Raw genomic sequence first — 57,671 nt, 5'->3', positions numbered from 1 at the left:
GTATACACCGAAGCCGAGTATATCGCAGCGTCGAATTTAACCAAGCTGCGTTCTTTGATGCTCGCCCATAGGAGCGGGAAGAAATAGTGCCGCGCTACGGTAAAATGCCCCTGCATCCAGCGCAAACGCTGGCGGGCAGATGCCTTGAAGGTAAGCGGCTTCTCGTCATATACCTTCGCTTCGTAGTTCAGGACCGGGTGAATGCCGCGTTTGACGCAGCGCATGGAAAATTCAAGATCCTCTACAAGGCTTGTTGCGCCCCAGCCCATTTCCTTGAGCAGGCCCGATTCGAAGCACATGCCCGTGCCGCCGAGGAAATTGGCCATTTTCAAGTTGCGGCGGGACAGCTGCCACAGCCGGTTGCAGTACCAGTACGTAATCCCGTAGGATGCCGTTACCCATGAATCGTCAGGGTTCTTCGTATCCAGATAGCCCTGAATGACTTGATGTCCGTCGCACAGATCGTTGTTCATATGCTTCAGGAAATCGGTTTGAACCAGGTTATCCGCATCGAACATGACGATTGCGTCGTACTGGCGCGGCATAGCCCATAGTTCCTTCAGCATCCACTCGATCGCATGGCCCTTGCCGCGAAGATGCGGGTTATTCCGCTCGCATGCATGGACGCCGTGCTTGCGGGCAATATCCGCCGTTCCGTCCGTACAGTTATCGCAAATCACGAAAATATCGTAAAGTTCCTTCGGGTAGTCGAAATTTTTGAGGTTTTCAATCAGCGCGCCGACGACTGCCTCTTCGTTATGGGCTGCGACGAGGACGGCAAACGATTTTTGCGGTTTGTGCTTAAGCTCCTTGCGTTTTCTTACGATTCCAAACAGGGCAAGACCGAACTGGTACACGCCGACAAAAGCCAATAACACTTGAAGCGCGACTAATATTACGTTAATCATATACAAATACTGCCCCCTTGAGACCCCATTTTTGATACTCTCTCTGTTTTTTTAATTTTTTGTGTCATGCTGCCCGTTAATCGTCGGCTTCTTTATTTTTTAGCCACGACCATACTGATTTTCCACACATTGAGTCAATTTGTCAAAAGCGTTATTTTCGCCTTTAACGCCGGAAGTGCGATGAAAATCGCTTGCAAAGCGCTTCCACCTGCCCGAAGCCTTGTTTTTCAGTCACCCTGGTCTTATTTTCTTCCTTTTACGTAAAAAACATAACACATCCCCTTGACGAGTCAGCGGTAAAAAAGGTTTTAAAAGCCGTTGTTTGCCATCCGGCTTACAGAAGCCCTCCCTGAGCACGCAAAAATCGGCGGCTGCCCGCTGCCGCAGATCGGGGTTAATATTCAAGCACGGAGGATTCATTCCGTCCGTCCTTGGGCGAACCTAATTGTAGCTCAATAACATCTTAACCATCCATGCAGTTTGTAAAACGGCAATGCGTAGTCAAAATCCGTATATAATACGAATCGGCCTATTTTTCGTTTCATATTTACGGGTAATGGGGGGTCATTCGATAAACAAGCGGGGAAGAATTTAGCATGAACGTTAATCCATTATTCGAAATCCGTTTACACGGTGGAAACAGTGTTGCGCTATAATTAGGAGTATTCATCAGGAGAAACATTTTGCGGAGGGGATTCATATGGAACGCATGGTCACTTGGCTGCAGAAGTTCGAACAGGCTCTGCTGCAGCGGGCAAACCGCAGACCGGCGCATGCCCGGATAAACCTATGGCTCGGCCGTTGGCTGGGAACGGTTACGCACATGGGCGGCGCCACCTTCACGCTTGTCACCGCCCTTCTGTGCGCATTCCTGGCTTCTAGGCCTTGGAGCACAGCCGGCCTCCAATGCCTGACCGCCATTATCATCAGCCATATTCCAGTCGCTGTGGTCAAGCGAATATTCAGACGACTTCGCCCGTATCAGGCGCTGCCCAATGTCAATACAGGCCGCAAGCCGCTGCGCGATCCTTCCTTTCCTTCCGGACATACAACCGCGATCTTCGCTTGGCTGACGCCTTGGCTGTTAATCGACACGGCGTTGCTGACGCTAATGCTGCCGATTGCTGTCATTCTGGGAGTGTCCGTCGCATGGTCGCGCATGTTTCTGGGTCTTCATTACCCCTCGGACGTTGTCGCAGGAGCAATAATCGGTTCATCGACAGCAGCGATCGTGTCGCTTTCCTGGCCGCTTTCTTGAGCGGCCTTCTTCGCTGCCCGATAGCTGGACAGCGCCTCACTTCCAATAACCGCCTCAAGCCGGTAAATATTGTTGCCCCGTTCCACGAATTTGGACTCATATTCCGTCAGCACCAAATCGTCGCGCAAGCCGCCCTTATGCAGGTCAAGCGTAATATTACGCAGCTGCAGCTCCATTTCGGAGAAGCTGTTGAGCGAAAATTCGAACAGCGACTGCGAATCGGTCTTGAAATGAATTTCGCCGTTCTTGTTCAGTATTTCGCAATATTTCGCCAAGAATCTCGGGTGCGTCAGCCGGCGGCGCGCATGCTTGCTCTTCGGCCAGGGGTCGCTGAAGTTCAGATGGATCCGCTCGATCTCTCCCGGTGCAAACATATCCTCGATGCTCTCGATATTGGCACGCAGCAGCGCCAGGTTAGGAGGCTCGGCCACTCCCTGCGCTCCCCAAGCCGCACGCGCCTTCTCGCTCGCACGGCGAATCAACTCATCGTACATATCGACGCCGATGAAATTAATATGCGGATTGCGCACGCTCATATCGCTGATGAACTTTCCCTTGCCCATCCCAAGCTCGATATAGATGGGCTTATCGTTGCCGAAAAACGCTTGCCAGCGTCCCTTGCGCGGAGCCGCGTCCAACACGATCAACTCGGGTTGGCTCTGAATGCTTTCCAGAATACCTTTTCTTCCTCTAAGACGCATAGTCGATTAATTCCTCCAATTCAAAACTAGACACTATTGTGACGAACATTCTCGTCCTTGTAAAGCCCATGCGAAACAAAATAAAAGCCGAAGGCGCATCGGCCAGTCGGCTTGAAGGAATCTGTCGGTTCGTTAATTGAGCATCTGACGGGGGACTCCCTGCTCGCTCTCGAGCTCGAACGTTTCTTCGAGCGCTTCATTCAGCTTCTTGCGTGCGGAAATTTCAATATTGTGATTTCCATGGAAGCGGATGCCTGTCAGCGCCATCAATTCCTTAATGGTAAGTTCCACCTTTACCTTCGAATCGCCTTGCGGGATTTTAACTTGCGTGCTCATTTCTCATCACCTCGACGGTTTTATAAAAAGCCTTTCCAGAAAACCGACCTACTATAACTTCAAAGATAAGAGGATAGATAAAACAGCTGCAACCATTGATTTTCCGCACTTTTAATATAACACCTCATGTAAGGTACAGCAAGCCCTTTTGACGAAATAAAGCTGGAATATTTCCGGTTCAACGCGAGAGCCTGTCCTGCATGGCGGTTTGTACGCGGGATCGAACGTTCGCAGATGGCGCATAGCATTCCGCCGGGTTTTTCGCTACAATTATATTTAACCGTAACGTAAACGGCTCAACCTCTATGAGCGGTCCGGCCGTGTACCTTTCTTACAAATTTATAGGCATAGGGAGTATGAATGATGCAAGCTTATTCGAAAGCCGACCTCGTCACGCCGCAGTTGTGGAATGACAAGCGGTTCCATACATGGAATTATGAAATGCGGGAGCAATTTCAAGGCAAAGTATTCAAGGTCATGCTCGATGCCGGATTTACTTGCCCGAACCGGGACGGCACGATTGCAGCCGGCGGCTGCACCTTCTGCAGCGCCCGGGGATCGGGCGACTTTGCGGGGAAACGCCGGGACGACTTGATTACGCAATTTAATATGATACGCGATCTGCAGCATCAGAAGTGGCCCGATGCGAAGTATATCGGCTACTTCCAGGCCTACACGAACACCTACGCGCCAGTGGAGAAGCTGCGTGAATATTATGAAGCGATTTTAACTCAGCCCGGGGTTGTCGGCTTGTCGATTGCGACCCGCCCGGACTGCCTGCCGGATGACGTGGTCGATTATTTGGCCGAATTGAACGAACGGACTTACCTGTGGATCGAGATGGGTCTCCAAACCATTCATTCATCTACGTCGGAGCTGATCAACCGGGCGCATGATACCGAGTGTTATTATGATGCGGTTGCCAGACTTCGGGCCCGGGGAATCCGCGTATGCGCGCATATCATCCACGGGCTGCCGCAAGAAACGCATGAGATGATGCTTGCCACGGGCAGGGCGGTTGCCGGGATGGACGTTCAAGGCATCAAGATTCATCTGCTTCATCTGATGCGCAAAACGCCGATGGTCAAGCAGTACGAAGCCGGGCTGCTGCGCTTCCTCGAACGCGACGAATACGTGAAGCTGGTCGTGGATACGCTGGAGCTCCTACCTCCAAGCATGGTCGTCCATCGCTTGACCGGCGACGCGCCGCGTGATTTGCTTATCGGTCCGATGTGGAGCCTCAAGAAATGGGAAGTGCTTAACGCCATCGATCAAGAGCTCCTCAGCCGGAATACCTGGCAGGGACGCCTATGGGAGGCGTGAGTAATGGGCTTTCTATCCGTGATTAGCATGGCCCACAAGCTGGTGGCGGAGCGGGTAACAGCCGGCGATATTGTCATTGACGCTACGTGCGGCAACGGAGTGGATACGCAATTCTTGGCCGAACTGGTCGGCCCGCGGGGGACCGTCTACGGATTCGATGTGCAGGAACAGGCCCTACTCCGTACGCGTGAGCGGTTGAACCCGTTGGAAGCGGCTGGAAGGCTCCCCCGTATGAATCTTCTGCTGGACAGCCACGCTTCCATGAAGGAGCATATTGCGGAAGCCGAGCATGGGAATATCGCTGCGGCGATGTTCAACTTCGGTTACTTGCCCGGGGCAGATCCTCGCGTAATTACACAGGTCGAGTCCTCGCTCGCCGCGCTCCGGGCGGCTGTTCCTGCCTTGCGTTCAGGCGGCATTCTGACAGCCGTCCTCTACCCCGGGCATGAGGGGGGCGGCTCTGAAGCCTCCGCAGTCGAGGCATGGGCTGCGGCGCTTGCGCCGGCAGAAGGACAAACACTGCTCTACCGGATGGCGCAGAAGCCCTCTGCACCATACCTCATTGCCATCGAGAAGCGATCGGCCATGCGCTGACGACCTCGCGCAGTGACAGGAATCCAAACCGCACTATACGTTATCCAAACCGTAATAACAGCAAGTGCTTGCACGATAAGACGGTTAGATATATATTGGTCTCGATACCCCAAAGGAGGAAAAAGAATATGGCGGTCCGCAAACTTGAGCATGTCGGCATTATGGTCAAAAATATCGAGAATTCCATTGCATTCTACACGGAGGTTGTCGGCCTGACGCACCTCTACACGATGACGCACACGAACGGCGTAATCCGTCTCGCCTTCTTGACAGGCACGGACGGGCAGGAAACCGAGATCGAACTAATCGAGGGCTTTGACGGAGAGCTCGCGCAAGAGGGGATCTGCCATCACTTGGCCTTCACCGTAGACGACGTTGAAGAAGAATTTGCGAGAATCAAGGGGCTGCCGAATGTAGAGCTCAAGGAAACGGAAATCACTACGCTGCCTAACGGCGCAAGGTATTTCTTCTTCTATGGCCCGGACGGCGAGTTTCTGGAGATGTTTCAGCCCGCGCCAAGCAAATAATAGAGAATCTACATAAGGAATGGAGAGAACCCGCGTTGACACAAGCATATCCATTGCAATTTAAGCCAGAAATGAAAGAACGGGTTTGGGGGGGCCGTGCCTTGGAGCAATTCGGTCTCGAACTGCCGGACGGCGTTATCGGCGAAGGCTGGATGATCGGTGACCACCCGAACGGAACGACAACCGTCATGAACGGCGAGCTTGCCGGGCTCGGACTGGATGAAATCCGGGAAAAATACGGGCGCGAGTTTTTCGGCACGAAGGGCTTCTCCGAACGGAACGGCCGCTTTCCGTTATTGATCAAACTGCTGGACTGCAATGACGATCTTTCGGTTCAGGTTCATCCTTCCGACTCGTACAGCAGACTTCCCGAAGGAGAGCTCGGAAAGACGGAGATGTGGTATATCCTCGACGCGAAGCCTGGCGCAACCATTCTATACGGCCTTAATGAGAATGTAGACCGCGATACGCTTGCTTCGGCGATCGAGGAAGGCCGCATCATGGATTGCCTGCAGGAGGTTCCCGTTGAAGCCGGCGATGCCTTCTACATCCCGGCCGGCACCGTACATGCCCTTCGCGCCGGTGTTGTTGTCGCCGAAATCCAGCAGAACTCCGACACCACTTACCGCTTGTACGATTATAACCGTCCCGGTCTGGACGGCAAGCTTCGCGAGCTCCACATCGAGGATTCTCTGAACGTGATTGCTTACGAAGGCTCCGGCGCCACCCGCATGAAAACGGATGCGATCGGCTCGAACGAGTGGCTGCAAATTGCTCAGTCCCCTTACTTTATCGTCGAGAAAGGGATCGTAAGCGCACCTTGGCAGCTATCGACAACGGAAGAGAGCTTCGTTATTCTCGTCGTGGCTGGAGGAACAGGTACGCTGAGCTGGGCCAGCGGCAAGATGAACGTAAAGGCCGGCGAATGCTTCCTGCTTCCGGCTAACCTGGGCGGCTATGAGCTGGACGGCAGCATGACCGTTCTGCGGAGCGTAACCCCATAAATTCGTTGTACCACCAAAAACAGACAGCACGGTTCATAACCGCGCTGTCTGTTTTTGCATTTTGCATATTGAGGAAGCCAAAGACAGCAACGATTTATTCCCGGCAAATCATAATCAGATTTCCGTCCGGATCCTTCAGGACGAACCAATGATTATGCTCGATTGCCGAAACGAGCTCCATCCCTTGCTCTTGAGCATAAGCATACGAAGCGTCAAGATCATTCGTAAGCAGCATGCAGACCGGCGTCGAGATGTGCGGGGCACCTCCAGGCCGATCCCCGCCCCACATCGGCATCGTGTCCAGAATCAAACCGACACCCTGCATCTGCAGCGGGCAGAGGTGGCCGAACATGATCTCGCAATCGGCCGGTATGCCGAGCAGCCTGCAATACCACTCCCGCGCCCGCTCCACATCCTTGACCGGAATAAATACGCCGCCTACTTCGTTACGAATTGGACTTGTCATCGGATAATCTCCCTTCTTCTTTGCAACGGATGATGTGAACCACAGAACGATAATTCATGAATGATCGGGCTTTTTTCCCGCTGCCTCGAAGGAGATTCGCACAACCCAACATCCATGTCCTTCCATAATATCAAACGAATGTTCGTATATCTACAATAAAAAAGCTTCCCCAGCGTCATTAAATCGCCAAGGAAGCTTCTCGTCTTATTCGAATTACTTCAATATAGCCTCAATTCTCGAAAGCTCATCATCGGAGAATGCGAGGTTATTCAATGCTGCAACGCTGTCCTCCACTTGACTGACCCGGCTTGCGCCGATTAATGCCGACGTAACGCGTCCCCCGCGCAGAACCCATGCCAGCGCCAACTGGGCCAAGGACTGGCCGCGCTCTGCCGCAATGTCGTTCAGCTTGCGGAGCTTGTCGACGACTTCCGGCGTTACCGCGCTCTCCTGCAGGAAGCCGGTAGGCTTCGCTGCTCTGGAATCGCCCGGAATGCCGTTCAAGTATTTATCGGACAGCAAGCCCTGAGCCAATGGGCTGAATACGATGCTGCCGACGCCATTCGCATCCAGCACATCCTGAAGGCCCCCTTCGATCCAGCGGTTCAGCATGCTGTACGATGGCTGATGAATCAATATCGGCGTGCCAAGCTCCTTGGCGATCGCGATCGCTTGAGCCGCTTGCTCCGCGCTGTAATTGGATATCCCTGCATACAGCGCTTTGCCCGAACGGACAATCGTATCCAGTGCGCCCATCGTTTCTTCAAGCGGCGTATCCGGATCCGGACGGTGATGGTAGAAGATATCGACGTAATCCAGACCCATCCGTTTCAAGCTCTGATCCGCCGAAGCGATCAGACTTTTGCGGGAGCCCCATTCGCCATATGGACCCGGCCACATATAGAAGCCCGCCTTGGAGGAGATGATCATTTCGTCCCGGTACGGCTTGAAGTCCGCCGCAAGCATGCGCCCGAACATCTCTTCCGCCGAGCCTGCCGGCGGTCCGTAATTGTTCGCCAGATCAAAGTGCGTAATGCCAAGATCGAAAGCGCGGTGGAGAATCGCGCGGCCATTCTCGTATGTATCTACGCCTCCGAAATTATGCCATAATCCAAGTGAGATAGCCGGCAGCTTCAATCCTGATTTCCCGCAGCGGTTATACTTCATTGAAGCATAGCGCTCCTTGCTTGCCAAATATACCAATATAATCACTCCTCTATATTAATATCGTTATATAGATTTAAACGAAAGATTGGACACAAGCCGCTGCGCAGGCAGAATGTTCTTACGATCGCTGTTGTTCCCGGATTTTCTTGAATTCTATTGGTCGGTGCTGAAATCCGGGAACAAAGGCGACCGCTAACTCTCCAGAATCATTCTTCCTGATCCGCTGTTTGTTCTTCTCTTTCGTTCATTCTATCTTGCCGATTATATTGTCGCCGCTCTGTCCTGCAGCAGCGTGAACGCCTTCGGAGGCGCTCCTTCCTCGCGGCCTCCGCTATTAAATACGACGATTAACAGCGTTTCCGCATCCACAATCTCGCCTGTCCTCAAATACGTCTCCAGATCGAACGGCATACGTTCGATGACCGAGTGCTTGTGCAGCTCCTTCTCCCCAAGCGCCAGAGAGGCGAAGGCCCCGGAAACAAGCTCCGGACGATCCGCAAGACGCTGCATCCAACCGTTCAAGACGGGCTTGTCCATCGTGAAGTCCCACCACACCTTGCGCGGCTTATACTTATGGTTCAGGAAGTAGTCCAGCTTCATCAAGCCCAGCACGACATCCGGCCGCCACGTAAGCGAAGTGCCGGAGGCAGCGGCATCCTCGGTCGTAGCCTCCAGGAAGGACCAGAGTCTCGCGAATAGATCCTCCAGCTGGTGACCGATCTTCTGCCAGCCCCTGCCTTCCCAGAAATCGCCGAAGCGCTGGAAGAAATCGAACGGCGAAGGGAACGCGCGCTCTACGAGATAGAGAAGCACATGGTCCATCCGGTGGGCATTCCAATATTTCTCCAGCACGTCCTCTACCCGCTTGATTCTGACAATATCGCCGAAAGGCAGCAGATTGTTGCCGAGAATTTCGTAAGGCGCCCGTTCCATATATACATACCCGTGCTTCTCGGCGTCTCTCCGCATGCCTGTTCCGCGCAGCATCTTCAGGAAGCCGAGCTGCATCTCCTCGGGACGGAGCGCGAACACTTCGTTGAAGGTGTTACGGAACGTATCGTAATCTTCATGCGGCAGGCCGGCGATCAGATCGAGATGCTGATCGATCTTGCCGCTCTCCTTGGCTTTCGTCACGGTCCGGGACAGCTTCACAAAGTTCTGCCTGCGCTGAACCGCTTCATTCGTCAGATCGTTCGTGGATTGCACGCCGATCTCGAACCGGAAGATGCCCGGCGGCGCATGCTCGGCCAAATAATCGAGCACATCCGGCGGCATAATATCGCCCGTAATTTCGAACTGAAACACGCATCCGCGATGATTCTCGATGAGAAACCGGAACATCTCAAGCGCATAGTCCTTCTTGATGTTGAACGTCCGGTCCACAAACTTGATTAACTTCGCGCCGGAATCGATCAGGTACAGAATATCCGCCTTCGTCCGTTCGATATCGAAATAGCGGACCCCGCTTTCAATGCTGGATAAACAAAACTGGCAGCTGAACGGGCAGCCCCTGCTTGTCTCAAAATAGACGACCCGATTGGCAAGACTGGGCACATCCTCGGCGAACCGGTGCGGCGAAGGAAGCTGGGCCAGATCAAGCTTGGGCCGCGGCGGATTGATGAGGATCTCCTCCCTGCCGTCGGGATGCCGCTTGCGGTAAGTCAGGCCGAAGACCATATGGTATTTATTCGTATCGCGAAGCTCGGTGAGCAGATGGTGGAAAGTCTCCTCGCCTTCGCCGACAACGATAAAGTCGACCTCCGGAAGCCGCTCCATCCAAAAATCCATATCGTAGCTTACTTCCGGTCCGCCGAGCACGATTCGTACGGATGGCTTGATTTTTCGCAGCATATCGATCACGGTTATCGTCTCTTCGATGTTCCAGATATAGCAGGAGAAGCCAACCACGTCCGGATCGCGGGCAAACAGATCCGAGACGATGTTCATTGCCGGATCTTTAATCGTGTATTCCGCTATGTCCATGTCAAACTCGTCCCCGCTGTATGCCTTCAGACAGCGCAGCGCGAGAGAGGTGTGAATATATTTGGCGTTTAAGGTCGCCAGTACGACTTTCATTGTTGTAATGTCCCTCATTTATGTTACAAAGTTGTCTCCATTGTACCGAAAATACGGGCAAAAAAGAAGGGCTCCCCTCTCGCAGCGCTCAAATCGCTTCAATAGGGCGGCCCTTCCTGTCTCAAAATTATATACGATGAAGCAGCGGGGTTTACGCACGCACCTGCACGTGCATCTTATCCTTCTCCTGCATGTCGATGACCGGGTAGCGCAAACGCCACGTTCCATCTCCCAGGTTCGTTACCTCATCTGCTTTAAATCCGCGCGGCTCGAAGTTGAATACCTGCTCGTAATAAACGACCAGTTGAATCTGGTCCTCGGGAAGCATGCGGCGAAGCTCGGCTCCCGCATCGACAGCCCAATAGCGCAGCTCATCAGCCGTAAAATGACCATATAGCATATAAAATGACGGATCGATAACAGCTGTAATCAGGAGTCCGCTCTTCGCGTCGCGCGTGACGTTCCAGCGCTTCAGCTCCGTCTGTCCTTGCGATGTCGGGATAATTCCGAATTCGCCCTCCATCAGCTTGCGGATATCGTCCACAGAGGATCCGACAAGCGTGTCCGGCAGACGGCTCGGCAGAAACGCTACTTTCTCCGAAGGCTCCATCATGCTGTCAAGTAACAGCGAATGAACGTAATCCACGGGGATGGCAAAATTCAAATCAGCGGTAGAAATATCGCTTCCGGAAGAAGTAACGCCCACCAGCTCGCCGTAAACGTTGAACAGCGCTCCGCCCGAGCTGCCGTGGTCGATCGGCACGCTGATCTGGTAAGCATCATAATAAATATTGCTTATAATACCTTCGGATACGGTATTCTGCATACCTAGCGGGCTGCCGATCGCCACGACATGATCGCCCTTCTGTACATCATATCCGCTTCCGAGCACAACCGGATCGTAACCGATCTCCTGCTTGGTCTGGATAATGGCCAGGTCGGATTCTTCGTCGTATGCAACGACGCCTTCCACCTCTAGTGAATCGCCATCAATGGTGAGGACCATCGCTTCGGCTGCATCGGCTATGACATGAAAGTTGGTCAAGATCCTGTTGGTGCCGATGACGATCCCGCTTCCCTGCCCGCGGTTTGTCGTAATCATGACAACCTTCTCGTCATTCAACTCAACGAGCTCGCTCGTTGTCAGCTTCTGCTTGGCCGCTTTCCGGGATTCTTCGGCCTTCCGCTGGGCCTCTGCCCGCGCAGCATACAGCTTCTCTGCGGAGGTGATTCGAATGATCTTCGTCTTCGTATCTATCGATACTTCGGCGTCCAGCGCTTCGGCTACGAAGCGCAGCGGTACGAAGGTAGCGCCATTCGTTTGCCTTGCCGGCACATCCAATTTCACGGCCTTGCCGTTCTTAAACGCCTGCTTGGCACCAATCTGCAGCGATATCTTCGTATAGCCTTTGCTTGCAATAATGGTCTTGGTCTGCGGCTCCCAGGATACCTTGGCATTCAAGGCGGTAAAGATCTCCCGCATCGGAACAAGCGTCGTCCCATTCGCCACAATCGGCGGCGGAGACAAGATTAGCTTCGTCCCATCTACGAAAACCGAGATGGCGGAGGATTGCGATGCTGCGGTGCTAGCGGCAGCTGAAGCTTGATAGGGCGGAAGTCCCGGCAGGGGCGCTAGTACAAGTCCGGCAGCGAGCACGGACAGCAGCATATGCTGCTTCAACTTTAATTTCACTTCTGATTTCCCCCAGTTATCTCCTAAATTTCCATGTGGCTATCGTATCACCCGCTCTAGCTTTTTGTCTATGAAAAAAGATGAAAACAAACTCGATTCGTAGATTAGCAGAATATTGTATACCGAATAACCGTTTGTTCTGCGACCGGCATGCATCACTGATCAAGCAGACCCCAAATCTGCTCGACCCGCCCACCTGTCTTCATGGCAATGCAAGGCCGTTCGTGCTATATTGGGGTTAACTTGCAGAGGACGGTGTAACAGCAATATGGCAGATCGACAAAAGAGTAAGAAGCCCGTAAGAGATACCGGGAGCCGCGGTACGAGAAGTGGAGGTACGGCGCCCCGTTCGGAAACCAAATCACGGCGTGCCCCTGACCGCGCCCACAACGTTCAAGGAACAAAGCAAAGACACCGCGACCAGGCAAAAAACGGCCGGGAACGCAATCCGATTCCGGACAAGCAATTCACGGTTCATGAACCGGCAGAGCTGCTGCCCTTCTTATTGCAGAATCTTTCCAATATGGGCCGCAATTCCGTTAAAGCCCTGCTGGCGCGAGGACAGGTCTCGGTCAATGAGCAAGCAGCGGTAACGGCCTATAATCATCCTCTTCAGCCCGGGCATACGGTAACGATCCGAATGGACAAGACTGAAGCTGCCCCGCCGATGATCGGACTTACGATTATGCATGAAGATGAAGATCTTATCGTCATTCAGAAGGATGCCGGATTGTTATCGATCGCTTCGTCCCAAGAGCCCGAATTGACCGCCTATCGGCAGCTTACGGACCATGTCCGAAGGCATCATCCTTCCAATCGGATATTTGTCGTGCATCGGCTGGACCGGGATACATCGGGGGTCATGATGTTCGCCAAGAGCGAGGAGGTGCAGCAGAAGCTGCAGAACGGCTGGAAGGATCTCGTTAACGAGCGGAAGTATGTCGCGCTTGTCGAGGGCATGGTCAACAAGCCTGAAGGCACCATATCCTCTTGGCTGAAAGAGAGCAAGACGCTGAAGATGTACTCGAGTCCTTATCCCAATGACGGACAGCATGCGGTGACACACTATAAAGTCATACAGGCAAGCCGGAGCTTCTCCTTGCTTGAAGTTCAGCTCGAGACAGGCCGGAAGAATCAAATACGCGTCCACATGCAGGATATGGGACATCCCATCGCAGGCGACAAGAAGTACGGCTCCACCTCCAAGCCCATTGGACGCCTGGGGCTTCATGCGCGCGTCTTGTCCTTTCAGCATCCCGTGACAGGAGAGCCGATGCGCTTCGAGACAGACATCCCCAAGTCGTTCCTTGCACCTTTTCGCACCGATACCCCCGATAATTCTGCTGACAGACGGAATAGGAATCCTGCGGTGAAGTGAGGTATACTAGAAGACGAACCAAGAAAGTTGCAACGGGTGGAGCAGGTGGAATGATTGAACATTCTCTTTGCGCAGCGGGCTGTGTACAGATTATTGGTTCGACATATATAGTCAATAATAAGCGACAATCTTGAAGGGAGTTTGATACCATGGCAGCATTAGACCAACAATTAGAACGTTATGCGGAGTTGATCGTAAAAGTCGGCGTTAACGTGCAAAAGCATCAAGAGGTGTTTATTACCGCTTCCATCGAAACCGCACCCCTTGCGCGGCTGGTCGCTGGCAAAGCCTACGAGGCCGGCGCGAAGAACGTGCATGTGGATTGGGTGGATGAAGCATTGTCGCGTTTGAAATATGAGAAGGCCGAGGATGAAGTGTTTACCGTCTTCCCGGAATGGGAAACCGCCAAACGGAACGGATTTGTCGAGCGCGGCGCAGCTTTCATCTCCATCGTATCGTCAAGCCCCGACCTGCTGAAGGGAATCGATTCCCAGCGGATCGGCAGCTATCAGAAGGCATCCGGTCAAGGGCTTCGCGAATTCCGCCGGGCCATTCAATCCGATAAAGTGAGCTGGACCGTCGTCGCAGCCTCGTCGAAAGCATGGGCGGCAAAAGTATTCCCCGATGTTTCGGAAGACGAAGCGGTCAGCAAGCTGTGGGGAGCGATATTCGATTCCGTCCGGCTTCATGCCCCTGACCCGGTTCAGGCTTGGAAGGAACACAATGCGAATCTACATAGCAAGGTCGATATTCTCAATGAGCGTCATTACCGGAAGCTGCATTATCGTGCGCCGGGAACCGATTTGACGATCGAGCTTCACGATAAGCATCTATGGGTCGGAGCCAGCAGCGTCAACGTGGATGGCACCTCGTTCATGGCAAACATGCCGACGGAGGAAGTATTCTCCGTACCGCTCAAGGAAGGCGTGAACGGCTATGTATCCAGCACCAAGCCGCTTAGCTATGGCGGCAATATCATCGACAGGTTTAAAATCACGTTTGAGAACGGCCGCATCGTAAAGACGGAAGCCGAGGAAGGCGGAGCAATTCTTCAGCAGCTCGTCGACACCGACGAAGGCTCCCACTATCTGGGCGAAATCGCCCTGGTTCCGCACGAATCCCCGATTTCGCAATCGGGCGTTCTGTTCTATAATACGCTGTTCGACGAGAATGCCTCCAATCACCTTGCCATCGGCAGCGGTTATGCCTTCAACGTGGAAGGTGGCAAAACGATGAGCCCCGAGGAGCTTGAACAGCATGGCGTGAACAGCAGTATCACGCATGTCGACTTCATGATCGGCTCCGCCGATATGGATATCGACGGCATCCGTCCGGACGGGACGGTCGAGCCCATATTCCGCAAAGGCAATTGGGCGTTCTAACATACGAGCTTTGCGCAGTATTATGGACCAATCAGGACGGGACGTCTGGCTGACAGGCGTCCCGTTTTTTATATTACACAGGCTTATTTTGTCTAATTACCGCACAATCTGGTATCATACATCTAAAAGGCCTTATGGAGGACGATCATCTTGCGTTTACCTTCCCGCAAACGAAGGTTGAGCTCCGTACAACTTGTCGTTATGCTCTATATTCTTACGACCTTCCTGGCAGCAGTCCTGCTTCGCCTCCCTATCTTTCATAAGCCTGGAGTCAGCTTAACCTTCATTGACGCTTTGTTTACGGCAGCCAGCTCGGTCAGCGTGACAGGTCTCAGCGTGATTACCGTTCACGAGGTGTTCAACAATGCCGGTCTTATTCTTCTTACCGTCCTATTCCAAATAGGCGGCATCGGCATCATGACGCTCAGCACACTCTTCTGGCTTCTGTTCGGTCAGCGGATCGGCCTGGAGCAGCGCAAAGTCATTGCTACCGATCATAATCGTCCGGGACTGGCCGGCTTGGTTCAATTAATGCGAAGCATCCTGATGATTGCAGTCATTATTGAACTAATCGGAACGGTTCTGCTAGGAACCTATACATGGATGGCCGGCTATCATGAGCACTGGTACACTGCCTATTTCAACAGCTTCTTCACATCGGTCAGCGCGTTCACCAACGCCGGCTTCTTCCTGCAAAGCGATTCCATGATCAGCTATGCTGGCGACTACATTTATCAGCTTATCGTCATGCTTCTCATCATTAGCGGCGCAATCGGATTCCCCGTATTGCTCGAGCTGAAGCGCCGGCTGGTGAACCGGAAGCAGCGTCAGCATTTTTCGCTATTCACGAAAATCACGACCCTCACCTTCGGCGTATTGATCGTTGCGGGAGCGATCCTGTTCTATGTGTTCGAGCAGGGCGGGTTTCTGCAGGATAAATCATGGCATGAATCGTTCTTCTACTCTCTATTCCATTCCGTCTCGTCCCGCAGCGGCGGGTTATCGACGATGGATGTTTCCCTTCTCTCCACATCGACGATGATGATGCTGTCCGGATTGATGTTCATCGGGGCATCGCCAAGCAGTGTGGGCGGGGGAATACGCACGACTACATTCTTCGTGATTGTAGCAGCGGTGTTTGCTTATATGAGGGGATATAAGGACGTCAAAGTGTTCAACAGGGAACTGGAGGAGGACGACATCAAGCGAGCCTTCATCGTGTTCTTCGTTGCCATCGGACTTATTTTCACAGCGGTCCTTCTGCTTACGGCCTTTGAAGACATTCCGTTCGAGCGGCTGTTGTTCGAGGTTTGTTCCGCATTCGGAACGACAGGCCTCTCCGCAGGGATAACCGAAACTTTGAGTACAGCGAGCAAGATCGTACTTATTATCACGATGATTATCGGACGGATCGGACTCGTCAATCTGCTGCTTCTGAGAAAAGATGATCAGCCGGTACGTATCCGCTACCCGAAAGAGCATGTTATTGTCGGCCAATAATGGCTGCCATTGCCGGCGTTATCCTTAACGTCAGCCAACAGAACGAAGGGCATCCTTGCATTAAGAGGGATGCCCTTGCTTGTTTGCCGCTTCATTCATGAACCTCTTTCCAATTGCCCGGGAAATTATGACACGTTCCGCATGAACTGCCGCTGCCCCTGAAGGAATACCGGAAGAAGGATGAGAACTGAACCATTCCTGCGGCATCCGGCTAGATCCATATAGCGAGAAAAAGATCGCGATAGCATCTCCGAGAAGGATCGCTCCCTCTTTGCCGTCAATGGGCATAAAATAGACATCCCGAGCTTATAATCGCCGCTCTGCCATAACCAAATAAGCCGACGAAGTCTTCTGCTGCAGATACGGCGTTTGCTTTTGCAACCTTACTGCCGGACATGGTATCGTAATCTTATAAGAAGGGAGCGAATGTCCATGATTAAGGTTTATCCGGATTCATCCCGCTTTGCGGGAGACAGAGGATGGCTGCGGAGCCGGTTCAGCTTTTCGTTCGGCGATTATTATGATGCCGCGAATACCGAATTCGGTGCTTTGCGTGTATTTAACGATGATATTATACAAGGCGGTCACGGCTTCGGCGCACATCCTCATCGCGAGATGGAGATTGTATCTGTCGTGTTGAAGGGACAGCTGAAGCATGAAGACAGCACAGGCCATACCGCCGTTACCAGCTTCGGTGGCGTCCAGCGGATGTCGGCCGGTACGGGCATTATTCACTCGGAGGTCAACCCGTCGGATGAAGAATGCCACCTGCTGCAAATATGGTTCACGCCGGGTGAGAGCAAGCTTTCCCCATCCTACGAAACGACCTCGTACGACCCTGCAGAGATGAAGAATGCGCTGCTTCCGATCGTCTCGCACCGGTCCAGTAAGCATGTTGCACATATCCACCAAGACTTGACGATGTATCTCTCCCGGCTCGAACCAGGGCATTCCGTGCGCTTCCAGCAGCCGGAAGGGCGCAGAATCTATATCTTCGTGATCGAAGGCGGACTGACGCTGGATGGCTCGGTCAAGCTTGCAGGACAGGATTCCGCCCGTATTACCGAACACCCGGAGCTCGTGTTGGAATCTGATGCCGGCGCCATGTTCATGTTGATTGACCTGCCATAAGCGGCGAAACTTGCTCAGATTTGACTGGCTCCACAAAACGAAGTCTATCCTTCCGAAGCGAGTTTTGTTGCGTTGCTTGCTCGGAGGGGACTGGCTCCACAAAACGAAGCCTATCCTTCCGAAGCGAGTTTTGTTGCGTTGCTTGCTCGGAGGGGACTGGCTCCACAAAACGAAGCCTATCCTTCCGAAGCGAGTTTTGTTGCGTTGCTTGCTCGGAGGGGACTGGCTCCACAAAACTTTTAGGAGGTCCAAATGCCTGAACTCGTGAATAAAAGACTGCTGATCAAACAAGTTATCGGGAGACTTCTGCTGGATACATCCGTCAGCGGTTGTCCGTTCATACTCGAACAGGACGGCGAACGATGGGTCGTTACGGTGCGCAATGTCGCAGCTCATGTCGGTGCCGAGGTGAAACGGCTCGAAAGCGACCTCAATCTGTTTTACTTCGAGGAAGAGTCCGGTTCCGATGCGCGGAAATGGTGGTTGTTCGACCGCGACCAGCCCGAGATCGAATGGGATGAAGCACAGCATCTTCTGAAGCTCTCGCTTGACTCTCGCGTATCGTATACGAACGAAAAGGTTTGATTGCGCCATGGGGAAGCGATCCCGCAAGCCCGGAGGAGGCTAAGGGCCTAAGCTGGATGACTGCGGAAGAAGCATTAGCCCATCCAAGAACGCCTGTGTACATGAAGAAAAACATAAGGCGCGCCGAGCGTCTGCTTCAATCTTGGAACGATCGCAAGGAGGTAATTGGCTAATGGCCGATATTGAGGATTTTATGAAACTGGATATTCGAATCGGAACGATAGTTGGCGCTGAGCCCTTTCCCGAGGCCCGTACACCGGCTATTAAGCTGCAGATCGATTTCGGCGAGCTCGGCCTCAAGCCGTCCAGCGCCCAAATAACGCGGCGCTACACGCCTGATCAGCTGATCGGCCGTCAAGTAGCGGCCGTCGTTAATTTTCCGCCGCGCCGCGTCGCCGGGTTCAAATCCGAGGTGCTTATTCTCGGAGGCGTGCCGGAGGAAGGCGATGTCGTGCTGCTTCGCCCGGATGAATCCGTCCCGAACGGCACCCCGGTTGCATAACGAAAAAAGTGATGATGCAGGTGAACCGCCTGCACCACCACAATCTCCTCCAGACATGAGCCAATACGGCATCTATGTCCAATCCCGCCGCTCACAGCTGCAAATACATCTTCATTTGCTCCGCAGGAGCAAGCACCGGGCCGCCGTGGCAAACTTCAAGCCGTTTCGGCTTCAGCTTGCTTACAATCGCGCTGCTCCGTATCGCTTCATCCATATCCGCCGTGAACATCGCCATCGGCTTGCGCAGCTTGCCTTTCTTCGAGGTGAATAGGTCCCCCGTCAACAGCACGCCGTCCTGCTCATGATAGTAGACGACATGCCCCGGTGAATGCCCTGGCGTGAGGTAAGGTTTCAAGCTGCCCCTTCCCTCAATCTCGCCTCCCTGCGTTTCTTGAAGCGCTGCCGCAATTCCTTTCCCGACGGACTGCGCGGCTTTCTTGCGGCGTGGATAGGCCATATCCCCTTCCATATAAGGCATCTCAATACGATGTGCGTATACCGGGACAGGCCACCTCATCAAAATCCGTTCCAGCGCCCCGACATGATCGGAATGCCCGTGCGTCAGCAGTATCGCTTTCAACGGTCCGGCGTTCAGCCGGTCGATGAAGGATATGATCCCCTTAGCCATGCCGGAGATTCCTGCATCAATCAATACGACACCATCCTCCTCTTTGACGATCCACACCGTAACCGGGATAAGCATCCACGTTTTTAAGCTCCATACATGATCCGATATTTGCTCAATTTTCATCTCAATCACTCCGCTCTATTTAAATAACCATTGGTTACTAACCGATGGTTATAATATAGCGTGCCTCTTTGCAGCTGTCAATCCTTTTTCATTCTTATAGCCTCGTTTAACGAACAATCGTAATGGTGAATAGATACCATCATCGAGGAGAGGAATCTACTTCGACCCGATCTACGTTCTCGTGTTTGTCTGGGCGTTCATCGCAACAGCCGTAAAGCAGCAGGATTACAAGACAGTCGGCGCCGCTCTGTTTGGCGTTATATGCAATTTGTATCGCAATCCGGAAAATTCGCTAACGGTCGAAGAGCAATCCTATTAATATTGTTAGTTCATACGCAGCTGTCCCGGTGTTCGGCGGCGATATGCCGCTTTATTTATTGTTTTTTAACATAATTATCCATTATGAAATATGGAGCAATTGTAAATAAACCCGAGGAAAGCAGCGAATATTGGGCATTAGCTTATCCAAATAACCGTTATTTGAATTTTCTGAATATTTACATAATTTTATTTCCCCCTTACAATAAAGACATATCATTCAACTACAATTTCGCAGATGAGCTGAAGTCGAATGATGTAAACACCGGAGAGGGGATAGTCCAATGAAGCAGGTTAGCGAAACATGTCTCTGAACTGCAACCGTTAGATCCGATATGCATCGGAGCTCGGTTGTCAGGTAACTGTAACCGTTAGATCCGAATGACTCGGAGCTCGGTTGGCAGGTAACTGCAACCACTATCTCTGGGATTAGCCGGAGCGCGGTTGTCAGGTAACTGCAACCGTAGGGCCGAAATAAGCCGGAGCGCGGTTGTCAGCAAAAGGAAAGAATAAGGAAAGGAGTAAGCAATCATTGCTTGCTTGAGACATGTGGGGACCCAAAAGTTGAATGTAACCTTCGAAGTGATTGTTGAATAGGCAACGCGAGTTGTGTCGAACGGAGTGTGTCAGTAACAATTGAATAGCACGGGTTGGATGAATTAGGGATTTCGGTTGTCATCAGACAAGCGAAATCCCTATTATCGTTTATGAAGCGCATACAAAAGAAGCTGCAAGCTCACTTGCCCATCTTGCTCCAGTCGCTCAAGAAACGCTCGATACCGATATCGGTCAACGGATGCTTCCATAGCGAAGGCAGCAGCGAGCCCGGGATCGTAGCAATATGGCCGCCTGCAATCGCCGCTTGTTCTACATGGCCGACGTTACGAATGCTGGCAACGATGATCTCCGTCGGGAGCTGGTAATTTTCGATGACGGTACGCAGATCGCGAATCAGCTTCATGCCGTCAACGGCGATATCATCCAGTCTTCCAACGAACGGGCTGATGTACGTCGCGCCCGCTTTGGCAGCCATAAGTCCTTGGGCAACGGAGAACACGAGCGTGACATTCGTCTTAATGCCCTTCTGGGTAAGCGCATGCGTTGCATACAGGCCATCCTCAGTCATCGGCAGCTTGATGACGACATTAGGCGCCCATGAAGCAAGCTCTTCCGCTTCTTTCAGCATGTCTTCGGCCTTCGTGCCGATAACCTCCGCACTGACCGGTCCGTTGACGAAGGAACAGATTTCTTGTACAACCTGTTTGAAGTCGCGGCCTTCCTTTACGATCAGCGACGGGTTAGTCGTTACCCCATCCACTAGACCGAGCTTTACGATCCTTTTGATTTCATCAACATTAGCGGTGTCCAGAAAAAACTTCATCGCAATCACTCCCCATGATCGGTCATCGCTGACCACTCATTTAAGTTTACTCCATTTTTTGATCATGTCAAAAAGAAAACAGCGCTTTCATTAGTCCAATGCGGATTGACAGCGCAATTCAATTCGATTATTATCTAATTAGATGATTATCTAATTTAATTTCAAGGGGCGTGAGAATGGATTCATGATGCAGCTGGATAAAATCGTCGGCTATCACAAGGCGCTTGCAGATCCTACACGCGTTCGAATGCTCATCTTATTGGCGGATGGCGAATTGACCGGACAAGAGCTTGCCGAGAAACTCTGCCTCTCGCCGGCTACAGTGACCCACCATGCCGCGAAGCTGCGCGCTGTCAGTCTCCTTAATGAACGGCGCGATAAGAACGCGATTTTCTTTTCGTTGAATACGTATTTTTTGAAGCAATATGCTAATGCGATGCAGCGGCTGTTCGAGAAGCCGGCTGCCGAGTTAAAGGAGCCCGAGGAAATGGATGATAAGAACGAAAGGCTGAAGCAATCCGTCATTCGGAATTTTTTCACCTCGGAAGGCAAGCTCAAGCACATTCCGGCTCAGCTGAAGAAGAAGCGGATTGTGCTGGAGCATCTCGCCGAGAAGCTAGAACCAGGCAGACCTTATAAGGAGAAAGAGTTGAACGCGTTCATCCAGCAGTTTCATCCGGATTACGCTACCATACGCAGAGAGTTTATTATGCATGCTTACTTGTTCCGGGAGCAGGAGATCTATGAACGGAACCCTCGCGAAATGTGGGAGAAATGGGAAACATTATCATGACCAAAGACCATCATTAACATAAAACAAGGTTCTTTAGACACTTTTAATAGAATCTAAATGAATATATTGGCAGGATATCGCCCTGTAATGTCGAAATAAACACCATTCATCCAAAATTCGACATTATAGGAGCGACTTCAGACTTATGCAACTTTATTCACAGCAGACCTCCACCCGCTACCCCTTCAGATGGATAGCCCTGCTTTGCGCACTTACCCTTCTCTTGCTCGCCATTCCGGGTACATCCACGGCCAATGGTCAAGCGGCAGCACCTGCCATAGTCAAACCGCAGCAAATCTATACCTATGATCGGATGAGCGCCGATTTGCAATCGCTTGCAGCCCGTTATCCCGACCTCATTCGCACCGGTTCAGCAGGCGAAAGCGAATACGGCCGCAAGCTGTGGACCGCCGATATCGGCAACGGACCCGCCATTATTCTACTGCTCGGCTCTCACCATGCCCGCGAATGGATTACGACCGTTACCATGATGAAGCTGATGGAACAGATAGCCGTGCAATATGAGAACAATGCTGTCACTCCTGACGGTTATCGTGTCCGCGATTTGTTGGACAGAGTCACCTTCCGCCTGGTGCCGATGGTCAACCCGGACGGAGTTACCCTTCAGCAGCTTGGCCTATCGGCCTTCCCTGCCTCCGATCACGCTTCGCTCCTTCGCATGAACGGGGGAAGCGCGAATTTCAAGCGTTGGAAAGCCAACGCCAAAGGAATTGACCTGAATCGTCAATATCCGGCAGGCTGGGCCAATATCAAGAACCCGGCTCCCGGACCGTATTATATGAATTACAGAGGCAAACAGCCGCTGCAGGCGAAAGAAGCCAAGGCAATGTATGACCTGGCACGCTCCGTCAAACCGGAAGTCGCGGTCGCATACCATAGCTCCGGCGAGATTTTGTATTGGAATTTCAAGACGAAGCCGGCCAACGTCGCAAGAGATTATCAATTCGCCTCTTCTTATGCGAAGCTTACGGGCTATCGGCTGGTGCAGCCGCAGGCGAATCCTTCAGGCGGAGGCTTCACCGACTGGTTCATCCAGGATTTCGGACGTCCAGGGCTTACGCCGGAGCTCGGCCGTTCGGCCGGAGAAACACATGTGCCGTTATCGGAGTGGCCGCGTATTTGGGGACAGCATAAGAATACCGGCTGGTTTCTCGCCCAAACCGGCTACGAGCTTTGGCTGCAGCGCCAGCAAACTGCTCCTCTCACCTCGAATATCCGGTTGACGTCAAGCGAGACCAGCTATTTGTATCCGGATTTGAAATCGAAGCAAGCCGGAATCCTTGCGCCCGGACGTTATGCGACGATCCGCATGAAGGGCGATTGGCTGGAGGTGCGGACGTCATCGGGCACCAGCTGGATCTCCTCGCGCGCCGTACTGAGCGGTCCATACGAGAAGACGGAGAATATGACGGTAACGCTCGGACCGGATATCGGTCTCTATGACTCGCCGCTTGCTGCAGCTCCATCGGCCATACGGCTTACAGAGCAATCCGCTCCCGTACGCGAGCGCTGGAAGGGCTGGCTTTTCGTCGAGACCACCGGCGGCATGCGCTGGCTGAAGGAGTCGGAATTGCCCAAACCACAGCCAGGCGAGGAAACTCCGAGTGAAAATACCGACGAAGAAAAGGCTGCTGCAGAAACAGAATAAAACCGGTTGCAGGTAGCCACAGGCTGCATCTTCTCCAGTACGTCAATTTTGTATTATGTTAACAGCAGAGCTGTGGATTGACAAACAGGGCGCTTCTGGAATCATTTCCACAGGTCACAAGGCCGCTGCTTCGATAAGGATAAGTGAAATTACCTCCCCAACTGCCTCAATAATAAGAAAATGGCTGAACAAGTTCACTTGAACCTGTTCAGCCATCTTTCATATTTCGTCCACCATTTTTTAGCCAAAGATGGAGCAGATCGAATAGCTTATCCGCCTGTCTTCCGCAGTTCTTCCATTGCGGTCAGCATCTGCGGGTCCTCCGCCCGGAATTTCTCCATCAATCGCGTTGTCATGCGGTAAGCCGTCCGGTCATTAATAATGCCATCCGCCGGAATCGCTTCGCTTCGCTGGAATGCCTTGACGGCTTCGGTCGTTGCCGCATTGAAGACGCCGAATGGAGCTCCCGTATCGTACCCCAGCACCTGAAGCATCTGCTGCACGGTCTCGACACGTTCGCCATAGTCGCCCTCCTTCAGCTTCAGGCCGGCTGGAAGCCGAGGAAGCAAGGTATAAGCCGGTGCAGGAACGGCAATCGTCGGCTTGATGCCCTTCTTATGAATCCATTGGCCGTCCGGCGAGCGCCACTGCGCTTCGGTCAACTTCAATACCGAGCCGTCGGACAGCTGACGGAACTGCTGCACGACCCCTTTGCCAAAGGTTTGCTCGCCGATGACGGCCGCATTCGCCGTATCCTTCAAGGCTGCGGCGAGCACCTCCGCCGAGCTGGCTGTATTGCCATCGACGAGAACGGCAATCGGCAGCTTCCACGGCTCCTTCTGCTCTGACTTATGCGTAATGACCCGCTTCTCGTCCTTGTACACGACTTGAAGGATCGTCTCGCCCTTCGGCACGAAGCGGTTTGCGATATGGATCGTCGGCTCAAGCAGCCCGCCCGGATTGCTCCGCAAGTCAAGCAGCAGCTTCTTCATTCCCTTGGACTCCAGCGCCTTGATCGCGCTGTCGAACTCGTCGCCCGTCTTGTCGGCAAACCGGCTGATCGTAATAACTCCGATACCGTCCTCCTTCATTTCGAAGGATACCGTGTGAACCGGTACAGAACCCCTGGTGACAGGCAGCTCAAGCGGTTCGGCCAGCCCCTCTCTGCGGACCTGCAGCTTGACGACCGTTCCTTCTTGGCCGCGAACCGTCGTCATCAATTTATCGAATGCCATTCCTTTAACCGGAGTGCCGTCAACCTTGAGCAGCACGTCGCCCCTCTTAAGGCCCGCTTTCTCCGCAGGCGCTTCTTTAATGACTTCCTCGATAATGAATTCGCCATCCTGCTCCCGGATCGTTACGCCAATCCCGACAAAATGATCCTCATACGACTGGATAAACTGCTCTCCCTTGTCCTCCGTCAAATAAACCGAATACGGATCGCCCAAAGAAGCGACCATTCCTTCAATCGCCCCGTTTACCAGTGACTTGGGAGAGGCGCCTTCCAGATAACCGTCCATAATCTGATTATAGGCGTAGGACAAATTGCGGAACTCCCGTTCCTGCATAATCGGATTCTGAACGTGCATCCAGAAGCGCCCCACCGCGAAGCCAACTGCACAGGCAGCAATTATCACCAGCACCATAATAAGCCGTCTTCGCTGTCTTACCGCTTGCGATCCATGTATATTCAATGTTCATCACTCCGTTTCCCGGCATGCTCGTCCCTCCACTTTATCTTATTTAAGGGAGGCGCCGCAAGCTGAAGGGCTTCCGGAGGTGATGTCAAAATCATGAAGAGGGAGCGCCCGGCATCGGCGACTCCCTCTTCAAGCCCTTATTCCAGCACCTGCGATTCCTTAAGACAGATTAAGCCAAGCAAGCTCTTCATCGGTCAGATCGACCTGCTGCCCCTTCACGCTGTCGGCCAGCTCTTCCACTTTATGCGGGCCGATGATCGCCGCAACCGGGAACGGCTGCTTCAGCACATAAGCGAGCGCGATCTGGTTCGCGGTGACGCCGTATTGCGCAGCCAGCACGCGGGCGCGCCGCAGGCGTTCCCAGTTGCTGTCACTGTAATAGACGCGCACCATATCGGCATCGTCGGTCTTCGCCGGCGAATAGCGTCCAGTAAAGAAACCGCCCGATTGCGAGGACCAGGCAATAACAGGCAGCTGAGATTCCCCATGCCACGCTTCATCCTCCGGTGACATCGACACACAGCCCGCCCACCGGGGTTCATTCGGCTTCGCCAGGCTCAGATTAGGGCTGCTGCAGGCAAATCCCGTCATCCCGTGCTTAGCCGCATACGCATTCGCTTCCCGAATGCGCGCGATACTCCAGTTGGACGCGCCCAGCGCCCGGCAGCGGCCTTTCTCCAGCTGATCATTCAGCCCGTCAAGGATATAAGCGACGTTGACGTTCGGGTCGTCGCGATGCAGCATATAAATATCCACGTAATCGGTCTTCATCCGTTCCAGCGATTCGAGAAGATCGCTCTCGATACAGGTCTTCCTCATGCGGGATTGCTCATAGGGATGGGCGCCCTTGCCGATGATGACCATATCGCTGCGGTTGCCTCTCTCCTCCATCCAGGCCCCGATTGCCATAGCGGAGTCCGCCCCGTAAATATGTCCGGAATCAATCGTATTGCCACCTGCCTGGACGTAGGCATCCAGCAGCTCGCCGCAATCGTCCATTCTGTCCTTATGCAGCATCATTGAGCCATGTACAAGCTGGGATACGCCCTGCGGGACGCCATCAACCTTTATCCTTCTCATCCTTCGCTCACCTCACTCTCATTCTTATCCACGCGAAGGCATCCGTCAACACCATATCTTGTTCAAGCGTAAAATGCTCGAATCGGGCGGGCTAGCAACTTGATGAACGGTGTAATACAGCCCACTGCGCAGTCAGAAGGTTCTTCCGATCGCCGTTGTTCCCGGACTTCTTTGAATTCATGTTATCGGATCAATTCCGGGAACAAAGGCGACCGCTTGCTCTTCTTCAGAGTCATTCTTCCTGCTTCGCTCTTTCTACCCGTTCTTTACGCACAGCCGCCCGGGAGCAGGAAATAGCTTGTCCGCCCGGTTGTTTTCCGCTACAATCATATGCAAACAAGAGAGAGAAGAAGGAGCGGAAGAAACCATTATGTATAAATTGATTGCCATCGATATCGACGACACTCTGCTGACAGATGACTTGGCCATTACGGAAGGGACGAAAGCGGCTCTGGCCGGCGCCATCGAACAGGGCGTGTTCGTTACCCTGGCTACCGGCCGCATGTTTCCGTCGGCGCAGAAAATCGCTGCTCAGCTTGAGCTTAATGTTCCCATCATTACCTACCAAGGCTCGCTCATTAAAACCCTGTTCGACGAGCAGATCCTCTATGAACGCAGCGTTCCGCTCGACGCAGCCAAGGAGCTCTATGCCTTCTGCGAGGAGCATGGACTCCATCTGCAGCTGTACATCGACGATGTGCTGTATGTAAAAGAGGAGAACGAGAAGGCCCGCGGCTACTCGGCGCTCGCCAAAATTCCATACGTCGTCGAACCCGATTACGAGAAGCTGCTTGAACAGCCGTCAACGAAGATGCTCATCATCGACGAGCCAGATTACCTGGACGAAGTCGCAGCGAAGCTTGCTCCGATCATCGGCGACCGCGTCCACATAACGAAATCGAAGGCGCATTACCTCGAATTCATGCACAAAGAAGGCACAAAAGGCCATGCGATCGAATTCATGGCTTCGCACATCGGCTGCACGATGGATCAGGTCATCGCAATCGGCGATTCCTGGAATGACCATGAGATGATTGAGGTCGCCGGACTCGGCGTCGCTATGGAAAACGCGCTTCCGAAGCTGAAGGCCATCGCAAATTACATCACTTCATCGAATAACGATGAAGGCGTCCGCCGCGTCGTGGAGAAATTCGTGCTCAACCAGACGAATCAAGCTTAGCCTCATGCGGCTATTTATTCCTACGCATGATTTGGAGCACAATCCGCTGCCACAGGCAGAAGGCTTCTAAATAATAGAAGAAAGGCTATGCAGGCATGTATTTCGCCAGCACAGCCTTTTTTCTGTATAAGATCCCCGTATCGACTTATCCTATAACCGACGAAATATAGGCCATGACCACAGACAGAACAACCGAAACGCCGGCCATCGCAGCCAGGGCACGGAGCGTCTTCGCTTTGAAATCCTTCAGGCTCACGTTCAATCCAAGCCCGACCATCGCCATCGTCAGAAGAAAGGTCGTTACAGTCGCAATGCCATCCGAGACGCCGACAGGCATCGTAATCCCTTGTCCGGCAAGGAAGCTGCCGAAGAGGCTCATGCCGATAAAGCCTGCCAGAAACCACGGAAACTCGATTTTAGCGCCTGCCGCCTCTCCCCCGCGCCGCTTCATCCACAGAATCAGGACAAAGCTGAGCGGGATCAGCAGAAATACCCGGCCAAGCTTGGCCAGCAGCGCCAGAGTCAATGCATCTTCCCCAGCAGGCGCAGCCGCCAGGGCGACATGCGCGATTTCGTGCAGGCTGACCCCCGACCAAATGCCGTATTCCGAAGGGCTTAGACCGGTGAGGGGCCCAATCAGCGTGTACCCGATCGCAAATACGGTGCCGACCAGCGCAATCATGCCCGCTCCGATAGCGGTATCCTTTTCTTTCGCCTTCACGATCGGCGAGACCGCGGCAATCGCCGCCGCCCCGCACACCCCCGTGCCGATGCCGAGCAGAAGCGATAAAGATAAGTCGGCCTTCAGCCACTTTGCGACCAGCAATGTAAGGCCGATTGCGCTGACGACCATCACCGCATCTAACGCAAGCAAACCGAGCCCTTGCTGCAGCACGATGACGATATTCAGCTTCAGCCCATAGAGGACGATTGCGGTTCTAAGCAAGGTTTTCGATGAATATTGGATCCCGGTACGGAGCGCCTCCGGGTAGCCCGCCAGCTGCCGGTAGAGGACCGCAAGCAGAATCGCGCAGCCGAGCTGGCCGACGCGGTCGAGTCCTGGCAGCTGTGCCAAGCCATAGCCCGCTATTGCGAATAATAGGGTGAAGCCTACTCCTGCGATACGTGTATTCATAAAGGCAGACGATCTGATACGCCCCTTCAATGCTCTCGAATTAGCAGCCATCGTTACATCTCCTCCTTGTCGTTTGCATAAACCCATCATAAGCGATCAAGATGAATAAGAAAAATAAATTATTATAATATTTATGATAAGTAATAACTTATTATAAAATGGTTAACGAATCCATTCGAAAGGGGCGGGAGTACGTGGATCAGTCGCTGCTTGTATTTGTCACAGTCGCGGAGAAGGGGAGCTTCACGCGGACCGCGGAAGAGCTGCATATGACGCAGCCGGCAGTCAGCCAGTATGTCCAGATGCTGGAGAAGTCGGCAGGCGCTAAGCTGCTCGACCGGACGAACAAATATGTAAGGCTGACGAAAGCCGGAGAGATCGTCTATCATCATGCCAAAGAAATTCTGGGGCTCTATACCCGCATGGACACGTTGGTCGCCGACCTTATGCAGGTCGCAAGCGGGCCGGTCTCCATCGGCGCAAGCTTCACCTTCGGCGAGTACGCACTTCCTCATATGATTGCCGATATGCTGGAGGAATACCCGCTTATCGGGCCTACGATCACGATCGGCAATACGGCTGAGATTTGCGGGGCGCTGCTCAGTCATGAGCTCGACGTCGGCATTATCGAAGGGGATTATAAGCATGATAAGCTCTACGTGACGCCCTTCGCCGAAGATGCGATGGAGCTCATCGTCTCCTCGAAGCATCCGTTCGCCTCGGCTGCGCCAGACTTCATCGTATCAACCGGGGAGATGCCAGGCGAAACGTGGATTGTCCGGGAGAGCGGGTCCGGCACGCGTGAAGCGTCCGACCGATGGTTCGAATCGCTTGGCTTCATGCCCCGCAGCATGATGGCGTTCGGGAGTACGCAGCTTATTAAGGAATCGGTCGAAGCTGGCTTGGGCGTTACCCTTCTGTCCCGCATGTCCGTCCGCAAGGAGCTGCAGCTAGGCACCCTGAAGGCTGTGAAGGCGGCCGGAACGCCGGTGAAGCGGAACTTTTCCCTCGTGACCCACGCTGCTCCTTATCATACCAAGGCTGTACAGGTGTTCATCGCCTGCCTGCAGAACGGCAGCTGGAGTCGATGAAGCGAACCATCCTCCCGATTCCTGGGCAAATAGAGAAGACCGGCCTTGAAGCAGCTGCTTCAAGGCCGGTCCTCGTATAAATGAGCTTCTTATTTGCGGAAGTTAGGAATAGCCACTTCGGCGCCTCTCTTGGCGGCCGATTCCATCGATAACGGAAAGATGCTGCTCCACAGCACCGCGTCGTAAACGTCGATAACCGGATTGCGGTTCTCGCGAATCGCCGCAGCGAATTCCCGGATGACAAACAAGTCGCCGCCGCCGTGTCCGGCCTGGTCGGCTTCCGCCCCCATATCGCGCCACCAGCTGTGCTCGAATTCGTCCGAATAATTCCACAGCGATTCCCACTCGGCCGGCGAGCCCCATGACGAACCCGGGGAACGTCCTTGAACCCATACCGACGGAGCCATGGTGCTGCTCCATGTATAAGCCCCGTTCTCTCCCTGCAGTCCGTAACGAGCCATATCGTGAGGAACGCCGGACGTCCAGTCCAGACGCAGTTGGATCAGAACCCCGCTTGCCGTCCGGAGAATCGACACGGCGAAATCGCCCTGCTTCCAATTCACGTCCTCAACATGCGGGTGAGCCGGCTGGACGACGTCCGTATAATAACGGCGCACCGCCGCGGCAGGGGAAGTGAAGGTCGAGATTGATTCCAACCGATCGCTGCCATCACGGTTCAACCCCATCCACATGGCAAGCGGCCCGAAGGAATGGGTGGGATAATTCATCCCGTTATAGTCGCGCTGCAGCCTTCCCCGCCATGTCATATTCCCGTTCGCATCGTGCAGCAGACTGCGGCAGTCGTGGATGTAAGCGCCTTCCATAAAAGTCAGCTTGCCGAACACATTCGCTTTCACCATATTCATAATGAGCATATTCGGACGCATGAAGCAGTAATTCTCCGCCAACATGTACTTCTTTCCCGTCGCCTGGACGGTCTCGATCAGCTCCCAGCATTCCTCCAAGGTGGTCGCCGCGATCACCTCGCTCAGCACATGCTTGCCCGCACGCATCGCCTGGATCGCCTGCCGTGCATGGAGGAGCATCGGCGTTGCCAGGAATACGGCATCGACGTCAGGATCGTTCAACAGTTCCTCATAGCTTGTATAGCCTCTCAGCTGGCTGTCGCTCTCCTGCCACTTACGAACGGTGCACTCGTCCAGGTCGCATACCGCGACCAGCTTGATTTCATTCTGAAGATAGCTCATGACGTTGGAGAAATGAGCGCCTCGATGCCCGCCTACGATAGCCAGGCGTACGGGTGATGAATGCATAGAATAGTCCTCCTTCGAATCTTGAATGATTCAATTTGATGTATCCAAGCCTAAACGCTCAATCGGAATGAACGGAATGATGGACCGGGGTAAAAGCAGCGGCCAGGGTTGAGTATTCATGCCGTTTCGTATCAGCAAACAAAGGGGAGAATTTCCAATTACAATTCATATTAAACACCGTTTAAGGAAGGTCTGTCAACAAAAAAATAGATCGGCAAAGCCTTTGCTGCCGCTGCATTTAAAACGTTTTTAATCATTCACCTATTTAATATCATATGACGTGCAGAAAGCAGGAAAACTCACTGTGAAAAAATAATTTAAAATCCATTAATTCCATAAATTTGTATTCAAAGCTCTATGATTGCCGTTTAAAAATAAATACTCCATCAGAAGCTCCCGGTCCGCGGTGTTTCGCTGACTCCTTTTAAAGTCAAAGAAGAGCCCCGGCTCCTTTAACGGAGACGTGGCTCTTCTCGTCAACGCTTTACGTTACGGCTTCTTTTCGTCCAGCAAAGCTTGCGTAGGCGACTTTCATGATGGGATCGGTCTCCCACAAGCCGGTTCGGCGGAAAGTACCTGTTGTTGTACAACATCTTCAGTCTTATCTATATTCATATCCCAAGCATGGAAGGATTCGCATTCAGCCACACCGTCACAGACTACGATTCCAACACGCCCGGTAAAGGTTTCTGGAACATATCATCGGCAGCAATTTCTTCGCGTTCTTTAGCACTTCGAACGCTGACGCCGTTACCGGATCCTTTTATCCCAGTAATTATGAAGTGCGACACCTAGAAAAACAAAAAGCCCATGTTGGTTTCGTGTAAAAATGGAAGTCACCACAACACCATTTCTACAGGAGAAACCAACATGAGCTACTCCCAGGCGGGCGAGATCAAGGAGACTCGACATAAAGACAAACGTCAGAAGCCAATGGAAACACGCGGTCGGTTCCTTGTCGGCACTCCGTTCAACAACCGCCCCCGTAATGTCTTGAGTGAGGTCAGTCTACGAAGCTTTCATGGAAGAGGTGTCCCACTTGGCTTGACCCTTTGACTGTTCTCTTCTCGTCATCCTCGGAAATACAATCCTTCGCTTCCCGTCGTACAATGTTCTTTCCGCGGCTCCCGATAGCGTATCCCGGAGATTCTCGTTCATGGAGCCGCGGCTGCCCGCCGTCTATTACGGCTTCTGCTCGTCCAGCAGCGCTTGCGTGAAGGTGGTCATATGGTCCAGGAAGGCTTTCGGCTCAAGCGTGCCTGCCATCACTTCCGCCCACTTCGTATCGAATTCCTTGCCGACATCTACCGGTATCGTCGGCGGCAATTTCTTCGCGTTCTTCAGTACTTCATACGCAGACGCTGTTACCGGATCCTTCTTCGCTTCCGATTCCAGGTACGGATTATCCTTAATCCCCGAAATCCAGCCAAAGTGCTTCTGCTGCGATTCGGCTCCGGCCTTCGTCGAGGTCATCCACTTCAGCAATGCCCAAGCCGCGTCTTTGTTCTCTTTCTTGCCTACCGATGTCAGCGAGAACGACCAGCCTCCGATCCAGAGCGACTCCGCCGGCATCGGCGCAAACTTCAAATCCGGATTTTGCTCGAGAAGCCCGCGCAGAGACGGCGTGACGTGAGGCTCCATCAACGATTTGCCTGCCGAGAATCTTCCCGTGTTCTCCGGCAGCGTGGAATTTAATTTGCCCATACGCTCATCGTTAATGTTCTCCCGCTTAAAGTTGACGATCCAATCCAGCGCTTCGACAACCAGCGGATCGTTGAACGTTACTTTACGCTCCGCGGGATTATAGAAATTGGATGCATCCGCGCCGTTGAGGAAGCTCATCGTGATCAAGCTGTTGAACGGGCCATATACCTCATGCGGCGAGAAGGTCGTCATCACTTGCTCCCCGTTCTCGGTCACCCAGAACTTGCGGAGAAAGTCGCCGAACTCCTGCAGCGTTTGCATCTCCGGAATTTCCGTAAATCCGTATTGCTCCAATACATCGTTATTATAGGCAAGGGCAAAGTTCGGATCCACATGCCAAGGAAGCGCCCATACCGCGCCGTTCTGATCGACGGACCGCGTATAAGCCGGTTCGTAGTACAGATCTGGCGTAATATCAGGACTTGAATTTAAATAAGGCGTCAAATCTTCAATCATATCATCTTTACGCAAATCGATGGCAAGGCCGTTCGAGGAAATCACGTCCGGCGTCTCGCCTGCGGCAATAAGTGCGGCAAGATCGGCTGTCGTCTGCTCCATATAGATAACCTTTACATTCGGATAATCTTTATTGAAGTCCTCGAACATTTTCGCGAACTGCTCGCCGAAGCCTGCGCCCCATGGCGTGATGACCCGAACCTCGCCTTTAATATCCGCCAAATTAACCTTCGGCGCGTTAGCCTCTTCTCCTTCTGCGCCTTTGTTGCCTTCGGTCGCCCCTGTATTCGCATTCGTCTTCGTATCGTTAGGCGTTTTGGTGTTGCCTCCATTCTCTCCAGACCCCCCGCTGCAAGCAGCCACGATCGTGACCAGCAGTGCGAGCGCGCAGGTAAGACTCAATAAACGGAACCCTTTATGGCTTGACCTTCTCATATCTGCATTTCTCCCCCATACAAGTATTTGTCCATCGTTAACATCTACTTCTGATCTAGGTTGAAGAAATCAGGTTGATCATGCTGCTGCCCAAATTCTGTTGTATGCGGTTTCATTCATCCGCTCACTTTCGTACGAGGATGGCCGTTATAAATCGTCGAAGTAAATTGCCATCCGCATCACCTCCTTTAGGCAGCCGGCAGGCGGCAGCCACCGCACCGCCGGCTTCATTCTTTGTTCCTCTCCAATAAGTCCTACTCGATTAATCCGGTACGTTCCACGCCTTCGACGAACCAACGCTGCCCGATCGCATACAGGATCAAAGGCGGGATAATAATCAGGAAGCTGGCTCCCATTCGAATGGTTTCGTTAAACATTTTATCGGCCTCGCTTTCGTACAGCCCCTTCAATACCGTCTGCAGGTTGAACAGACTTAGCGTTAACGGCGTATTCTCGGACCCGATGACAAGCGAGGTCAAGTAAGTTTCGTTCCAATGCCAGATGAAGGAGAACAGGAAGACGACGAGAATCGCCGGCTTTGCAAGCGGAACGATAATTTGGAACAACACGCGCAGCGAGCCTGCTCCGTCAATCCGGGCCGCCTCATCCAATTCCTTGGGCAGCGTCCGGAAGAACTGCGTGAAGATGATGACGAACAGCGCTCCGCGAATGCCATGGCCGAACATAGCCTGACCGATGATGGCGAATTTCGTTCCCATCCAACCCAGGTTCTTAATGAGCATAAACAGCGGTATGACGATCGTCTGCGGCGGGATAAGGAAGCTTAAAATAAGCAAACCGAACAATATCGTCTTGCCCGGAAACTTGAACTTGGCGAACGCGTATCCAGCCAGCGCACAGGCGATGACATGGAATATCGCGCCCAGTCCGCTGATCATCACGCTGTTCTTCAGCGCATTCAGATAATCCAGCCCCTGCCAGGCCAGCTTAAGGTTATTCCATTCGAAGCTTCTGGGAATCCAGCGGACCGAAGGATCCAGCAGGTCGACGTTATTCTTAAGCATGGTGGAAACCATGTAAAAGATCGGGTTCAAATACAAGTAAGCGATGTTCAGCAGAATCGCGTAGAGCAAGAGGATCGTCAGCCATCCGGTTTTCTCCTGCGTGCCGAACAGCTTCTTCTGGGTCCATACCACTTTGTCCATACCATTCCCTACCTTCGATTGTCGGAATGACGAGATATACGTTTAAAGAACAGCATTACAAGCATAATGACGACGAACACGATGGAGAAATAAATCCAGCCGAGTGCGCTCGCATATCCGTAGCCCGTATATTTCATATGGTGCTTGATGAGCTCCAGTATGGGACTGAACGGAAAGGTGAACAGGTCCACGATCGTATAGATCGTATTGAGCAATATAAACGGCTTCAGCGCCGGCAGCGTTATTTTCCAGAACGTCTCCCATGGTGACGCGCCGTCAATCCCCGCTGCTTCGTACACCGGCTTGCTGATCGTCTGCAGGCCGGCAATAATAATGATAATTTGAACGCCCGAATACCACAGGACGATGACGAACTTATCCAACACGGCTAATAGCGGTTCCGCAAACATCTGAGGCACATTCATCTGAATGTACGGCTTAATATTGTACTGGTCCAGAATGGACAGTCCGGCCGCGCCTTGATAGAAAATTTCGGTCAGCACCTGGCCGGTGGCGAAGATGACCGGGAGAAAGAAGACCGCCCTGAACAGCGTCTTCCCGGGATATTTCATATTGAGCAGAATGGCCACCAGCAGCGCAAACAGCACGATGATCGGAATAATGAGCAGCGATTCCTTGAGATAGTTGACCAACGACGCGGAAAACTGATTATCGAGCAGGAAGGCATTCTTATAGTTCAGCATGCCGATCGGCTTCATAACCATTCCATCGCCGGTTATGCGTACATCCTGGAAGCTCATGTACAGCGAGTAGATCAATGGATACAGGACAAACATGCCAAGTCCGATCAGCCAAGGAGTAAGCAGGGCATATGCGGAGAACGCCTCGCGGACTTCAATCGATATTCTTCGCTTCCGTTTCTGCATACCGTCACCCCTCTCTGCCCACTAAGGCGAAATCTTTCGGCTTCACGCTGACGCTTCCCGCCTCGTAGGGAACCTCTCCGTAATTGACGACGACAGATTGACCGTTGTCGTAGGTCGTCTCGAACACTTCGTCGGCGATTTGGCGATGGTTCACGATGAGACTGTCCTGCAGCCCGCCAAGTACAGCGCTGATCCGCTTGTATTCCTCAACGATCGTATCCAGCCATTCCGAGTATGCGCTGCTGAAAATATACCGCGTATACGTGTCCTTCAAGATGCCTGGATCTTCATAAGTCAGCAGATAAGCCGGCAATGCCCCGTATTCGACGGAATTCAACATCTCGAAGTTGTACTCGTCTCTCAGGTTGCCCGGCTGACCCGAGTAGGTCACTAGCCCGTGGATCGCAATGGGATAGAACGGAACGCTTTGCTTCGCCAGCAAATCGTAGCTGACGCTTAGCGGGAGCGCGCTGATATGATCGGCTTTCCCCAGGACGTAAGCATTTCCGTGCGTGACCCTGACTTGACCGAGCTCATCTTTCGTCTTCTCCAGCATTTGCTCGAATACGTCCGCCGTCTGTTCCCGGGTGTAAGGGTTGGACGGGTTATTATCGGAATAGAGCAGATCGCCGATGACATCATGTCTCAAACCGTCGATGCCAAGCTCCTTATATGCCGGCAGGCTTTCCGTTGTATAGTCCAGCGATAAGTTCGGCTGCATCCAATATTTCCGGGTCGCCTTGCGGAACGTAAATCCGGAAAAACCGATTTGATCCTCCACAACCCTCGCATTCGAATCGCGAATCGCTTTGCTTCTGGCCAGAAAGCCATTGCCCGAGAATGCGGTCACATAGTTATCATCCAGGAAAATGCGGTTGCCGTGGCGATGAACGGCTTCGATCAGGCGCGACAACCCGTCCGTGCCTCCCAAGCTGTTCTCCGGCGGGAATCGTTTGGGCAGATAACGCATATAACCGCCCGTCGACCATCCGGTGAAGGTCACATTCATCTCGTTAATCCCCGCTGCGTTAAATTTATCGACGATTTCGCGGGCTTGATCGAATGTCGTGGTCTCCACCAGCTTCGAGCCGAATATGCTTGGTTCCCGGTCGCCGCCGAAGAAGCTGACTTCAAGCGGAATATGGTCCGACCTTGGCTTTATTCGCTGCATTCCCTTTTCTTCCATCAAATAGCTCCGGTAAGCGGCAGCCATGCCGACATAGTTAATGTCCTTCTTGTCGCCCTGCAGGAAGTAATACCGGATCGTCCGATCCTGCTCAAGCCGCTTATCCTCAAAGACGTTAAACCCTTGACCGAAGCTGCTCGTACGCCGGAAATATTCCTGCCTGTATACGAACTGAGGCGCGATCCAATTGTAGGAGGTATATAGACCGCTTGGCGTCGCGTTGATCCTGGCATTCGCTTCCCCTTCCGTAATGATGCCCAGCAAGGCGTTGCGTCCGTAGGAAATGCCGAATACGGGCAGCAGCGCTTCGGAGGAAGCATCGCGCAGACCGCGAACCGATTGGGCGGACAGCGCCAGGTCCGAACCGTACAATTCTGCGGAATACCGGAACGGGTATGCACCGCTTTGCTCGAATTCGATCGTTGCCCCCATACCGCTCGGAACGAACATATGCCCATCCGGAACGTCGCTTCGCGAGGCGCCCAGGAATGGGAAGGCCCACAGGTTTACGATGCGGACGCTCTCTCCTTCCACAATGCGGTCGGACGGAATGTTCACTTCGATATGATCGTCCTTCAGCATGACGATGAAGGTGAAGCTGCTTTCGATCGTTTGCAGGTCATACGTGATTTCCGCGCCGCCGTCGATCGGCTTTACCGTCGTCTTCCCCTGCAGCTCGGTGTCGTTCCCGTATTTCAGCTTCGAGGCAGCCTTGATATCGGTATATTCCAGATAAAAGGCGGACTCCAGGTTTTTCCGCCAATGTCCCTTCACCGTCTCCGCCGCCAGTGATTCCTTATCGGGATTGCTTCGCCAAGTATAGTTATTTCTTTTGTCGGTTACGGCGATTTTCCCATGCTGGCTTACTTCCAGGCGAAGCCGGTCATTTTCTTGAATGGTCGTATATTTGTCTTCATCCCGGGCCTTGGCGGCCGGCGCCTTAATCTGGATGAGCTCTTCCTCCTCTTCGTCCTCCTGCTCCTCTTCGGCGGTTACCCCGCCTTTGTCCGCCGGATTGCCTTTGTTGAGCTGGATACCGGCGATAACTGCCGAAAGAAGGAGAAGACACGCCGCCGCAAGTAGTATATAGCGCCGATAAAGTTTGATTTTACTCACGGAAAGAGACCTCCTCATAAAGCTGTTCGATGAAATCGACAAGCTGCACGCTAAGCCCCGCGAAGATCAGCAGCAGGATCCAAATCGCGAGCATGAACAAGATGGACAGCACCGTGATCCAAATCGTCTCCCCGATATCGTAATTATGGATCTCTTGAACCAGCACGATAAACAAGAAGCCGGTCCATCCGATAATGATATACTGGAAGAACAGGTAGATCGAGCTCTCGCCGATCGTCAGCACATTGGAGAGCAGGCTGAGCGGAACGGTAAAACAAATATACGGGATCAGCGCATAGGCGCTGCCGATCAAGACGTCCACCAGCCGTCCCTGTCCCCGGTTAATGGAGCTGACCAAATAGTTCGCCAGTACCCACGTGATCCATGGGATGCCCACCTGCGCCAGTATTAGCCATGGGTTGATGAATTTGACCTCAATCGGATTGAAGATAAAGCTCGTCGAGATTTCGGAAATCAAGGTGGCCAGATAAGCAAGCAGAAGCAGAATGATTGCAGCTAGCAAGCCCCCCCGTTTCTCATAGCGAAGCTCCCAAAAGCCGTCAACCGGATGCCGAAGTATTCGGATGGCTTGCTTGAGGTGAATGACCAGTTCTCCCATCGCCTTTCCTCCACTTCATGGTTTTCCAGATCTTCCTCCCAATGTAATAAAGAACGATTAGAATAAGGAGGCCTGTGGATACGATACCGAAATTATTTTGCAGCCACAGCACGCGAAGCTGCCAGAATGAATCGGAATAGCCCTTCACATCCTTCGCAAGCCGGTACTCCTTCAGCGCCGTCTCCCAATCCCCTTTGCGGTAATGCGATTTGGCGAGGCCGAGATGAGCCTTATAGAACTTGCTGTTCAGATGCAGGACTTCCTTCCAATACTGCTCGCTTTCCTCATACTTGCCGAGCATATACAGCTCATTGGCTTGATGCACCAATTGGGCGAACTCCGTCTGCCTGAAGATCTGAATCAGGTTGGATACCCGGTCGGCAATATAAATGTTTCCCTTGGAATTGACCGCAATGCTGGAGGGGTAATCAAACAGCCCCAGCTTGTTGAATCCGGCATTCTTGCCGCCGAACGCGAACAGCAGCCCGCCTTGCGAATCGTACTGATAGATGTAACCGCTCTGCGCTTCGATTGCGGTCATATTGCCGCTTCGGTCGACCGCGATATCTCTGAACAAGGTCTCTTCGTTGATGCGGACGTACCGATCTCCGTATACCTTCTCGCCCAGCAGATCCTTCCCGGCAAAATTCAGCTTCTTGATATGTCCGTTCGAGACGGAGATGCTCGTCGTATAGATCAACCCGTCGCGGTCGATCATGACATTGCTGACCGTACCGGGCAGCTTCTTGATCTCCTTCTTCAACTGATCCTCCGTGTACACCTTCCGCTTCACGTAATCGATCAGATTGAAGGGAACTCTGTTCGCCCCGAAGAAGCCCTGGAAGGCGCCCTCTTCATCGTCCAAGACGATCAGCCCCTGATAGCCGTTATTCGTAGCTACATAGAGGAAGCCCCGTTTGTCGACCGTCAGCTTGGTCGGTTCAAACTCGAAGCTGCTGGGGAGCAGCGTCGTATCCGGCCGTTTATATTCCCGTTCGAATTTCCCGCTCCGGTCAAAAACCGCAATTCGCTTATTGCCGGTATCGGCTACATATACGCGTTCCTCATTCACGTAGACCCCGTTAGGCTCCTTCAGCTGCCCGGGACCCGATGGATCGCCAATCGCTCTGATATAGCGGTGATTCGCATCCAGATGAACGACCCGATTGTTCTTCGTATCCACGATAAACAGATTATCCGCATCATCGATAAACAGATCGTTCGGGTTGTTCAAATTCGTAGGGCCGCTTTCCGGGGGAACCAGGTTCAGTCCGATATAGCCGAAAGGCACGTAGGCCGGTTGGACAAAGAACTCCCCGTTACCGCTATCGTAAGAGAATGTTCGGTAAGGAATCTCTGCCTTCACAACCGCTGGCTGAAGACCGATCCCGGCTATACATACCGCTGCGATAACGAAGCGTAACCAATTATGCATGCCTACTCATCCTTTCTATTTAATGCCTGAATGCATCATCGTCGTAATGACTTTACGCTGCAGCAGCAGGAAGATGATGAAGTTGGGTATGAATAACAGCAGTGCAGCTGCGGCTGCAGCCCCTTGGTTCGCTACGTTGTTCGCCAGCTGATTCGTCAGCGTGTTCACGAAGAAAGGAAGGGTCTTCATCGTCTCGTTCTCCATAAACAACGTCGATGTCTCGTCTGTTGACCAGGCCGATTGAAACGACAGGATGGCCGTTGTCGCAAGCGCCGGCATGCAGAGCGGAATGACGATTTTCAAGAAAATCATATGCTCCCTCGCACCCTCTACCTTCGAAGCCTCCAGCAGCTCATTCGGGATCTGATCGATGAACTGCTTCATCAGAAACACCCCGACAGGCATCGCCACGAGGGGAAGCACATGCCCCCAATACGTATTGATAATGCCAAGCTGGCTGATGACGAAATAACGCGGAATGCCGACCATCTCCGGCGCGAACATCAACGAAATGATGATGCCCGAGAAAATAATTCCTTTCCCTGGAAACTTATGCTTGGATAGCGGATATGCGCACAGCACGCTGAATAAACAGGATGTTAGGACGACGAGAAAGCTCGCCACGAAGCTGTTGAATAAATACCGCGTCATCGGTACGACCGAGGATTGCGTGACGACGACCAAATCGATAAAGTTCTGGATCGTCGGGTTACGCGCAATGAATGTCGGCGGGTACAGGAACAGCTCATAGAAGGGCTTGAGTGCATGATTAAACAGATAGACGATCGGCAATAGCATAAACATGGCAAGCAGGGTCATGAGCACAAACAGAAACCATTGAAACACACTTACTTTGCGAAGGGATCCGATCCCTCTTCTCAACGCGCTAGTCCACCCGTTCACGGATCATTCCTCCTTCGAGCCGAACAGTTTCCAGCATATTCTGCTAACGATATAAGTTAAGACAAGCAGGACGACGGATATGGTCGATGCATACCCCATCTCATATCGGATAAATCCATAATCGTCGATATGGTTGATTAACAGGTGGCCGGAGTATTGCGGCGAAGGGTTTGCGCCCGACAGCTGGACGCTGATCTGGCCGGCCTTCAACGTCCCGACGACGGCCATCACCGCGCCGAACAGCATCTGCGGCTTCATCGCCGGAATCGTAATGTACCAAATTTCCTGCAGCCGGTTGCGAATGCCGTCGATTTTTCCCGCCTCATACAATTGTGTGTCGACATTCTGGATCCCGGCCAGCAGGGCGAGGAAGCCGACACCCATGCTTCCCCAGAGCGTAACGAGAATCATGACGTTCATGAGATACTTCGGATCCTGCGTCCACAGCTGCGCTTGGTCGATAATCCCGATCTCCAGCAGGAAGCTGTTCAAATAACCGAGCCGGTCTCCGCTGAATACGATCAGCCACACAACGGCCATCGCAACGCCTGCCGTCATGGATGGCGTGTAGAGCGCCAGCGTGTAGAACACTCTTATTTTGGCTGGCAGCTGGGAAATCAGCCAGGCTAGCATAAAGCCGGCGATATACCCGAGCGGGCCGACGATGACGGCGAATTTGAACGTATTCGGGATCGCGTATTTCCAGAACACCATATCTTGCGTCAGCAGATTCCGGTAATTCAACCACCCGACGAACTTAGGCGCTTCGATCGCGTTAAAATACGTGAATGACAATCCTATAGCCGCTATTGTAGGAACGACGATAAACAAGATAAACGTGATCAGAAACGGCGCTATGAACAAATAGGAGAGCCAATGCCGCTTGATCGTCTGTATGAACGGCGTAAGAAGCACGATCTTCTGCTTGCGCCTTGCAAGCGGATGCGGGACCGCTCCTGAAGCTTCATTACTCATCCTCGGTTCCACCTCCGGTCGGTTTATCAATTTGCGGAATATCCAGCGTACGGATCACTTTGCCGTCTTTATCCACGAATCCGAATTCCTGCTGCTTGCGAAGCAGCTCCCTGTTAATTTCAAAGACGGCATTCTCCAACGATTCACGGAAATTCATATTCTCCAGCACGGTCCGGTTCCAGGCGAAGCTCAGCTCACGCGTCGTGAAATAGCCGCCGGGCACGTTGGGCATTTCTTTAAACCACTTCAGCTGTTTCCCGATTTCGCCGCCGTGCTCGCTTGGCCAAGGAATTTGTTGGAACGCTTCCTTGTTCGCCGTGTTCCAGCGGAACTCGATGCCGTTGAACATTTCCATATCATTGCCGAAGCGGGCCTGCGTCTCCGTCGAGGTCCACCATTTCAAGAACTGCCACGATTCATCCGGACGCTCGGTGGACTTGAATATGACGCCGGACTGCAGAGCGCCTCCACCCCAGCGTTCAATCTCGCCGTCGCCGTTCTTCGTGCCCGGCAGCGGAGCGACCGACCATAAGCCCGATATTTCCGGTGCGGCAACGAGGAGCTGCAAGTAAGTATTGAAATCGGCGATTCCGATCGGCATGTTGCCGTTGCGGAAGTGCATGTAGAAGTTGGGCACTTCTCTAGGCAAGCCATAGATGTTGAAGAAGTCCGTCCATTTCTTGAAAGCGTCGAACGCTTGAGGAGAGTCCAGTCCTGTCTTCATCCCGTCCGGGGTATAGAAGCTCGCCGTGTTCTGGTAGAACAAGGGGAGATACATCATCGGCTGGTAGAAGAAGTCATACCCTTTCTGCTGAAGCGTAGGCAGCAACCCGTAGATATCGTCCCACGTTTCGGGAACCTTCAGCTTCAGTTCATCCAGAATGTCTTTCCGGTAGAACATCACGTTGAACATGATTGTTTCCGGCAGCGCATAATCGCCATTATTATAATGGAACGGCAGCAGCGATCCTGGCAGAAACTGCTTCGCTACCTCCTTGTAGTCGGGAAACTTGCTTAAGTCTAACAGCGCATTCCGGACCGCAAAGTCCACCGGCGTCAGCTGATCGAGCCCCATGGCAACGTCCGGCTCCCGGTTGGCCGCATTGCTTAAGATAAGCAGCTGCGGATTCGGCATAATGTTAATATTCACTTTAATGCCGGTCGACGGGGTGAAGCGCTCGTCAACCATCTGCTGCATCAGCGTGATATAGTCCCGTCCGCGATTGACCCATACGGTAATGGCCGCGTCCTCGTCCTGCCGGCCGTAGTCGATATAATCGGGGCTGAAGGTGAGGAAGAAGGTTTTCACCGTATTCTTCGTAATATCCCACCGCGATGGCGTAAATTCGGGCAGCTTGGTTGTCGATTTGGAGACGTAAATCTGATCAAACATCAAAGGCTGCTTCGTAAGCTCGATTGCATAGGAAGAGAGCGATTCCTGAACCGAAGACAAATATTCCGGCTTGAACGGCAGCTCGTTGGGATCGTCCGCCAACCGCTGCAGCTTGTCGATCGAAGCGCGAATGGCCGCCGCACCATTGACTTCATTGCCGTATAGCTTCTGCAGATAGGCCAGGATTTGCTCCAGCCTTTGCTTCATATCGAGCAGTCGCTGCTCGATATCCGGCAGCTGGTCGGCAATATTCCAATCCCGGTTCTTATCCAAATTGTCTTTGCTGCGCACGCCGGTAACCAAACGCAGCAGACGGTTGATTTCTTGAATTTCCCGCGTTATATGCTGAACGGATTCGACGATTGGCGTAACCGGGGCGTTCGTTACGGTCATCGAGAGCTCGTGCTTGCCCTTGGTCAATTCGAACAAGAACGGCTCCTCTTCGGATATGCCCAACGTTTCCACCGACCAATTGCGTTTATATGCGAATGGGAATGCTTGCAGTTCCTGGAATGGAACCTCGCCGTCGATTTCAATCATCCGATAAGAGTTCGATTCCTTGTTATACCCTTGGAAATACTTCATATCAATTTTATAAAGCCCGTCCTCAGGCACTTCGAATGTCCACGTAGCCGATTGCCCGCCCCGGAACCAGCCACCTCCGCCCATCGTATTGAAGACGATCTTGCCGTCCGACTTCGGACGGGCAAGGTCATCACGGCTGGCTTGCATCTGAACCGACGGCTCCGATTTCTCCTGCATCTGCTCCGCTTCGATCGTCGTATACCAATCGGATTTATCGCCGGAAGCTGCGGAATAGTCCGCTTGGACAGACGTATAATCTTCAACCAGCCTCGGGGCTTGAAGCCCCAGACTGGATATTGCAATCGGCTCATATACCGATTGGATTCGAATCGTACGCTTGCCTTGCTCCAAGTACCAGCGCAGCGGTTCGCTGCTGGCGAAGGAGGAATCGACCAGCGGCCGGTCGATCCACTCTTTGATTGCGATCTGTCCCGGCCGGATCTGGTTGTCTTTGTAATCCACTCGTGGCGGAAACTGATCATCCTTCCACAACCGGTCCAGCTCGATGCTCTTCGACTCTACGTAAGGCGACTTGCCATCGACTGTCACGCCGATCTGAATCGGAATATTCGAATCCTCGAGCGAGTAGTAGTTCAGCCGCAGCTGATAGAGCCCGCTCTGAGGCACATCCACCTCATATTCCACCCATTTCCCCTCATCCAACGCTACCGTATTGGATACCCCTTGCAGCGCCTCTTCACGGACGGAGACGCCATCAGAGGCGTTCTTGAAATCGGCAGCCTGCAGCAACGGTCCCGAGACGGCTGCATCCTTTACCCCTTCGTCTTTCCATTGCTTGAGGATTTGCGAATATAGCGGTTCCGTGGATGCCGTCAGAGGTATTGTTAACGAGTCCGGATCGGGCTGCTCGATTCCGCCATCCGTTATGGCATCGCTTACATTTGAGAGTGCGAAATAACTGCTGAGCAGCATGCAAATCATCAGCAGAAGCCAAATGCGTTTTCCGCTTTTGAGCAGATTCGTCATGTTAACGCCTCATTTCTTTGATAATTACCTGATCGCCATCCCAGAATCGCGATTGAAGAAGATCATGTATTCCATATTCAAGGAAACTTCAAGCTTCGTTTTATCTGGAAATTTCACAAATGCAGGCACTCTTATAACCAGCTTCTCGCCGTGGCCAAGATCGAGATGTATGTAGCGGTCGGCTCCCATCAATTCCGAGAATGTGATGGTTCCGTTAATCGGCGTCTCGCCCTGCGGCAAGTCATCCACCTCATTGACAATATGAACATATTCCGGACGTATTCCCAAGATTACAATTCGCCCGTTATACGGCCGAAGCAGCGGATACATCGGTTTCGGCACTTCGATCGAATACCGGTTTGTATCGAAATAGATCATGCCATCCTTCTCGATGATAGTGCCCTGCAGGAAATTCATCTCCGGCGAGCCGATAAAGCTGGCAACGAAGCGGTTCACGGGGCGGTTGTAGAGCTGCTCGGGCGTATCCACCTGCATAATGATGCCGTCCTTCATGACGCAGATCCGCGTTCCCATCGTCATCGCTTCCGTCTGATCATGCGTTACGTAGATCATCGTCGTCTCCAGCTCGCGATGCAGCTCGATGATCATCTCCCGCATCTGCACCCGCAGCTTGGCATCCAGATTCGAAAGCGGCTCGTCCATCAAGAACACCTGGGGCGTACGCAGTACCGCTCTTCCCAAGGCCACCCGCTGACGTTGTCCGCCTGACAGCTGCATCGGCTTTCGTTCAAGCAAATGCTCGATCTCAAGCGTTCTTGAGGTGGATTTGACGGATGATTCGATCAGATGCTTCTCGACCTTTCTCAGCCGCAGCCCGAAGGCCATGTTTTCGAAGATGCTCATATTGGGATACAGCGCATAATTCTGAAACACCATGGCAATATCTCTTTTTTTCGGAGGGATATCGTTCACAAGCTGGTTGCCGATATAGATTTCTCCGCTGCTGATTTGTTCAAGACCCGCTACCATTCGCAATGTCGTCGATTTGCCGCAGCCGGACGGACCGACCAGGACCATAAATTCTTTATCTTCAATTTCCAAATTGAAATTTTCGACAGACACCGGTCCGGACTTGCTGTACTTCTTCACTACATTGTTAAACAACACTCGTGCCAATGGCTCTTCCTCCCTTTCTTTCGCTGCTTGAATTTATTATAGTTCGTTCATTATGAATTCGTTGTGAATTTTGCGTTCATACCGAAGCAGCCGGGATCATAACTGTAAAAACGCTTCCAACTCCGGGCTTGCTGGTGACGCCGATCTTCCCGTCATGCGATTCAATGAGCCGTTTCGTAATCGTTAATCCGAGCCCGCTCCCGCCCGCTTCTCTGGACTGCGTCTTATCGATCCGGTAGAACCGCTCGAATATCCTCGGCAGTTCCTCTTGGGATATGCCGACTCCGTTATCCTTCACATGAACGATAATTTGCCCGGAATCGCGGTCATGATCGGTAATGATTTCGATCTTTCCGGACGCATGCGTATATTTGATCGCGTTATACACAATGTTGACGAAGACCTGGGTCATCTTATCCACATCCACCAGTATCGGACACGGTATCTTCGGCGTTATGAGCTCGATGCTCATATTCTTCGCCCGGCAGGCTTCCTCCAGGCTGGCAACCGCTTGTTTAATTACCGGCACCACATCGATTGCCTCCAAGCGCAGCTCGAACCTTGCGCTCTGCGCCTGAATAATGCGCTCAATGTCGCCTACAAGCCTGGTCAGTCTCGAGATGTCGCGCAATATTTTCTCCAGCCGGATATGATCGGGTTCAAAAATGCCGTCCGCTATCGCCTCAATTTGATTGGAGACCAGCATAAGCGGGGTGCGCAGCTCGTGAGCCAGGTCTTCCATCATCACCTGTCTCCATTTCTCCTGCTCATCGAGCTGATGCACCACGTAATTGATTCCCCGCGCAATACGGAAGGCATCTCCCGTCTCTTCCTCATCGACAGGTATTATTTTCCGTCTGGCATAGACTTCCTCCATCGCACGAGCGATTCTTCCGAATGGCCTCATATGCTTCACCGTCACCAGCAAGGCCAGCGGTAGCGCACATAACACGCCCAGCAGAAGCCCATTTGCCAGTGTTTGTTCGACTTTCTTGACAATACTGTAGCCCGGGTAGCTATCTTCGCTCGCATTCGACCAGACTACCGTCAATTCTCCTACGCGGGTTGCCTGGTTCCACGATGGCACAGACAGCTTGATTTCCTCACCCGGCTCATGCCGAAGCGTATCGAAATAAATCTCGTCGTCATTGCCTTTCCAGCGGACGAGAACGCCTTCCCGCACCGTGAATTCATGAAGCTCACGCTGCTCGCGTTCGGATAACGGCGGGGATAGGCTGCGGTTCCTGATTTCGTCGGAAACCCTGAACAGCGCATCCTGCAGATGATCCTGCTTGAACTGGGCGTACATGGAATGCCACTGGTAGAGCAGGAATGAAACGGCGATTAACAGGACGGTAACCATGCAGAGAAAGACCGAGCCGAACATAGCAAGCATTGTCCCCGATATGCCACGGTCCTTAGTTTTCATCGCGCATCAGCCCCAGCTTGTAGCCCGCCCCGACGACGGTCAGCAAAATTTTGGGCGATTTGGGATCCTGCTCGACCTTTTGCCGGATGTTCTTTACATGGGCATCGATAATGCGGGGATCCCCGACGAAGCGATAGCCTTGCGCGTAGTACAGCAGCTCCGCCCTTGTAAACACCTTCTCGGGCGCCCGGGTTAATGCCGAGAACAATTTATACTCCGTATTGGTCAAATTCGTATCCTGTCCATTCACATAAACAATCATCTTCTGATAATCGATCAGCAGATGTCCGGAGCCGTAGGTGACCAGCTTCGGCTGTTTTTCATCGATCTTCGTAATATACATCAATGACCGCCGGTATACGGCGTTCGCTCTTGCCAGCAGCTCCTTGGGACTGAAGGGCTTGACGACATAGTCGTCCGCACCGAGCTCGAATCCGTTCAACCGGTCCTCTTCCCGCGACTTGGAGGTAATCATAATGAAGGGAATGTTCGAACGCGCCCGAATCTTCTGGGATAATTCTTCGCCCGAGGTCGCGCCCAGCATAATATCGAGTATGACGAGATCCGGAATATTTTTAGTAAATTTTGCTATTGCAATATCCGCATCGTATGCCACCTCCACATTCCATCCATCTTTTTCCATATACGCCTTAATCACTTCTGAAATCGTCGGTTCGTCATCCACAATTAGTACAGAACGGCAGTAATTCATACGAAAACCCTCTCCCTTTACATTATTTGGAATACTACTTAAGTAGTAATCCTCTCTTTTCGTCCAAAACTAGAATGATCCTTCTATTTAATGTTTTTTCGACAAAAGTTCTAACTGTTTTACATAAATATTACTATCCTTGCTGTTCTTTAGAATCATAGGGATAGGGATAATATCCCATAGGTGATAGGTCTTGATACCTCTGCCATTTGTTTATTCACACACAAAATAAAAGAAGCTCCGACGGGGGCCGGCTGCTCGCTCCCCTCGAAGCTTCTTTCCTTATTTATATGATGCCGTTCGCACGGATTGCTATGAGTGAATCTTGTATGTGACCGTTGTCTCTTTATGCCCAAGCAGCTCTTTATGGTTGAAGTAGAACGTATCGCCTTCCCGTGCGGAACAGCATGACCTCCTGGTCGATGTATTCGACGGTGAACGGCTCTTCCAGCGCAAATTTCTTCTTCAAGGTTGAGCGCCTTGGTTTTCCGTTCCGTCCGAATGGACCCAGCGGATGTTCTCGTTATCCAGCATCATAACGTGACCGTCGTCTTCCCCGATGCTAGCCGTCGGGTAGACGCCGTAATAGTTAGACTCCGCTGCCTTCACAATCCTGCTTTGATGTACGAGAACCTTGTGCAGATCATGTGAAAGATGAGTCTCGCCGTGCGAATGGTGGCAGCGATTGGTTTCACCGACACGAAAATAAGCTCTGACGGAATGGCTATCCATTCCGTCAGAGCTTATGCTATAGATCAGCCAACACTTGATACCAGATTCCCTTAGCCGAATACAGACTGTCCCGCACCTCGTCCCAGCCGCCAAGATAATCGATATCGAACAGACCCGCGGGCGTTACGAACTTGTCGCCCACCTCATCGCTTACGGCCTGATCTACGGGCCTGAAGCCGTACGCCGCGAAGATTCGCTGGGCTTCCGCGCTGCGAATAAATGCGACGAATGCCTCCGCGACCTCTCGCGTACCGTGCTTATCGGCATTGACATCCACGACTGCGGCAGGGTTCTCGATCAGAATCGTTGTCTCCGGAACGACGATATCATACCGGATGCCCTGTTTTATCCTTGCCAGCAGCTCATTCTCATAGGTGATGATCACATCTCCGACCCCGTACTCGAAGGCGGCCATCGATGCGCGGCCGCTCTTGTCAAGCGACTCGACATTCTCATGCACCTGCTTCAGGAACGCTTTCGCGAATGCGGGATCCTTCTTCCCCGTCTTCGTTTCCGAGAGCTTCAATCCTGCGCCATATATCGCATTGATATCCCACTGGGCACCGCCGGATGTCTTCGGATTCGGGTACAGCACCTTGATTCCTTTGCGCGTCAAGTCGTCCCAGCCTTGTATTTGCTTCGGATTTCCTTCACGCGTACCCATGACGACGATCGAACGGGTAATCATCCCTTTATGGGGCGCCTGCCGCCAATCATGCGTAATGAAGCCGGCTTTCTGGATTTTGTCGATATCGCCTTCCATCGCCAGCACCGCAACATCCGCTTCAAAGCCGCCTGCAATCGCCCTTGCTTGCGTCCCCGACGCTTCATACGATTCCTGGAAGACGATCCTTTGCCCGGTCTCCGCCTTCCACTTCGCTTGAAACATCGGCAGCAGCTCGGCGAACGCGTCCTTGGCAACTGAATAAGCGCCGATCACCAGCGTGACCTGATCCTTCGAACCCTCCGCCTGACCCTCCGTGCCGCTGCCGCCGCTTGGCCCGCTATCCTTGCTGCAGGCTACCATGACAAGCAGGATCAGAGAAAGGAGCGCCATACCGGCCAGCCGCCATCCATGTTGAATCGATCTCATATCACACACAACGCTTTCTTTAACAGAAGTCAAGAAGAAACGTCTCGTGCCATCCTTAGCGTCGAAGTTAGTTTCTTCCCTTAGACCTTATAGGAATGTGTACGTTGTGAAACATGTACATTCTATAAGCTTAAATATAAATCGGCATCGGATCTTCTTTCAAGGTGTTCTCCATTACCCAGCTGTCATTATCGTTGAACAGGTAGGCCCTGTGAATGAGGACGCTCACTTCGTCGCCAGGCTGCAGCACATCCTTCTCAAGGGAGCGGTACGTAATCAGCTTGATGTCGTCAACGACGACCTCGACCATCCACTCGCTTCCTCTAAAGTGAAGATGCTTCACCTTGCCCTGTACCGTCGCGGAAGGCAGCTTGAATTCGCCGCGTTTGCCGATCTCGATATATTCCGGACGGATAAGCGCCTGCGTACCCGGCCAGTTCTCGGCATCCTCGAAGCCCTTCAACCGTTCCACGCGCTCCACGATGGTCGATTCGCCGATGAAGCTCGCAACGAATTGCGTTTGCGGGTTTTTATATATGTCCCATGGCGAGCCTTTCTGCTCGAGACGGCCTTTATTGATAATCATGATCTCATCGGCTACCTCGATGGCCTCATCCTGATCATGCGTCACGAAGATCGATGTAATGCCCAGGCGCTCGATCATTTCTTTCAGCCATGTCCGAAGCTCGCTCCGGATCTTCGCATCGATGGCTGCGAAAGGCTCGTCGAGCAGAAGCAGCTGCGGCTCCGGCGCAAGCGCCCGGGCGAAGGCGACACGCTGCCTCTGCCCGCCCGACAGCTGATGCGGGTAACGGTGCTCGAAGCCCTTAAGCCCCGTGAGCTCCACCAATGCCATGACACGCTCGCGGATCTGGTCCTTCGGCTGCTTCTTCACCTTCAAGCCGAATGCCACATTATCGTATACCGTCATATGCTTAAATAACGCGTAGTTCTGAAAGACGAAGCCGATGCCCCGCTCCTGCGGAGGCAGATCGTTGACACGCTTGCCGTGGAAAAGGATATCGCCCGATGTCGGGGATTCCAGTCCGGCCAGCATGCGGAGAATCGACGTTTTGCCGCCGCCGCTTGGGCCCAGCAGGCCGATCAGATGTCCTCTCTCGATTTCGAAGCTGACATCGCGTACCGCATGAAAGTCGCCGAACTGCTTATTTAATCCGTTTACCTCGATATGCATACGTCTAGTGCACTTCCTTTCGCTTCTTGGCCCATTCCATGATCAGCAGCAAGCCGACCGAGAAGGCCGCCAGCACAAGAGCAACGCCGTTTGCCGCCGTGACGTTGAAATTCTCGACATCTTGATAAACGAGCGTTGTGGCGGTCTGTGTTTTGTTCATGATATTGCCGGACACGACGAGAACAGCTCCGAATTCGCCTAACGAACGGGCTACGGTTAATACGATGCCATAGATGACGCCCCAACGAATCGAAGGCCAGGTCACATACCAGAACGTGTACCAAGAATAAGCGCCTAACGTCGAAGCCGCCTCCTCCTGCTGGGAGCCGATTTCCTGCAGCAGCGGCATCACCTCGCGCACCATAAGCGGGAACGTCACGAACAGCGTGGCCAGCACCATGCCGGGCAGAGCGTATACGACCTTGAATCCGATATCTTCGAAGAAAGCGCCCATAATCGAGCTGGGTCCCAGCAGCAGCACAATCATCAGGCCGCCGATAACCGGCGATACGGCGAAAGGCAGGTCGACGATGCTGTTCAATAGCTGCTTGAGCCGCTTGCCAAGCCATGTCGCCCGGACGAGGTACAGCGCGAGCATGACGCCAAACACCGTGTTGATCGCCGTTACTATGACGACAATCAATCCGGTCATCATGAGCGCATGAAGCGATTGCTTGCGGCCGAGAGCCTCGATAAAGCCGCTCCAGCCTTCCTGCCAGGCACCGGTGAAAATTTTGACGATCGGAACGATAAGAAGCAGAATAAAGACCATGTAGGTCAAGGTAATCCATAGCTTTCTCATTTGCCGAGCCTCCTCGTCTGGATGAGGTTGACGGCCCACAATATGATGAACGATAGCGTCAGCAGCATAACGGAGACGGCCGCTGCGCCTTGCGGATTATCGCTTTCGATCTCCCCGAAGATATATACCGATGCAATCAGCGTCTTTCCCGGAATGTTGCCGGCAACGAGCACCACGGCGCCAAATTCCGCGAGCGCTCTGGAGAATGCCAGCATAGCCCCGCTTAATATTCCGGGAAGCATGGACGGGAAGATGACCTTGAAGAAGGTGTGCGACTTCGAAGCGCCAAGCGTATACGAAGCTTCTTCCTCCGATTTGTCGAGCTCCTCCAGCAGCGGCTGCACCGCGCGAATGACGAAAGGAAAGGTGACAAACACCATCGCGATGACAATAGCCGGTTCATGAAACACGATTTCAATGCCAAACTTCCCGGCAATTCCTCCGGCAAAGCTGTTCGGACCGAGCAGCAGCAGAATCATCAGACCGCCGACCGCGGTCGGCAGAGCAAAGGGCAGGTCGACAAGACTGTTCAAGAGCCGCCTGCCCGGAAACCGGTAGCGAATCAATACCCACCCGATCATCGTTCCGAGAAGAACATTGATCAACGTTGCGATAACCGAGAGCCTGATCGTCAGAAGAACGGCCTTCCATGCGAGCGGATCGCTGACGCTGTTCCAGAACGGCTGCCAGCCGAGCTCGAAGGATTGCGCGTAAATCCCGATGATCGGAAGGACGATAAGTATAATGAAATAAAGCATGATGGTAGTCCGGAAGCCGAAGCTCCACCAACGGCCGCGAAATAATGCATTCAATCCTGCTTACCTCCTGACGCTTTCCTGTTGGAATCGCGTACAATGTGTCCGTTTATTCCAATGAGCTTACTAGGTATTAATAATATATCCGAATCCAGGATGTCCCGTCAACGAAAAAATCAGTAAATTTGATGGGAGCGATAGCTGCTCCTGATAGACCAAGCTGCTGCAGCATTCGAATGATCACCTTTGGAAACGCAACCGTTTACATTACTATATAAAACAATAACCGCCGGATAAGGTATCTGGCGGTTATTGTGGGTAAGGGCGCCGCATCCGCGCGGCTCACACATGCATCGTTATTCATTTTCAATATAATACTTGTCTTCGCCGGTCGAGATGACCGCCTGCCCTTGGGTGAGGTCCGTTATCCAAGCGATGAACGGATCGGCTTCCGTTACTTCCGGCAAGCAGGTGATAACAACGCGGTCGGTGAACTCCGTTCCGCCCACGCGGACGCCGCGCGCATGAAACTCGTTCTCCAGCTTGCCGTACCAGGTGTAATCGACTTCGACGATCACCTCGCGATGAAGTACCTTCACGATGACCTCGGCGGCTTCTAGCGCGGCGACCGCGCCGTCCGTATAGGCTCGGATCAAGCCTCCGGCACCCAGCATAATGCCGCCGAAATACCGCGTCACGACGATGACGACATTCTTGACTCCTTGATGCTTCAGAACCTCCAGCATCGGCTTGCCTGCTGTGCCGCTCGGTTCGCCGTCGTCGGACTGCTTCTGGTATTCATCCCGTTCGCCGATAATATATGCCGAGCAGTTATGGGTGGCGTTCCAATTCTGCTTCTTGATCTCCTCGATAAAGGCAACCGCTTCTTCCTCGGAATCGACCGGCTTGCCGTACCCGATGAAACGGGATTTCTTGATGACGATTTCTTTGCTCGCCTGCTGCCGAACTGTCTTATACTTATCCAGCATTGTCGCGTTACCGCCGGTTCTGCGTTACGGTCCCTTTGGACCTGCGCGCTATTTCAACCGAGCTTCAAGCTCGGCTTTCTCTTTCTCGTAACCCGGTTTGCCAAGAAGCGCGAACATGTTGCGTTTGTACGCCTCGACGCCCGGTTGGTCGAATGGATCAACGCCCAGCAGGTAACCGCTGATTCCGCAAGCCTTCTCGAAGAAATAGACCAAATAGCCGAACGTATACGGCGTCATATCCTCAATGTTGACGATGAGGTTCGGCACTTGGCCGTCCGTATGCGCCAGAAGCGTTCCTTCGAATGCCTTCTTGTTGACAAAATCCATTGTTTTGCCCGTCAAGAAGTTCAAGCCGTCCAGATTATCCTCGTCATGACCGATCGTCAGATGCTCGGACACATTGCCCACTTGAATGACCGTTTCGAAGATGTTCCGGTTCCCTTCTTGGATGAACTGCCCCATCGAGTGAAGGTCCGTCGAGAAATCGACTGCCGCCGGGAAGATCCCTTTGAAATCTTTGCCTTCGCTCTCGCCGTACAGCTGCTTCCACCATTCCGATACATAATGAAGCGACGGCTCGTAGTTGACGAGAATTTCCGTCGTCTTGCCTTTGCGGTACAGCGCGTTGCGGACCGCAGCGTACTGGTATGCGCCGTTCTCCGCCAGATTCGGGCTGCCGTACTCCTTGGAAGCGTCGGCTGCGCCTTTCATCATCGCTTCAATGTCGATGCCGGCTACGGCAATCGGCAGCAAGCCAACGGCAGTCAGGACCGAATAGCGTCCGCCTACGTCATCCGGGATCACGAACGATTCGTAGCCTTCTTCCATCGAGAGCTTCTTGAGCGCACCCTTCTCGCGGTCCGTCGTCGCGTAGATGCGCTTGCGCGCTTCTTCTTTTCCGTATTTCGCTTCCAGCGCTTCGCGGAAAATGCGGAATGCAATGGCTGGCTCTGTCGTCGTGCCGGATTTGGAGATGACGTTGATCGACCAATTGCGGCCTTCCAGCAGCTGCATCAGGTGCGTGACGTATGTAGAGCTGATATTGTTGCCGGCGAACAGAACCTGCGGCGTCTTGCGCTGGTCTGCCGGTTGAATGTTATAGAACGAATGCGAGAGCATCTCGATCGCGGCGCGAGCTCCAAGGTAAGAGCCCCCGATTCCGATAACGATTAGCACCTCGGAGTCGGACTGAATTTTTGCAGCCGCTTGCTGGATGCGTGCGAATTCTTCTTTATCGTAGTTCTTCGGAAGGTCGATCCAGCCCAGGAAGTCTGCGCCCGCTCCGGTCCCGTTATGGAGCTGGTCATGCGCAACGCGGACCTGCTCGGCAAAATAATCGACTTCGTGTTTGCCAACGAACGTCAGCGCTTTGCTATAATCAAACTGTACTGCTTTACTCATGAACGATGAAACCTCCTAAAAGTTTTGTGGGAATCATGCTGCCGAAGGAGCATTGGAACAAAACTCGCTTCGTAAGCTTCTGCCCGGACAACAAGATGAAACCTGATCAGGTTAGCGTAGAGACACCTGCTTTGGCACGAAGGTGCCCTGCAGGTTGTCCCCTTTTGGCATAGCATTAGAATAATGGATTTCTTATTTAAAAACAAGCGAATGACGGTCCTCGTTCATCCCTGCTGGCGGTTATGTTAGAATGGGGAAGAACCTATTTTCGAGAACGGGAGATGAAATGATGATTAAAATTGGATTTATCGGACTCGGAACGATGGGCTCACCTATGGCCGCCAATTTATTGCGCAAAGGCTTCCCGGTTACCGTATTTAATCGGACACCCGGCAAAGCTGCCGAGCTCACCGGGCTTGGAGCAGCCTCTGCCGCCACTCCTGCGGAAGTAACGCGCGACGCTGATCTCGTCATAACTATGATAAGCAACGATAATGCCATTCAGGAAGTCTACTATGGAGACAACGGCATTCTGGGCGCAGTGAAGCCCGGAACGGTCGTCATGGACAGCAGCACAATCTCGCCTTCGCTCGCCAAACAGCTCGCAGAAGATGCGGCTTCGAAGCAAGCTAAATTTCTCGATGCGCCCGTAACGGGCAGCAAGCCGGCGGCGGAGAGCGGTACGCTTGTATTTATGATCGGCGGCGATGAGGCGGTTGTGGACAAAATAAAGGAGCCGCTGCTTGCCATGGGCCGTAATATCATCTACATGGGACCAAGCGGCAGCGGCGCTACGGCCAAGCTGGCCCATAATACCATTGTCGGCATCAATATAGCAGCCTTTGTCGAAGGCTTGGCGATCGCCACAAGCGGCGGAATCGATCCGTCCGCTTTCCTGGAACTCGTTAATTCCGGCGGGGCTGCCAGCAAAATGGCGGAGCTCAAAACACCCAAGTTGCTGGGCCGCGATTTCAGCGTCCAATTCTCGCTTGAGCTCATGCTGAAGGATTTACGACTTTCCTCGGTGCTTTCAGACAGTCTCAAGACGCCTACGCCTATGCTGGAAGCGGCGAAAAGCCTCTTTCAAATGGGCGAGTCCAAAGGACTCGGCGAGCTCGATGTGTCCGCTCTGGGCCAATGCTATGAGGAATGGATCGGTAAACAGCTCAACGGGCCGAAGCTGTAGGTGAAGTGGTACATGGCTATGTGCCTCTTGAGCGCAGCTTGCAGTAACGGTAAAAAAGGGCGCTACAGCAAGCCGCGGATGAGGCTGGACAGGCTGTAACGCCCTTTTTCGGCCTTACGGCAGCAGAATTCTGCTGACGACTGCCGGCTCGAGCTCCGTAACGGTAAAAAAGGGCGTTACGGCAAGCCGCGGCTGAGGCTGGACAGGCTGTAACGCCCTTTTTCGGCCTTGCGGCAGCGGGCTGCTCTCCTCAACAAAAAAGGCTGCTCTACGCCACCCTTTCCGGGTTACAGCGTAAAGCAGCCTTTGTTCTTTTATAGGGAGCGGGCAGGTTACTCCTTCACGTAAGAGCAGCAATAGTCGGTTACTGTTGCAATCTGCAGCTTGAACTTCGAGTTAGCCGGTACGGTAAATTCGCCTTCGCCGGAAATCGTAATCCACTCAGCCTCTCCCGGCAAGAGCACCTTCAAGTCGCCTGCGAGAATTTCCATAATTTCTTTCTCATCCGTACCGAATTCATATTCGCCCGGCATCATGATGCCGAGCGTTTTTTTCGTGCCGTCTGCGAACAGAACGGTACGGCTGGTCACTTTGCCGTCAAAATAAATGTTAGCTTTCTTCACGACCGATACTTGATCAAATTGGGACATCGAGGATCGACTTCTCCTTTATTATGGGATTTGATAATTGCAATAGATGAAGCGGAGCAGTGTGCCATGCTTTCCTGGGTTCCATCTTCAATCCAACAACAAAGCGAGGCAGGAAGCCGCTCGAAAGCGGCTTGCAAGCCCCGCGTTGCTATCCTTGACTGCTGCTACAGAAGCGCTTTGACTTTGCTGACGACATTGTCGACTGTAAAGCCGTATTCCTGAATCACGCGATCGCCCTTAGCCGAAGCCCCGAACGTGCTGATTCCAAGAATCGCGCCCTTCTCGCCAACGTAGCGCTCCCAGCCGAATGGCGAAGCCATCTCGACAGCAAGACGCGCTTTCACGTCAGGCAGCAATACTGAATCTTTATAGGATTGCGGCTGCTGCTCGAACAGATCCCAGCTTGGCATGCTGATGACGCGCACTTGGATGCCTTCGGCAGCAAGTGCTTGCTGAGCCGCAACAGCCAGCTGTACCTCGGAACCGGTCGCAATGATTTGCGCTTGCGGTTTGCCGTCAGCCGCGTCCGATACGACATAAGCGCCTTTCTTGATGCCTTCGCGGGAGTTCGCGACGGCGCCTTCGAGAATTGGCAGGTTCTGGCGCGTCAATACGAGCGCAACCGGCTTGCTCTGATTCTCCAGGGCAAATGCCCATGCGGCCGAAGTTTCATTCGCATCCGCAGGACGGATAACCGTCAGATCCGGAATGATGCGCAGCGATGCCAGCTGTTCGATCGGCTCATGCGTCGGGCCGTCTTCGCCAACGGCGATGCTGTCATGCGTCAGGACGTAGACTACCGGCTGCTTCATCAGTGCGGACAGACGAACCGCAGGACGG

General features: G+C 52.9%; 50 protein-coding genes and 1 pseudogene (2 of these 51 running past the window's edge). 17 read left to right on the top strand and 34 right to left on the bottom strand.

Annotated elements, in window-relative coordinates:
- Nucleotides 1-908: the 5' portion of a glycosyltransferase family 2 protein gene (locus L1F29_RS06585; protein ID WP_258387539.1), read on the bottom strand. The gene continues 331 nt to the left of window position 1, outside the view; only the first 908 of its 1,239 coding nucleotides appear in the window; its start codon is at nt 906-908; its stop codon lies beyond the left edge, outside the window.
- Nucleotides 909-1,608: 700 nt separating this feature from the next.
- On the opposite strand from L1F29_RS06585, the gene L1F29_RS06580 reads away from it, so the two are divergent.
- A complete protein-coding gene (locus L1F29_RS06580) occupies nt 1,609-2,166 on the top strand; it encodes a phosphatase PAP2 family protein (protein ID WP_258387538.1) in 558 nt (185 codons plus the stop codon).
- On the opposite strand, the gene trmB is transcribed toward L1F29_RS06580, so the two are convergent.
- Nucleotides 2,085-2,867, bottom strand: coding sequence for a tRNA (guanosine(46)-N7)-methyltransferase TrmB (gene trmB / locus L1F29_RS06575; RefSeq protein ID WP_258387537.1), 783 nt, complete (start codon nt 2,865-2,867; stop codon nt 2,085-2,087). The genes L1F29_RS06580 and trmB overlap by 82 nt on opposite strands.
- A 132-nt stretch (nt 2,868-2,999) precedes the next feature.
- Complete coding sequence (locus L1F29_RS06570; protein ID WP_258387536.1) at nt 3,000-3,203, bottom strand: hypothetical protein; 204 nt, start codon at nt 3,201-3,203, stop codon at nt 3,000-3,002.
- A 360-nt stretch (nt 3,204-3,563) separates the two neighbouring features.
- Between L1F29_RS06570 and mnmL the strand changes: the two genes are divergently transcribed.
- The 4 genes from mnmL (at nt 3,564) to L1F29_RS06550 (ending at nt 6,651) form a co-directional block, all read left to right on the top strand.
- The gene (mnmL, locus tag L1F29_RS06565) at nt 3,564-4,526 is read left to right on the top strand and encodes a tRNA modification radical SAM protein MnmL/YtqA (protein ID WP_373876479.1); all 963 of its coding nucleotides are present in this window, start codon (nt 3,564-3,566) and stop codon (nt 4,524-4,526) included.
- Between the two features lie 3 nt (nt 4,527-4,529).
- Nucleotides 4,530-5,120, top strand: coding sequence for a tRNA 5-(aminomethyl)-2-thiouridylate-methyltransferase MnmM (gene mnmM, locus L1F29_RS06560; protein ID WP_258387535.1), 591 nt, complete (start codon nt 4,530-4,532; stop codon nt 5,118-5,120).
- A 128-nt stretch (nt 5,121-5,248) separates the two neighbouring features.
- Complete coding sequence (locus L1F29_RS06555) at nt 5,249-5,647, top strand: VOC family protein (protein WP_258387534.1); 399 nt, start codon at nt 5,249-5,251, stop codon at nt 5,645-5,647.
- A 71-nt stretch (nt 5,648-5,718) separates the two neighbouring features.
- Complete coding sequence (locus L1F29_RS06550) at nt 5,719-6,651, top strand: type I phosphomannose isomerase catalytic subunit (protein ID WP_258389626.1); 933 nt, start codon at nt 5,719-5,721, stop codon at nt 6,649-6,651.
- 94 nt (nt 6,652-6,745) lie between these two features.
- On the opposite strand, the gene L1F29_RS06545 is transcribed toward L1F29_RS06550, so the two are convergent.
- The 4 genes from L1F29_RS06545 to L1F29_RS06530 form a co-directional block, all read right to left on the bottom strand.
- On the bottom strand, nt 6,746-7,117 hold the full coding sequence (locus L1F29_RS06545) for a VOC family protein (RefSeq protein ID WP_258387533.1): 372 nt from the start codon (nt 7,115-7,117) through the stop codon (nt 6,746-6,748).
- Between the two features lie 213 nt (nt 7,118-7,330).
- The gene (gene mgrA, locus L1F29_RS06540) at nt 7,331-8,320 is read right to left on the bottom strand and encodes an L-glyceraldehyde 3-phosphate reductase (RefSeq protein WP_258387532.1); all 990 of its coding nucleotides are present in this window, start codon (nt 8,318-8,320) and stop codon (nt 7,331-7,333) included.
- A gap of 225 nt (nt 8,321-8,545) precedes the next feature.
- Nucleotides 8,546-10,360, bottom strand: a complete 1,815-nt coding sequence (locus tag L1F29_RS06535; protein WP_258387531.1) for a B12-binding domain-containing radical SAM protein — start codon at nt 10,358-10,360, stop codon at nt 8,546-8,548.
- A gap of 151 nt (nt 10,361-10,511) precedes the next feature.
- Nucleotides 10,512-12,053 (bottom strand): stalk domain-containing protein, encoded by a 1,542-nt coding sequence (locus L1F29_RS06530; RefSeq protein WP_258387530.1) that lies wholly within the window; start codon nt 12,051-12,053, stop codon nt 10,512-10,514.
- 268 nt (nt 12,054-12,321) lie between these two features.
- On the opposite strand from L1F29_RS06530, the gene L1F29_RS06525 reads away from it, so the two are divergent.
- The 6 genes from L1F29_RS06525 to csaA all read left to right on the top strand — a co-directional run bounded on the left by L1F29_RS06525 (nt 12,322) and on the right by csaA (nt 18,531).
- Nucleotides 12,322-13,431: an RluA family pseudouridine synthase gene (locus L1F29_RS06525; protein ID WP_258387529.1), complete on the top strand. Its 1,110-nt coding sequence runs from the start codon at nt 12,322-12,324 to the stop codon at nt 13,429-13,431.
- Nucleotides 13,432-13,580: 149 nt separating this feature from the next.
- Nucleotides 13,581-14,813 carry an aminopeptidase gene (locus L1F29_RS06520; RefSeq protein WP_258387528.1) on the top strand — a complete coding sequence of 411 codons (1,233 nt, stop codon included), beginning with the start codon at nt 13,581-13,583 and terminating at the stop codon, nt 14,811-14,813.
- Between the two features lie 201 nt (nt 14,814-15,014).
- The gene (locus tag L1F29_RS06515) at nt 15,015-16,313 is read left to right on the top strand and encodes a TrkH family potassium uptake protein (RefSeq protein ID WP_258389625.1); all 1,299 of its coding nucleotides are present in this window, start codon (nt 15,015-15,017) and stop codon (nt 16,311-16,313) included.
- Nucleotides 16,314-16,745: 432 nt separating this feature from the next.
- Complete coding sequence (locus L1F29_RS06510) at nt 16,746-17,444, top strand: pirin family protein (RefSeq protein ID WP_258387527.1); 699 nt, start codon at nt 16,746-16,748, stop codon at nt 17,442-17,444.
- A 252-nt stretch (nt 17,445-17,696) separates the two neighbouring features.
- Nucleotides 17,697-18,029 (top strand): hypothetical protein, encoded by a 333-nt coding sequence (locus L1F29_RS06505; protein ID WP_258387526.1) that lies wholly within the window; start codon nt 17,697-17,699, stop codon nt 18,027-18,029.
- 172 nt (nt 18,030-18,201) lie between these two features.
- On the top strand, nt 18,202-18,531 hold the full coding sequence (csaA, locus tag L1F29_RS06500; protein WP_258387525.1) for a chaperone CsaA: 330 nt from the start codon (nt 18,202-18,204) through the stop codon (nt 18,529-18,531).
- Between the two features lie 91 nt (nt 18,532-18,622).
- Here csaA and L1F29_RS06495 read toward each other — a convergent pair whose 3' ends face one another.
- Entirely contained in the window at nt 18,623-19,282 is a 660-nt protein-coding gene (locus tag L1F29_RS06495; RefSeq protein WP_258387524.1) for an MBL fold metallo-hydrolase, read from the bottom strand.
- Between the two features lie 1,054 nt (nt 19,283-20,336).
- Complete coding sequence (gene fsa / locus L1F29_RS06490) at nt 20,337-20,981, bottom strand: fructose-6-phosphate aldolase (protein WP_258387523.1); 645 nt, start codon at nt 20,979-20,981, stop codon at nt 20,337-20,339.
- Between the two features lie 187 nt (nt 20,982-21,168).
- On the opposite strand from fsa, the gene L1F29_RS06485 reads away from it, so the two are divergent.
- Entirely contained in the window at nt 21,169-21,774 is a 606-nt protein-coding gene (locus L1F29_RS06485) for a DUF2087 domain-containing protein (protein ID WP_258389624.1), read from the top strand.
- 145 nt (nt 21,775-21,919) lie between these two features.
- Nucleotides 21,920-23,443 carry a M14 family metallopeptidase gene (locus L1F29_RS06480; protein ID WP_258387522.1) on the top strand — a complete coding sequence of 508 codons (1,524 nt, stop codon included), beginning with the start codon at nt 21,920-21,922 and terminating at the stop codon, nt 23,441-23,443.
- Nucleotides 23,444-23,712: 269 nt separating this feature from the next.
- Here L1F29_RS06480 and L1F29_RS06475 read toward each other — a convergent pair whose 3' ends face one another.
- Nucleotides 23,713-25,137 (bottom strand): S41 family peptidase, encoded by a 1,425-nt coding sequence (locus tag L1F29_RS06475; protein WP_258387521.1) that lies wholly within the window; start codon nt 25,135-25,137, stop codon nt 23,713-23,715.
- A 165-nt stretch (nt 25,138-25,302) separates the two neighbouring features.
- Entirely contained in the window at nt 25,303-26,223 is a 921-nt protein-coding gene (locus L1F29_RS06470; protein ID WP_258387520.1) for an aldo/keto reductase, read from the bottom strand.
- A gap of 370 nt (nt 26,224-26,593) precedes the next feature.
- Between L1F29_RS06470 and L1F29_RS06465 the strand changes: the two genes are divergently transcribed.
- Nucleotides 26,594-27,403, top strand: a complete 810-nt coding sequence (locus L1F29_RS06465; protein WP_258387519.1) for a Cof-type HAD-IIB family hydrolase — start codon at nt 26,594-26,596, stop codon at nt 27,401-27,403.
- Between the two features lie 145 nt (nt 27,404-27,548).
- Here L1F29_RS06465 and L1F29_RS06460 read toward each other — a convergent pair whose 3' ends face one another.
- Entirely contained in the window at nt 27,549-28,538 is a 990-nt protein-coding gene (locus tag L1F29_RS06460; protein WP_258389623.1) for a YeiH family protein, read from the bottom strand.
- A gap of 194 nt (nt 28,539-28,732) precedes the next feature.
- On the opposite strand from L1F29_RS06460, the gene L1F29_RS06455 reads away from it, so the two are divergent.
- Nucleotides 28,733-29,629, top strand: coding sequence for a LysR family transcriptional regulator (locus L1F29_RS06455; RefSeq protein WP_258387518.1), 897 nt, complete (start codon nt 28,733-28,735; stop codon nt 29,627-29,629).
- Nucleotides 29,630-29,718: 89 nt separating this feature from the next.
- Here L1F29_RS06455 and L1F29_RS06450 read toward each other — a convergent pair whose 3' ends face one another.
- Entirely contained in the window at nt 29,719-30,903 is a 1,185-nt protein-coding gene (locus L1F29_RS06450; RefSeq protein ID WP_258387517.1) for a Gfo/Idh/MocA family protein, read from the bottom strand.
- An 885-nt stretch (nt 30,904-31,788) separates the two neighbouring features.
- On the opposite strand from L1F29_RS06450, the pseudogene L1F29_RS34580 reads away from it, so the two are divergent.
- Nucleotides 31,789-31,896, top strand: a pseudogene (locus L1F29_RS34580) (IS30 family transposase); the annotation flags it as partial.
- 189 nt (nt 31,897-32,085) lie between these two features.
- On the opposite strand, the gene L1F29_RS06445 reads toward L1F29_RS34580, so the two are convergent.
- From L1F29_RS06445 to L1F29_RS06355, 19 genes are all read right to left on the bottom strand, one after another.
- On the bottom strand, nt 32,086-33,498 hold the full coding sequence (locus tag L1F29_RS06445) for an extracellular solute-binding protein (RefSeq protein ID WP_258387516.1): 1,413 nt from the start codon (nt 33,496-33,498) through the stop codon (nt 32,086-32,088).
- A gap of 254 nt (nt 33,499-33,752) precedes the next feature.
- Nucleotides 33,753-34,664, bottom strand: coding sequence for a carbohydrate ABC transporter permease (locus L1F29_RS06440; protein WP_258387515.1), 912 nt, complete (start codon nt 34,662-34,664; stop codon nt 33,753-33,755).
- Nucleotides 34,665-34,672: 8 nt separating this feature from the next.
- Nucleotides 34,673-35,551 carry a carbohydrate ABC transporter permease gene (locus L1F29_RS06435; RefSeq protein ID WP_258387514.1) on the bottom strand — a complete coding sequence of 293 codons (879 nt, stop codon included), beginning with the start codon at nt 35,549-35,551 and terminating at the stop codon, nt 34,673-34,675.
- Between the two features lie 4 nt (nt 35,552-35,555).
- Nucleotides 35,556-37,853: a DUF5696 domain-containing protein gene (locus L1F29_RS06430; protein ID WP_258387513.1), complete on the bottom strand. Its 2,298-nt coding sequence runs from the start codon at nt 37,851-37,853 to the stop codon at nt 35,556-35,558.
- Nucleotides 37,846-38,472 carry a YIP1 family protein gene (locus L1F29_RS06425; RefSeq protein WP_258387512.1) on the bottom strand — a complete coding sequence of 209 codons (627 nt, stop codon included), beginning with the start codon at nt 38,470-38,472 and terminating at the stop codon, nt 37,846-37,848. Before L1F29_RS06425 ends, L1F29_RS06430 begins: the two co-directional genes overlap by 8 nt.
- Entirely contained in the window at nt 38,414-39,907 is a 1,494-nt protein-coding gene (locus tag L1F29_RS06420; protein WP_258387511.1) for a hypothetical protein, read from the bottom strand. The genes L1F29_RS06425 and L1F29_RS06420 overlap by 59 nt, the downstream gene beginning before the upstream one ends.
- A 15-nt stretch (nt 39,908-39,922) precedes the next feature.
- Nucleotides 39,923-40,810, bottom strand: a complete 888-nt coding sequence (locus L1F29_RS06415) for a carbohydrate ABC transporter permease (RefSeq protein ID WP_258387510.1) — start codon at nt 40,808-40,810, stop codon at nt 39,923-39,925.
- 3 nt (nt 40,811-40,813) lie between these two features.
- On the bottom strand, nt 40,814-41,785 hold the full coding sequence (locus L1F29_RS06410) for a carbohydrate ABC transporter permease (protein WP_258387509.1): 972 nt from the start codon (nt 41,783-41,785) through the stop codon (nt 40,814-40,816).
- On the bottom strand, nt 41,778-44,750 hold the full coding sequence (locus tag L1F29_RS06405; RefSeq protein ID WP_258387508.1) for an extracellular solute-binding protein: 2,973 nt from the start codon (nt 44,748-44,750) through the stop codon (nt 41,778-41,780). Before L1F29_RS06405 ends, L1F29_RS06410 begins: the two co-directional genes overlap by 8 nt.
- Before the next feature lie 24 nt (nt 44,751-44,774).
- Nucleotides 44,775-45,887, bottom strand: coding sequence for an ABC transporter ATP-binding protein (locus L1F29_RS06400; RefSeq protein WP_258387507.1), 1,113 nt, complete (start codon nt 45,885-45,887; stop codon nt 44,775-44,777).
- A gap of 76 nt (nt 45,888-45,963) precedes the next feature.
- Nucleotides 45,964-47,316: a sensor histidine kinase gene (locus tag L1F29_RS06395; protein ID WP_258387506.1), complete on the bottom strand. Its 1,353-nt coding sequence runs from the start codon at nt 47,314-47,316 to the stop codon at nt 45,964-45,966.
- Nucleotides 47,306-48,028, bottom strand: coding sequence for a response regulator (locus tag L1F29_RS06390; RefSeq protein WP_258387505.1), 723 nt, complete (start codon nt 48,026-48,028; stop codon nt 47,306-47,308). The genes L1F29_RS06395 and L1F29_RS06390 overlap by 11 nt, the downstream gene beginning before the upstream one ends.
- Before the next feature lie 465 nt (nt 48,029-48,493).
- On the bottom strand, nt 48,494-48,760 hold the full coding sequence (locus L1F29_RS06385) for a hypothetical protein (protein WP_258387504.1): 267 nt from the start codon (nt 48,758-48,760) through the stop codon (nt 48,494-48,496).
- Nucleotides 48,761-48,776: 16 nt separating this feature from the next.
- Complete coding sequence (locus L1F29_RS06380) at nt 48,777-49,853, bottom strand: sulfate ABC transporter substrate-binding protein (protein ID WP_258387503.1); 1,077 nt, start codon at nt 49,851-49,853, stop codon at nt 48,777-48,779.
- 130 nt (nt 49,854-49,983) lie between these two features.
- Entirely contained in the window at nt 49,984-51,048 is a 1,065-nt protein-coding gene (locus L1F29_RS06375; RefSeq protein WP_258387502.1) for a sulfate/molybdate ABC transporter ATP-binding protein, read from the bottom strand.
- A 4-nt stretch (nt 51,049-51,052) separates the two neighbouring features.
- A complete protein-coding gene (locus tag L1F29_RS06370) occupies nt 51,053-51,850 on the bottom strand; it encodes a sulfate ABC transporter permease subunit (protein WP_258387501.1) in 798 nt (265 codons plus the stop codon).
- A complete protein-coding gene (gene cysT / locus L1F29_RS06365; protein ID WP_258387500.1) occupies nt 51,847-52,662 on the bottom strand; it encodes a sulfate ABC transporter permease subunit CysT in 816 nt (271 codons plus the stop codon). The genes L1F29_RS06370 and cysT overlap by 4 nt, the downstream gene beginning before the upstream one ends.
- A gap of 299 nt (nt 52,663-52,961) precedes the next feature.
- Entirely contained in the window at nt 52,962-53,594 is a 633-nt protein-coding gene (locus tag L1F29_RS06360; RefSeq protein WP_258387499.1) for a YigZ family protein, read from the bottom strand.
- Nucleotides 53,595-53,642: 48 nt separating this feature from the next.
- Nucleotides 53,643-54,995: a glucose-6-phosphate isomerase gene (locus tag L1F29_RS06355; RefSeq protein WP_258387498.1), complete on the bottom strand. Its 1,353-nt coding sequence runs from the start codon at nt 54,993-54,995 to the stop codon at nt 53,643-53,645.
- 289 nt (nt 54,996-55,284) lie between these two features.
- On the opposite strand from L1F29_RS06355, the gene L1F29_RS06350 reads away from it, so the two are divergent.
- A complete protein-coding gene (locus L1F29_RS06350; protein WP_258387497.1) occupies nt 55,285-56,181 on the top strand; it encodes an NAD(P)-dependent oxidoreductase in 897 nt (298 codons plus the stop codon).
- Nucleotides 56,182-56,513: 332 nt separating this feature from the next.
- Here L1F29_RS06350 and ppnP read toward each other — a convergent pair whose 3' ends face one another.
- Nucleotides 56,514-56,831: a pyrimidine/purine nucleoside phosphorylase gene (gene ppnP / locus L1F29_RS06345; RefSeq protein WP_258387496.1), complete on the bottom strand. Its 318-nt coding sequence runs from the start codon at nt 56,829-56,831 to the stop codon at nt 56,514-56,516.
- 164 nt (nt 56,832-56,995) lie between these two features.
- Nucleotides 56,996-57,671: the 3' end of a transketolase gene (gene tkt / locus L1F29_RS06340; protein WP_258387495.1), read on the bottom strand. It continues 1,343 nt past the right edge of the window; the window shows 676 of its 2,019 coding nt (coding positions 1,344-2,019); the start codon falls outside the window, past its right edge; its stop codon occupies nt 56,996-56,998.

Origin of the sequence: Paenibacillus spongiae (genome assembly GCF_024734895.1) — a bacterium.
GTDB lineage: Bacteria > Bacillota > Bacilli > Paenibacillales > Paenibacillaceae > Paenibacillus_Z > Paenibacillus_Z spongiae.
The sequence above is the reverse complement of the archived record's forward strand: the minus strand, read 5'-3'. Positions and strand labels throughout refer to the sequence as shown.

What these genes read in the sequence shown, in the direction of transcription:
- L1F29_RS06580 (WP_258387538.1), top strand. Translation starts at nt 1,609, where the DNA reads ATGGAACGCATGGTCACTTGGCTGCAGAAGTTCGAACAGGCTCTGCTG.
- trmB (WP_258387537.1), bottom strand. Translation starts at nt 2,867, where the DNA reads ATGCGTCTTAGAGGAAGAAAAGGTATTCTGGAAAGCATTCAGAGCCAA.
- L1F29_RS06570 (WP_258387536.1), bottom strand. Translation starts at nt 3,203, where the DNA reads ATGAGCACGCAAGTTAAAATCCCGCAAGGCGATTCGAAGGTAAAGGTG.
- mnmL (WP_373876479.1), top strand. Translation starts at nt 3,564, where the DNA reads ATGATGCAAGCTTATTCGAAAGCCGACCTCGTCACGCCGCAGTTGTGG.
- mnmM (WP_258387535.1), top strand. Translation starts at nt 4,530, where the DNA reads ATGGGCTTTCTATCCGTGATTAGCATGGCCCACAAGCTGGTGGCGGAG.
- L1F29_RS06555 (WP_258387534.1), top strand. Translation starts at nt 5,249, where the DNA reads ATGGCGGTCCGCAAACTTGAGCATGTCGGCATTATGGTCAAAAATATC.
- L1F29_RS06550 (WP_258389626.1), top strand. Translation starts at nt 5,719, where the DNA reads ATGAAAGAACGGGTTTGGGGGGGCCGTGCCTTGGAGCAATTCGGTCTC.
- L1F29_RS06545 (WP_258387533.1), bottom strand. Translation starts at nt 7,117, where the DNA reads ATGACAAGTCCAATTCGTAACGAAGTAGGCGGCGTATTTATTCCGGTC.
- L1F29_RS06535 (WP_258387531.1), bottom strand. Translation starts at nt 10,360, where the DNA reads ATGAAAGTCGTACTGGCGACCTTAAACGCCAAATATATTCACACCTCT.
- L1F29_RS06525 (WP_258387529.1), top strand. Translation starts at nt 12,322, where the DNA reads ATGGCAGATCGACAAAAGAGTAAGAAGCCCGTAAGAGATACCGGGAGC.
- L1F29_RS06520 (WP_258387528.1), top strand. Translation starts at nt 13,581, where the DNA reads ATGGCAGCATTAGACCAACAATTAGAACGTTATGCGGAGTTGATCGTA.
- L1F29_RS06515 (WP_258389625.1), top strand. Translation starts at nt 15,015, where the DNA reads ATGCTCTATATTCTTACGACCTTCCTGGCAGCAGTCCTGCTTCGCCTC.
- L1F29_RS06510 (WP_258387527.1), top strand. Translation starts at nt 16,746, where the DNA reads ATGATTAAGGTTTATCCGGATTCATCCCGCTTTGCGGGAGACAGAGGA.
- L1F29_RS06505 (WP_258387526.1), top strand. Translation starts at nt 17,697, where the DNA reads ATGCCTGAACTCGTGAATAAAAGACTGCTGATCAAACAAGTTATCGGG.
- csaA (WP_258387525.1), top strand. Translation starts at nt 18,202, where the DNA reads ATGGCCGATATTGAGGATTTTATGAAACTGGATATTCGAATCGGAACG.
- L1F29_RS06495 (WP_258387524.1), bottom strand. Translation starts at nt 19,282, where the DNA reads ATGAAAATTGAGCAAATATCGGATCATGTATGGAGCTTAAAAACGTGG.
- fsa (WP_258387523.1), bottom strand. Translation starts at nt 20,981, where the DNA reads ATGAAGTTTTTTCTGGACACCGCTAATGTTGATGAAATCAAAAGGATC.
- L1F29_RS06485 (WP_258389624.1), top strand. Translation starts at nt 21,169, where the DNA reads ATGCAGCTGGATAAAATCGTCGGCTATCACAAGGCGCTTGCAGATCCT.
- L1F29_RS06480 (WP_258387522.1), top strand. Translation starts at nt 21,920, where the DNA reads ATGCAACTTTATTCACAGCAGACCTCCACCCGCTACCCCTTCAGATGG.
- L1F29_RS06470 (WP_258387520.1), bottom strand. Translation starts at nt 26,223, where the DNA reads ATGAGAAGGATAAAGGTTGATGGCGTCCCGCAGGGCGTATCCCAGCTT.
- L1F29_RS06465 (WP_258387519.1), top strand. Translation starts at nt 26,594, where the DNA reads ATGTATAAATTGATTGCCATCGATATCGACGACACTCTGCTGACAGAT.
- L1F29_RS06460 (WP_258389623.1), bottom strand. Translation starts at nt 28,538, where the DNA reads ATGAATACACGTATCGCAGGAGTAGGCTTCACCCTATTATTCGCAATA.
- L1F29_RS06450 (WP_258387517.1), bottom strand. Translation starts at nt 30,903, where the DNA reads ATGCATTCATCACCCGTACGCCTGGCTATCGTAGGCGGGCATCGAGGC.
- L1F29_RS06445 (WP_258387516.1), bottom strand. Translation starts at nt 33,498, where the DNA reads ATGAGAAGGTCAAGCCATAAAGGGTTCCGTTTATTGAGTCTTACCTGC.
- L1F29_RS06440 (WP_258387515.1), bottom strand. Translation starts at nt 34,664, where the DNA reads ATGGACAAAGTGGTATGGACCCAGAAGAAGCTGTTCGGCACGCAGGAG.
- L1F29_RS06435 (WP_258387514.1), bottom strand. Translation starts at nt 35,551, where the DNA reads ATGCAGAAACGGAAGCGAAGAATATCGATTGAAGTCCGCGAGGCGTTC.
- L1F29_RS06425 (WP_258387512.1), bottom strand. Translation starts at nt 38,472, where the DNA reads ATGGGAGAACTGGTCATTCACCTCAAGCAAGCCATCCGAATACTTCGG.
- L1F29_RS06420 (WP_258387511.1), bottom strand. Translation starts at nt 39,907, where the DNA reads ATGCATAATTGGTTACGCTTCGTTATCGCAGCGGTATGTATAGCCGGG.
- L1F29_RS06410 (WP_258387509.1), bottom strand. Translation starts at nt 41,785, where the DNA reads ATGAGTAATGAAGCTTCAGGAGCGGTCCCGCATCCGCTTGCAAGGCGC.
- L1F29_RS06405 (WP_258387508.1), bottom strand. Translation starts at nt 44,750, where the DNA reads ATGACGAATCTGCTCAAAAGCGGAAAACGCATTTGGCTTCTGCTGATG.
- L1F29_RS06395 (WP_258387506.1), bottom strand. Translation starts at nt 47,316, where the DNA reads ATGAAAACTAAGGACCGTGGCATATCGGGGACAATGCTTGCTATGTTC.
- L1F29_RS06390 (WP_258387505.1), bottom strand. Translation starts at nt 48,028, where the DNA reads ATGAATTACTGCCGTTCTGTACTAATTGTGGATGACGAACCGACGATT.
- L1F29_RS06385 (WP_258387504.1), bottom strand. Translation starts at nt 48,760, where the DNA reads ATGGATAGCCATTCCGTCAGAGCTTATTTTCGTGTCGGTGAAACCAAT.
- L1F29_RS06380 (WP_258387503.1), bottom strand. Translation starts at nt 49,853, where the DNA reads ATGAGATCGATTCAACATGGATGGCGGCTGGCCGGTATGGCGCTCCTT.
- L1F29_RS06375 (WP_258387502.1), bottom strand. Translation starts at nt 51,048, where the DNA reads ATGCATATCGAGGTAAACGGATTAAATAAGCAGTTCGGCGACTTTCAT.
- L1F29_RS06370 (WP_258387501.1), bottom strand. Translation starts at nt 51,850, where the DNA reads ATGAGAAAGCTATGGATTACCTTGACCTACATGGTCTTTATTCTGCTT.
- L1F29_RS06360 (WP_258387499.1), bottom strand. Translation starts at nt 53,594, where the DNA reads ATGCTGGATAAGTATAAGACAGTTCGGCAGCAGGCGAGCAAAGAAATC.
- L1F29_RS06355 (WP_258387498.1), bottom strand. Translation starts at nt 54,995, where the DNA reads ATGAGTAAAGCAGTACAGTTTGATTATAGCAAAGCGCTGACGTTCGTT.
- L1F29_RS06350 (WP_258387497.1), top strand. Translation starts at nt 55,285, where the DNA reads ATGATTAAAATTGGATTTATCGGACTCGGAACGATGGGCTCACCTATG.
- ppnP (WP_258387496.1), bottom strand. Translation starts at nt 56,831, where the DNA reads ATGTCCCAATTTGATCAAGTATCGGTCGTGAAGAAAGCTAACATTTAT.